Annotated in this window: 41 protein-coding genes and 1 other RNA gene (1 of these 42 running past the window's edge); 27 read left to right on the top strand and 15 right to left on the bottom strand. The window is 65.2% G+C overall.

Features of this window, described 5'->3' with window-relative positions:
• Window positions 1–391, top strand: partial view of an ATP-binding cassette domain-containing protein gene (locus C6A77_RS15080; protein ID WP_114170183.1) — the 3' end only. It extends 401 nt beyond the left edge of the window; 391 of the gene's 792 nt are visible here — the last part of the coding sequence; the start codon falls outside the window, past its left edge; the stop codon is at window positions 389–391.
• Window positions 392–650: 259 nt separating this feature from the next.
• On the opposite strand, the gene C6A77_RS15075 is transcribed toward C6A77_RS15080, so the two are convergent.
• Window positions 651–13,604, bottom strand: a complete 12,954-nt coding sequence (locus tag C6A77_RS15075; RefSeq protein WP_114170182.1) for a non-ribosomal peptide synthetase — start codon at window positions 13,602–13,604, stop codon at window positions 651–653.
• Window positions 13,605–13,918: 314 nt separating this feature from the next.
• Here C6A77_RS15075 and C6A77_RS15070 point away from each other — a divergent pair, with 314 nt between their 5' ends.
• Window positions 13,919–14,449, top strand: coding sequence for an RNA polymerase factor sigma-70 (locus C6A77_RS15070; RefSeq protein ID WP_114170181.1), 531 nt, complete (start codon window positions 13,919–13,921; stop codon window positions 14,447–14,449).
• Between the two features lie 136 nt (window positions 14,450–14,585).
• Here C6A77_RS15070 and C6A77_RS15060 read toward each other — a convergent pair whose 3' ends face one another.
• Both C6A77_RS15060 and C6A77_RS15055 read right to left on the bottom strand, forming a co-directional pair.
• A complete protein-coding gene (locus tag C6A77_RS15060; RefSeq protein ID WP_114170180.1) occupies window positions 14,586–15,599 on the bottom strand; it encodes a GNAT family N-acetyltransferase in 1,014 nt (337 codons plus the stop codon).
• A gap of 63 nt (window positions 15,600–15,662) precedes the next feature.
• Window positions 15,663–16,463: an ABC transporter substrate-binding protein gene (locus tag C6A77_RS15055; protein WP_114170187.1), complete on the bottom strand. Its 801-nt coding sequence runs from the start codon at window positions 16,461–16,463 to the stop codon at window positions 15,663–15,665.
• Window positions 16,464–16,636: 173 nt separating this feature from the next.
• On the opposite strand from C6A77_RS15055, the gene C6A77_RS15050 reads away from it, so the two are divergent.
• On the top strand, window positions 16,637–17,197 hold the full coding sequence (locus C6A77_RS15050) for an exonuclease domain-containing protein (protein ID WP_114170179.1): 561 nt from the start codon (window positions 16,637–16,639) through the stop codon (window positions 17,195–17,197).
• Window positions 17,198–17,260: 63 nt separating this feature from the next.
• The gene (locus tag C6A77_RS15045; protein WP_054894773.1) at window positions 17,261–17,545 is read left to right on the top strand and encodes a pyrimidine/purine nucleoside phosphorylase; all 285 of its coding nucleotides are present in this window, start codon (window positions 17,261–17,263) and stop codon (window positions 17,543–17,545) included.
• 113 nt (window positions 17,546–17,658) lie between these two features.
• On the opposite strand, the gene C6A77_RS15035 is transcribed toward C6A77_RS15045, so the two are convergent.
• Window positions 17,659–18,351, bottom strand: a complete 693-nt coding sequence (locus tag C6A77_RS15035) for an alpha/beta family hydrolase (RefSeq protein ID WP_114170178.1) — start codon at window positions 18,349–18,351, stop codon at window positions 17,659–17,661.
• A gap of 50 nt (window positions 18,352–18,401) precedes the next feature.
• Here C6A77_RS15035 and ccoN (C6A77_RS15030) point away from each other — a divergent pair, with 50 nt between their 5' ends.
• From ccoN (C6A77_RS15030) to C6A77_RS14950, 16 genes are all read left to right on the top strand, one after another.
• Entirely contained in the window at window positions 18,402–19,826 is a 1,425-nt protein-coding gene (gene ccoN, locus C6A77_RS15030) for a cytochrome-c oxidase, cbb3-type subunit I (RefSeq protein ID WP_013973491.1), read from the top strand.
• Between the two features lie 13 nt (window positions 19,827–19,839).
• The gene (gene ccoO / locus C6A77_RS15025) at window positions 19,840–20,448 is read left to right on the top strand and encodes a cytochrome-c oxidase, cbb3-type subunit II (RefSeq protein WP_112253019.1); all 609 of its coding nucleotides are present in this window, start codon (window positions 19,840–19,842) and stop codon (window positions 20,446–20,448) included.
• A 5-nt stretch (window positions 20,449–20,453) separates the two neighbouring features.
• A complete protein-coding gene (locus C6A77_RS15020; RefSeq protein WP_114170177.1) occupies window positions 20,454–20,660 on the top strand; it encodes a CcoQ/FixQ family Cbb3-type cytochrome c oxidase assembly chaperone in 207 nt (68 codons plus the stop codon).
• A complete protein-coding gene (ccoP, locus tag C6A77_RS15015; RefSeq protein ID WP_114170176.1) occupies window positions 20,657–21,598 on the top strand; it encodes a cytochrome-c oxidase, cbb3-type subunit III in 942 nt (313 codons plus the stop codon). The genes C6A77_RS15020 and ccoP (C6A77_RS15015) overlap by 4 nt, the downstream gene beginning before the upstream one ends.
• A gap of 448 nt (window positions 21,599–22,046) precedes the next feature.
• Window positions 22,047–23,489 (top strand): cytochrome-c oxidase, cbb3-type subunit I, encoded by a 1,443-nt coding sequence (ccoN, locus tag C6A77_RS15005; protein WP_114170175.1) that lies wholly within the window; start codon window positions 22,047–22,049, stop codon window positions 23,487–23,489.
• Window positions 23,489–24,097 (top strand): cytochrome-c oxidase, cbb3-type subunit II, encoded by a 609-nt coding sequence (gene ccoO / locus C6A77_RS15000; protein ID WP_114170174.1) that lies wholly within the window; start codon window positions 23,489–23,491, stop codon window positions 24,095–24,097. Before ccoN (C6A77_RS15005) ends, ccoO (C6A77_RS15000) begins: the two co-directional genes overlap by 1 nt.
• Window positions 24,098–24,102: 5 nt before the next feature.
• Window positions 24,103–24,300 carry a cbb3-type cytochrome c oxidase subunit 3 gene (locus C6A77_RS14995; protein ID WP_114170186.1) on the top strand — a complete coding sequence of 66 codons (198 nt, stop codon included), beginning with the start codon at window positions 24,103–24,105 and terminating at the stop codon, window positions 24,298–24,300.
• On the top strand, window positions 24,297–25,274 hold the full coding sequence (gene ccoP / locus C6A77_RS14990) for a cytochrome-c oxidase, cbb3-type subunit III (RefSeq protein ID WP_114170173.1): 978 nt from the start codon (window positions 24,297–24,299) through the stop codon (window positions 25,272–25,274). The genes C6A77_RS14995 and ccoP (C6A77_RS14990) overlap by 4 nt, the downstream gene beginning before the upstream one ends.
• 320 nt (window positions 25,275–25,594) lie before the next feature.
• A complete protein-coding gene (gene ccoG / locus C6A77_RS14985) occupies window positions 25,595–27,010 on the top strand; it encodes a cytochrome c oxidase accessory protein CcoG (protein WP_114170172.1) in 1,416 nt (471 codons plus the stop codon).
• Window positions 27,011–27,025: 15 nt separating this feature from the next.
• Entirely contained in the window at window positions 27,026–27,556 is a 531-nt protein-coding gene (locus C6A77_RS14980; protein WP_114170171.1) for a FixH family protein, read from the top strand.
• 136 nt (window positions 27,557–27,692) lie between these two features.
• Window positions 27,693–30,167: a heavy metal translocating P-type ATPase gene (locus tag C6A77_RS14975; protein ID WP_114170170.1), complete on the top strand. Its 2,475-nt coding sequence runs from the start codon at window positions 27,693–27,695 to the stop codon at window positions 30,165–30,167.
• Entirely contained in the window at window positions 30,146–30,361 is a 216-nt protein-coding gene (gene ccoS / locus C6A77_RS14970) for a cbb3-type cytochrome oxidase assembly protein CcoS (RefSeq protein ID WP_114170169.1), read from the top strand. Before C6A77_RS14975 ends, ccoS begins: the two co-directional genes overlap by 22 nt.
• Window positions 30,354–31,037 carry a sulfite exporter TauE/SafE family protein gene (locus tag C6A77_RS14965; RefSeq protein WP_114170168.1) on the top strand — a complete coding sequence of 228 codons (684 nt, stop codon included), beginning with the start codon at window positions 30,354–30,356 and terminating at the stop codon, window positions 31,035–31,037. The genes ccoS and C6A77_RS14965 overlap by 8 nt, the downstream gene beginning before the upstream one ends.
• 204 nt (window positions 31,038–31,241) lie before the next feature.
• The gene (gene hemN, locus C6A77_RS14960; RefSeq protein WP_114170167.1) at window positions 31,242–32,624 is read left to right on the top strand and encodes an oxygen-independent coproporphyrinogen III oxidase; all 1,383 of its coding nucleotides are present in this window, start codon (window positions 31,242–31,244) and stop codon (window positions 32,622–32,624) included.
• A 182-nt stretch (window positions 32,625–32,806) separates the two neighbouring features.
• Complete coding sequence (gene fnrA, locus C6A77_RS14955; RefSeq protein WP_012273416.1) at window positions 32,807–33,541, top strand: Crp/Fnr family transcriptional regulator FnrA; 735 nt, start codon at window positions 32,807–32,809, stop codon at window positions 33,539–33,541.
• Window positions 33,542–33,596: 55 nt separating this feature from the next.
• On the top strand, window positions 33,597–34,145 hold the full coding sequence (locus tag C6A77_RS14950) for an adenine phosphoribosyltransferase (RefSeq protein ID WP_009683910.1): 549 nt from the start codon (window positions 33,597–33,599) through the stop codon (window positions 34,143–34,145).
• Between the two features lie 139 nt (window positions 34,146–34,284).
• On the opposite strand, the gene recR is transcribed toward C6A77_RS14950, so the two are convergent.
• The 4 genes from recR to C6A77_RS14925 form a co-directional block, all read right to left on the bottom strand.
• Complete coding sequence (gene recR, locus C6A77_RS14945) at window positions 34,285–34,887, bottom strand: recombination mediator RecR (protein WP_114170166.1); 603 nt, start codon at window positions 34,885–34,887, stop codon at window positions 34,285–34,287.
• A 402-nt stretch (window positions 34,888–35,289) separates the two neighbouring features.
• Window positions 35,290–35,625: a YbaB/EbfC family nucleoid-associated protein gene (locus C6A77_RS14935; protein WP_028692865.1), complete on the bottom strand. Its 336-nt coding sequence runs from the start codon at window positions 35,623–35,625 to the stop codon at window positions 35,290–35,292.
• A gap of 63 nt (window positions 35,626–35,688) precedes the next feature.
• Entirely contained in the window at window positions 35,689–37,761 is a 2,073-nt protein-coding gene (dnaX, locus tag C6A77_RS14930; protein WP_114170164.1) for a DNA polymerase III subunit gamma/tau, read from the bottom strand.
• 137 nt (window positions 37,762–37,898) lie between these two features.
• A complete protein-coding gene (locus C6A77_RS14925) occupies window positions 37,899–38,387 on the bottom strand; it encodes a DUF2938 domain-containing protein (protein ID WP_114170163.1) in 489 nt (162 codons plus the stop codon).
• A gap of 81 nt (window positions 38,388–38,468) precedes the next feature.
• Between C6A77_RS14925 and C6A77_RS14920 the strand changes: the two genes are divergently transcribed.
• Window positions 38,469–38,891, top strand: a complete 423-nt coding sequence (locus tag C6A77_RS14920) for a helix-turn-helix domain-containing protein (RefSeq protein ID WP_114170162.1) — start codon at window positions 38,469–38,471, stop codon at window positions 38,889–38,891.
• Window positions 38,892–39,009: 118 nt separating this feature from the next.
• Complete coding sequence (locus C6A77_RS14915; RefSeq protein ID WP_114170161.1) at window positions 39,010–39,435, top strand: hypothetical protein; 426 nt, start codon at window positions 39,010–39,012, stop codon at window positions 39,433–39,435.
• A gap of 195 nt (window positions 39,436–39,630) precedes the next feature.
• On the opposite strand, the gene ffs is transcribed toward C6A77_RS14915, so the two are convergent.
• The 5 genes from ffs to C6A77_RS14880 form a co-directional block, all read right to left on the bottom strand.
• Window positions 39,631–39,727, bottom strand: an RNA gene (ffs, locus tag C6A77_RS14910) — signal recognition particle sRNA small type.
• Window positions 39,728–39,978: 251 nt separating this feature from the next.
• Complete coding sequence (gene ligA / locus C6A77_RS14900) at window positions 39,979–42,309, bottom strand: NAD-dependent DNA ligase LigA (protein WP_114170159.1); 2,331 nt, start codon at window positions 42,307–42,309, stop codon at window positions 39,979–39,981.
• Window positions 42,310–42,544: 235 nt separating this feature from the next.
• A complete protein-coding gene (gene zipA, locus C6A77_RS14890; RefSeq protein WP_114170158.1) occupies window positions 42,545–43,435 on the bottom strand; it encodes a cell division protein ZipA in 891 nt (296 codons plus the stop codon).
• Between the two features lie 204 nt (window positions 43,436–43,639).
• Window positions 43,640–47,128, bottom strand: a complete 3,489-nt coding sequence (gene smc, locus C6A77_RS14885) for a chromosome segregation protein SMC (protein ID WP_114170157.1) — start codon at window positions 47,126–47,128, stop codon at window positions 43,640–43,642.
• Between the two features lie 3 nt (window positions 47,129–47,131).
• On the bottom strand, window positions 47,132–47,791 hold the full coding sequence (locus C6A77_RS14880) for a GntR family transcriptional regulator (protein ID WP_114170156.1): 660 nt from the start codon (window positions 47,789–47,791) through the stop codon (window positions 47,132–47,134).
• Between the two features lie 268 nt (window positions 47,792–48,059).
• Between C6A77_RS14880 and xdhA the strand changes: the two genes are divergently transcribed.
• The 4 genes from xdhA to guaD all read left to right on the top strand — a co-directional run bounded on the left by xdhA (window position 48,060) and on the right by guaD (window position 54,185).
• Window positions 48,060–49,514 carry a xanthine dehydrogenase small subunit gene (gene xdhA, locus C6A77_RS14875; RefSeq protein WP_114170155.1) on the top strand — a complete coding sequence of 485 codons (1,455 nt, stop codon included), beginning with the start codon at window positions 48,060–48,062 and terminating at the stop codon, window positions 49,512–49,514.
• A complete protein-coding gene (gene xdhB, locus C6A77_RS14870; protein WP_114170154.1) occupies window positions 49,507–51,906 on the top strand; it encodes a xanthine dehydrogenase molybdopterin binding subunit in 2,400 nt (799 codons plus the stop codon). Before xdhA ends, xdhB begins: the two co-directional genes overlap by 8 nt.
• Window positions 51,907–52,024: 118 nt before the next feature.
• Entirely contained in the window at window positions 52,025–52,870 is an 846-nt protein-coding gene (gene xdhC, locus C6A77_RS14865) for a xanthine dehydrogenase accessory protein XdhC (RefSeq protein WP_114170153.1), read from the top strand.
• Window positions 52,871–52,880: 10 nt separating this feature from the next.
• On the top strand, window positions 52,881–54,185 hold the full coding sequence (guaD, locus tag C6A77_RS14860; protein ID WP_114170152.1) for a guanine deaminase: 1,305 nt from the start codon (window positions 52,881–52,883) through the stop codon (window positions 54,183–54,185).
• Here the strand turns inward: guaD and aqpZ are convergent.
• Entirely contained in the window at window positions 54,182–54,880 is a 699-nt protein-coding gene (aqpZ, locus tag C6A77_RS14855) for an aquaporin Z (RefSeq protein ID WP_114170151.1), read from the bottom strand. The two genes, guaD and aqpZ, sit on opposite strands and share 4 nt — an antisense overlap.
• A 249-nt stretch (window positions 54,881–55,129) precedes the next feature.
• Window positions 55,130–55,885, bottom strand: a complete 756-nt coding sequence (locus C6A77_RS14850; protein WP_114170150.1) for a GntR family transcriptional regulator — start codon at window positions 55,883–55,885, stop codon at window positions 55,130–55,132.
• 311 nt (window positions 55,886–56,196) lie between these two features.
• Here C6A77_RS14850 and C6A77_RS14845 point away from each other — a divergent pair, with 311 nt between their 5' ends.
• The gene (locus tag C6A77_RS14845) at window positions 56,197–57,516 is read left to right on the top strand and encodes an NCS2 family permease (protein WP_241507426.1); all 1,320 of its coding nucleotides are present in this window, start codon (window positions 56,197–56,199) and stop codon (window positions 57,514–57,516) included.
• The last annotated feature ends 155 nt before the right edge of the window (window positions 57,517–57,671 follow it).

Raw genomic sequence — 57,671 nt, 5'->3', positions numbered from 1 at the left:
CCGCAGTTTTTTCACTCTGACACTGCTACTCATGGGCAGTGATCTGGTCATACTTGACGAACCCACGGCTGGGGTAGATCCGGAATTTCGACACTTTATCTGGCTTGGAATTAAACACGCCTGCAACGAAGGCGCCAGTGTTTTGGTTTCATCCCATTACACGCAGGAGATTGCGGCCAATTGCAGCCGGTTTTACATGCTTGCCCACCATCAACTTGAAGCGTTCCATAGCGCAAACCAATTCCTGGCTCGCTATCAGGCGGCGTCTTTGGATGAAGCGTTTATCAACGCCTCCATGTCGCAGGACAACGTGGTGCTGCAAAGCGATGGGCAAGGCAACCTGCAAAGCCAGCAAGGGGCACCACGGCCGGAATTGCTCGACAAGCGCTGAAAAACTGCTTGCCAGTACCGGCCTCTTCGCGGGTGAACCCGCTCCCACAGGCTGGACTGCACCGGCCCTGAACACGGTGCTGATCCCTGTGGGAGCAAGCCCGCGAAGAATCCAGCGCGGTGCATGGCACCGGCTGCGCCGGTGTTCGCGGGCATGCCCGCTCCCACAGGTACTGCGCAGGAGCCGAAGGCTGCGGTAATCCTGTGGGAGCGGGTTTACCCGCGAAAGGGCCCGTACAGGCGCCCCATATCAACTCAACTCACAACCCCTCCAGCTCCGCCATCAGGTCACTCAGCCGGTCGACCTTGTCGTCATCCAGCGCACTGCCCTGCAGCCCCTGCACATACTCCGCCAGCTCCTCCACCGTGCTGCACTCGAACATCGCCCGCAGCGGCACGTTCAGCTGCAATTGCTTCTGCACCCGCGAGGCGATCTGCGTGGCCAGCAGCGAATGCCCGCCCAGCTCGAAGAAGTTGTCGTGCACCCCGACCCGCTCGGCCTTGAGCACATCGGCCCAGATACCCGCCAATAACTCTTCCAGCGCATTACGCGGCGCCTGGTAGGCCTGGCTGTGCTGGCCGCCGATGTCGATGGCCGGCAAGACCTTGCGGTCAAGCTTGCCGTTGGCGTTGTGCGGCAGGCTGTCGAACCAGCCCCAGTGCTGCGGCACCATGTACTCCGGCAACTCGGCTCGCAAGCGCTGTTTGACCTGCTCGAGCAGTGCGGCATCAGCGCTGATGCCCTGGTGCGCCACCAGGTAACCGACCAGGTGCTTGCCGTTGACGCCCTCCTGCACACCAACGGCAGCGTCGCGAATCTCGACCTGCTCGTGCAGGCGGGCTTCGATCTCGCCCAGTTCGATGCGGTAGCCGCGAATCTTCACCTGGTGATCGATACGCCCGACATACTCCAGTACCCCGTCCGGGCGCTGCCGTGCCAGGTCGCCGGTGCGGTACAGGCGCTCGCCCGGTGCCCCGCAAGGATGGGGGATGAACGCCTGCGCGGTGCGCAACGGGTCGCCGACGTAGCCACGGCCGACACCGGTGCCGGCCACGCACAACTCACCGACCGCGCCCAGCGGCACCAGCGCCTGGTCCTCGCCGAACAGGTACAGGCGGTTGTTGTCGGTCGGTGTGCCGATCGGCAGGTAGCTGCCCTGGGTGGAGGCGGCATCGACGCGGAAGAAGGCCACGTCGTCCGAACACTCCGCCGGGCCGTAGGCATTGACCAGGCCGATTTGCGGGTAACGCTGCAACCACTGCGCCGCCAGCTCCGGAGGCATGGCTTCGCCGGTCGGCAGCATCCAGCGCAGGCAGTCGAGGGCCTGGTGGTCGCCGGCGAGCATGCCCTGGATCAACGACGGCACGCTTTCCAGCACGGTGATGCCGGTGGCCTGTACATGCGCCAGCAGGCCCTGCGGGTCATGGGCGATGGCGTTCGGCACAATCTCCACCCTGGCGCCGAACAGCGGCGCGGCGAGGAACTGCCACACGGAAATGTCGAAGCTCTGCGAGGCCGTCTGGGCAATCACGTCCTGCTCGCCGAGTGCCAGGTACGGCACCTTGCTCAGCTGGTTGTTGAGCATGCCGCGCTGCTCGACCATCACCCCCTTCGGCAAGCCGGTCGAACCCGAGGTGTAGATCACGTAGGCGAGGTTATCCGGGCCGCTGTGAACGCCTGGGTTGTGGCTGGCCAGCGGGCTGGCCTGGATGTCTTCCCAGACCAGCAACTGCGGGCGTGCCGGTGTATCCAGCGCTTGCAGCAACTGCCGCGCCTGCTCGGCACAGGCCGCGCTGCACACCAGCACCGGTGTGCGGCTGAGCTGCAGGATGCTTTGCAGGCGCGCCGCCGGCAGGCCCGGGTCCAGCGGCAGGTAGCCGGCGCCGGCCTTGAAGCTGCCGACGATCATCCCCAGCAACGGCAAGCCACGCTCGGCCAGCAAGGCCACCGGTTGGTCCACGCCCACGCCCGCCGCCATCAGCGCATGGCCCAGGCGGTTGGCCGCCAGGTTCAGCCCGGCATAATCGTAGGCGGCGTCCAGGCAGCGGGCGACAATACGTTGTGGATGTGCAGCCACCTGCGCTTCGAACTGGGCGATGTAGCTCTGCTCCAGCGGATAAGCGCGCGCGGTGCGGTTGCAGTCTTCCAGCAAGAAGCGCTGTTCCTCGGCGCCCAGCAACGGCAGTTCGCTCACCTGCCCGGCGAAGCCTTCGACCAGCGCCAGCAGCAGGCGCTTGAACTGGGCCAGCAGGCGCTCGACGGTCGGGTAGTCGAAATAGCGTTGGTCGAACGACAGGTGCAGGCCCAGGTCATCGCCGGGGTAGCACACCGCCGTCAATGGGAAGTTGGTGTGGGTACGGCCCGAGTCGGAGCTGGCGTTCAGCTGCTGGGCATGGTCGAGCACGGCGGTTTCCACCGGCGCGTTCTCGAACACGAACAGGCTGTCGAACAGCGGCTGGCCCTTGGGCAGCTCGCTGCATTCCTGGATCGCCACCAGCGGCAGGTATTCGTACTCGCGCAACTCCATGTTGCGCTCCAGCAGGCCGTGCAGCCATTGCTGCACGCTGCAACGCTCACCTGGGCCGGGCAACTGCACGCGCAGGGCGACGCTGTTGATGAACAGGCCGACGGTACGCTGCATCTGCGGCATGCCCACCGGGCGCCCGGCCACGGTCACGCCGAAGGCAACGTCGCGCTCGCCGCTGTAGCGCGCCAGGACCAGGGCCCAGGCGGCCTGGGCGAAGGTATTGACGGTGAGCTGGTGGGCCTGGGCCAGTTCCCGCAGGCGCACGCCCTCAGCGACAGCCAGGCGGGTGTAGCAGTCACCGACGCGCATGCCACTGCCGGCGTGGTCATGGCGCAGCGGGCGGTCGCTGGGAATGGCGGTGGCGCGTTCGAAACCGGCCAGGTTGGCTTGCCACCAGGCGCGTGCGTCGTCCAGGCCCTGGCGTTGCAGCCAGCCGATGTAGTCGCGGTAGCGCGGCGGCAGCGGCAGCTGGGCCTGGCGGCCCTCGCCAAGGGCCTGGTAGACCTCGAAGAAATCGTTCATCAGCAGCGAGCGGCACCAGGCGTCGATGAGGATGTGGTGGTTGCTCATCATGAACCAGTAGCGCTCATCGGCGACCCGCACCAGGCGCAGGTGGAACGGCGGTTCGCTGAGCAGGGCAAAACCGGCCTCGCGCTCCTGTTTGTGCAAGGCCTGCAGGCGCTGCTCCTGGGCCGCCTCATCGAGGCCACGCCAGTCCTGGTAGTCCACCGGCGTGCTGCGCGGTTTGTGGATGATCTGCAGCATCGCCTCGCCGGTGTTCCAGCTGAACGAGGCGCGCAGTGCCTCGTGTCGCGCCACCACCGCCTGCCAGGCCTGGGTGAAACGCTCGGGGTCGACAGCGCTGTTGATGCGGTAACGGTCCTGCATGTAGTACAGGCCAGTGCCAGGTTCCAGCAGGGTATGCAGCAGCATGCCTTCCTGCATTGGTGTCAGCGGGTAGACGTCTTCGATCTGCGCAGCAGGCACTGGCAACGCGTCGATCTGCGCCTGGGTCAGGTGCGCCAGGGGGAAGTCCGACGGTGTGAAGCTGCCGTTGCCATCGGCCAGGCAGTGCCCGACCAGCGCCAGCAGCTCCTGGCGATAGGCCTCGGCCAGGCGGGCGATGGTCGCTTCATCATAGCGTTCGAGGCTGAAGGTCCAGCGCAGTTGCAGGGCACCGCCATACACCTGGCCATCGATACTCAACCAGTTGGGCAGCGCCGCGTCGAGGTCGTGGGCCAGGCCGGTCGGGGCATCCACTGGCTGGAACAGCGAGGCGCTGTCGAACTGCTGGTCGAACTGGCCGAGGTAGTTGAAGGTGACCCGCGCCTGCGGCAAAGCCGCCAGCTGTTCACGCCCGGCCGCATCGGCCAGGTAGCGCAGCACGCCGTAACCCAGGCCTTTGTGCGGCACCTGGCGCAACTGTTCCTTGATGCCCTTGAGCGAGCCGGCCCGCGCCGCGTCGTCCTCGCCTGGCAGCGGGCGCAGGCTCAGCGGGTAGGCATTGGTGAACCAGCCGACGCTGCGGGTCAGGTCCATGTCTTCGAACAGGCCATCGCGGCCATGGCCTTCGAGCTGCACCAGCACCTGTTCATCACCGCTCCAGCGGCACAGGGTCCGCGCCAGTGCGGTCAGCAGCAGGTCGTTGACCTGGGTGTGGTAGGCCGCCGGGACCTGTTGCAGCAATTGCCGGGTTTGCGCGACATCCAGGCCGATGGCCAGGGTGCGGGCATGGCGCTGCAGGTTGCCGCCCTGCGGGTGATCGCAGGGCAGCTCGCGGCGCACACCGCCGAGCTGGCCTTGCCACCAGGCCAGTTCGTCGCGCAGCGAATCGCTGCCGGCGTAGCTGGCCAGGCGTGCGGCCCAGTCGCCCATAGCATGGGTCTTGGTGGCCAGCGGCTGGCCACGGTACAGCGCCTGCAGGTCTTCCAGCAGCACCCGCCACGACACGCCATCGACCACCAAGTGGTGGATCGCCAGCAACAGGCGCTGGCGGCCCTGCCCGTCACGCACCAGCAAGGCGCGCAGCAGCGGGCCCTGGTGCAGGTCGAGGCTGCGCTGCAGGTCGGTGTACAGCGGCTGGCAATCGGCGAAGTCGGCGACGCTGGCGGCCCACAGCAATTGCCCGGTACCCGCCTGATCATACGTGGCCTGCCAGCGGCCAGCAGCCTTGCTGAAGCGCAAACGCAGGCTGTCATGATGCTGTACCAGGGCGCTCAGCGCTTGCGCCAGCAGCCCCTCGTCCAGCGGCTGGCGTGGCGCCAGCAGCACAGCCTGGTTCCAGTGCTGCGGCTGCGCCACTTCACTGTCGAAGAACCAGTGCTGGATCGGCGTCAGGCCGGTCTGGCCGTGGCGCTGGCCCTGCTCGATGCTGTTGGCGGCGGCGCTGTGGCGAACCACGGCCGCCAGGGTCTGGATGGTCTGGTGCTGGAACAGGTCACGCGGGCTGAATTGCAGGCCGGCCTGACGGGCCCGGCTGACCACCTGGATCGACAGGATCGAGTCGCCGCCCAGTTCGAAGAAGTTGTCCTGCACGCCGACCTGCGCCACGTTCAGCACCTCGCCCCAGATCTGCGCCAGTTGCGCTTGCACCTGGTTGCCCGGCGCCTGGTAGTGCTGGCGCGCCTGTTCAAGGTCCGGCAACGGCAGCGCGCGGCGGTCGAGCTTGCCGTTGCCCATCAGCGGCAGGCGGTCGAGCAGCACCAGGTGCGCCGGCACCATGTAATCCGGCAAGTGCTGGCGGGCATCGGCCTTGAGCGCCTCGCGCAGCAAGGCCTGGGCCTGGCTGTCGGCAGCGGCCTGCTTGCACACCAGGTAAGCCACCAGCTGCTTGCCCCCCGGCAGGTCGAGGGCGAGTACCACCGCCTCGTCGATGTCGGCATGGGTTTGCAGGCGGCTTTCGATTTCGCCCAGCTCGATGCGGAAGCCGCGAACCTTCACCTGCTGGTCGGCACGGCCGACATACTCGACCAGGCCGTCGCTACCCAGGCGCACCAGGTCGCCGGTACGGTAAAGGCGCCCGCCTGCGGCGCTGAACGGGTCGGCGACGAAACGCTCGGCAGTGAGGCCCGGGCGGTCATGGTAACCCTGGGCCAGGCCGGCGCCGCCGACATACAGCTCGCCAATGCCGCCTTGCGGCAACAGCGCCAGGTCGTCGTCGAGGATGTACGCCGTGCGCTGGCCGATGACGCGGCCGATCGGCACGCTGCCGAGGTCCGTGGCCAGCACCTGCGGGGCCAGGCAGGCCAGCGGCATGACCACGGTTTCGGTCGGGCCGTAGGCATTGAACAGCTGCTGCGGGGCGAAGGCCTGGCGTATGCGTTGCAGGTGCTCGCCGGTCAGCGCTTCACCACCGGTGATTACCAGGCGCACGGGCAACTGCGCGCCCTGCCCGGCCAGGTGCTGGGCCAGCTGGCTGCCATAGCTGGGGGTGAAACCGAGAATGCTCACCTGTTGCTCGCGCACCAGCTGGCAGATGTCTTCGGCGCCCCACTGCCCCTGGGCGCGCAGCACCACCCGGGCACCGCACAGCAGCGGCGCCCACAGGCGTTCGCTGGCGGCGTCGAAATTGATCGAATAGAAATGCAGCTCGCAGTCGTCGCTGCGCATGCCGAACGCGGCGATCACCGCCTGGCAGTGCATGGCGAACTCGCCGTGGCTGACCACCACCCCCTTGGGCTTGCCGGTGGAACCGGAGGTGTAGATCAGGTACGCCTGGTGCTGAGGCAGGCTGAGGTTATCCAGCGGCGCATCGCTGTAGGCCGACAGGCTGGCGGCGTCGTCTTCCAGGCTCCAGCGCGCCACGCCGTCAGGCAGCTCGCCCAGGCTGTGCAGCAATTCGCGCTGGCTCAGCAGCAGGCCGATGCGGCTGTCTTCGACCATGTAGCGCAGGCGATCGAGCGGGTACTCGGGGTCGAGCGGCACATAGGCGCCACCGGCCTTGAGAACGGCCAGCAGGCCGACGACCATTTCCAGCGAACGCTCCAGCGCTAGGCCGACGCGCACCTGCGGGCCGACGCCACGCTCGCGCAAGGCGCGGGCCAGGCGGTTGGCCTGCTGGTCGAGTTCGGCATAGCTCATGTGCTGGCCGGCGAAGGTCAGCGCGCCGGCGTGCGGCGTGCGCGCTGCCTGGGCGGCGAACAGGCCGTGCAGGGTCTGGCCGAGGTCTGAACTCTGCTCGCCGTGCAACTGGCCCGCCAGCATCTGCTGCTCGGCGCTGCTCAGCATCGGCAGCTCGCACAGGCGCTGCTGCGGGTTGTCGAGCAGGCCGACCAGCAGGCGCTCCCAGTGCTCGGCCATGCGTGCAATGCGTGGTTCGTCGAACAGGTCGCGGCTGTAGGTCAGGCAGCAGCCCAGGCGGCCGTCGAGGTCGGTCACCTCCAGGTACAGGTCGAACTTGGTGGCACTGGCATCGTTGACCAGGTAATCCACCTGCATGCCGGCCAGCGTGCGGCTTTGCTGGAAGGCCCAGCGCTGCACGTTGCACATCACCTGGAACAGCGGGTTGTAGGCGCTGCTGCGCGGTGGCTGCAACGCTTCCACCAACTGCTCGAACGGCAGGTCCTGGTGCGACTGGGCTTCGATGGCGGCCTGGCGCACCTGCTCGAGCAGTGCGCTGACGGGCATCTGGCCGTCCAGCTCGCAGCGCAGCACCTGGGTGTTGAGGAAGGCGCCGATCAGCCCTTCGCTTTCCGGGCGGATGCGGTTGGCCACCGGCGCGCCGATGCGCAGGTCGCGCTGGCCGCTGTAGCGGTGCAGCAAGGCGGCCAGGGTGGCGGTCATGGTCATGAACAGGGTCAGGCCACGCTGGCTGTTGAAGGCATGCACGCGGGCGACCAGCGCCGGGTCCAGCTCGAAGCGGTACAGCCCGCCGCGGTGGCTCTGCACCGCCGGGCGCGGGCGGTCGGCGGGCAACGCCAGCACCGGGTGCTCGTCGCCCAGGCGGGCTCGCCAGTAGGCCAGCTGGCGGGCACCTTCGCCACTTTCCAACCATTGCCGTTGCCACTCGCTGTAATCCAGATACTGCACGGGCAGCGCGGCCAGCGGCGACTCGCGGTCATCGACGAAGGCCTCGTACAGCTCGCCCAGTTCGCGGGCGAAGATGTCCATGGCCCAGCCTTCGGTGACGATGTGGTGCAGGGTCAGCACGAAAACGTGCTCGCGCTCTTCGGCCTTGACCAGGCAGGCACGTAGCAGCGGGCCATGTTCGAGGTCGAACGGCTGGTGTGCCTGGGCCTCGGCCAGTTGTTCCAGGCGCTGCTGGCGGGCGTCGCCAGGCAGCGCGCTGAAGTCCTGCCAGTCGAGGTGCAGGTTGCTGTCGTCGGCCACGCACTGGTACGGCACGCCGTCGATGCTGGGGAAGGTCGTGCGCAGGGTTTCGTGGCGCACGATCAACGCCTGCAGCGCACGCTCGAAGGCGTCCACGTGCAAGCGGCCGCGCAGGCGCGCCATGCCGCCGACGTTGTAGGCCGGGCTGTCCGGCTCCATCTGCCAGAGGAACCACATGCGTTGCTGCGAGTACGACAGCGGCACCGCCTGGCGGCGATCGACGCGGGCGATTGCGCCTTGCAGGTTGCGCTCGCCGGCAGCACGGATGCGCGCGATCTCGGCGCAGAAGGTGCCCAGCTCGCTGGCCTCGAACAGGGCCTTGAGCGGCAACTCGACATCGCAGGCCTGACGGGTGCGCGAAACGATCTGGGTGGCCAGCAGCGAATGGCCGCCGAGGGCGAAGAAATCATCCTGCAGGCCGATGCGCGGCAGGTTCAGCACTTCGCGCCAGATGGCGGCGACCTGCTGCTGCAGCTCTGTTTGTGGCTCGATGTGCTCACGCTGCTGCCACACCGGGGCCGGCAATGCCTTGCGCTCGACCTTGCCGCTGGGGCCCAGCGGCATCTGCGCCAGCGGGATGAGTTGTGCCGGCACCATGTAGGCCGGTAGTCGTTCAGCCAGCACCGTCAGCAATACATCAGGCGGGGCGCTGCCGCTGTAGTAGCCGACCAGTTGCGCGCCGACGGCATCCTGGTGGATCAGCACCAGCGCCTGTTCGACCCCCGCTTGCGCCAGCAGGCAGGCCTGGACCTCTTCGGGTTCGACCCGGAAGCCACGCACCTTGACCTGCTGGTCGAGGCGACCGAGGTACTCCAGCGCCTCGGTCTGCACCTGCCAGCGGGCGCGGTCGCCACTGCGGTACAGGCGTTGGCCATGGCCGTCAGCCTGGGGCACGAAGCGCTCGGCAGTGAGGCCCGGGCGGCCCAGGTAGCCACGCGCCAGGCCTGCACCGCCAAGGTACAACTCGCCCGGTACACCAGGCGCAGTAAGTTCCAGCTCGTCGTCCAGCACGCGGCACAGCACATTGCCCAGCGGGCGGCCGATCGGCGAGCGCTCGCCATCCGCCGCCTGGCAATGCCAGTGGGTGACGTTGATGGCGGTTTCGGTCGGGCCGTAGCGGTTGTGCAGTTGCACCTGCGGCAGCACCTGAAGCACCCGGTCACGCAGTGTGGCGGACAGCGCTTCGCCACCGGAGAACAGCCGGCGCAAGCTGCTGCAGGCCGCCGCCTGCGGCTCCTGGACAAACACCTGCAACAGCGGCGGCACGAAGTGCAGCGTGGTCACGCCATGGGCTTGCACCAGCGCGGCGATGCGCTGCGGGTCACGGTGCTCGCCGGGGCCGGCGAGTACCAGCTTGCAACCGGTCACCAGCGGCCAGAAGCATTCCCACACCGACACGTCGAAGCTGATCGGCGCCTTTTGCATCAGTACGTCGCTGTGGTCCAGCGCATAGGTCGCCTGCATCCATTGCAGGCGCTCGGCCAGTGCCGCGTGGGTGATGCCCACCCCCTTGGGCTGGCCGGTAGAGCCGGAGGTGTAGATCACGTAGGCCAGGTTGTCGCCATGCAGGTGCAGGCGTGGGGCATGGCTGGGCCAGCTGCCCAGGTGCAGCTGGTCGAGGGCGATGGCGCTGACGCCTTGCACCTGGGGCAGCTTGCCCAGCAAGCTGCTGTGGCTCAGCAGCAGGCTGGCGTTGCAGTCGGCGAGCATGTAGGCCAGGCGCTCGGCCGGGTAATCGACGTCCAGCGGCACGTAGGCAGCGCCGGCCTTGAGAATGGCCAGCAGGCCGACCAGCAATGGCGCCGAGCGCTCGACGGCGATGGCGACGCAGGTGTCCGGGCCGACGCCCTTGTCGCGCAGGTAATGGGCCAGGCGGTTGGCCTGCTGGTGCAGTTCGGCATAGTCGAGGCTGCCACCGTCCCAGGCCAGGGCGGTACGCTGCGGGGTAAGGCGGGCTTGTTCATCAAGCTGCTCGACCAGCAGGCGCTGCGGTGCCGCAGCCACAGCCTGGCCCCAGCCCAGCAGTTGCGCGCGGGCGGGTGCGTCGAGCAACTGCAGCTCGCCCAGTGGCCGTTGCGGCGCGGCGCACACCTGCTCCAGCACGGCCAGCAGGTGTTGGGCCAGGCGCTGGATGGTGCTGCTGTCGAACAGTTCGGCAGCGTAGTCGAAGGCCAGGCTCAGGCGGCCCTGGTGGTCTTCTTCACTGTGCAGCTGCAAGTCGAACTTGGCTTCGCGGCTGTGCCATGGCAGTTCTTCGGCCAGCAGCCCCGGCAGACGGCGCAGCGCCGACAGGTCGCGCTGCTGGTGGTTGAACATGACCTGGAACAGGCCTTGTTCGCGGGCCTCGGGCAAGGCTTCGAGCAATTGCTCGAACGGCAGGTCCTGGTTGGCCTGGGCCTCCAGGGTGGCCTGGCGCACCTGGGCCAGCAACTGATCGAACGGCAGCCGGCCATCGAGTTGCGCGCGCAGCACCTGGGTGTTGATGAAGAAGCCGACCATGCCTTGGCTTTCCAGGCGCGGGCGGTTGGCATTGGGCACGCCGACGCGGATGTCGACCTGGCCGCTGTAGCGGTGCAGCAGCGCCTGCCAGCCGGCCAGCAAGACCATGAACAGGCTGGCCTGCTGCTCGCGGGCCAGGCCGTTGAGCGCTTCAGTGAGCCTGGCCGGCAGCTTGAGCTGCAAACGCGCGGCGCGGTGCTCGCGCTGGTGGGCGCGCGGGTGGTCGGTGCACAGGTCGAGCACCGGCAGCTCATCGCCCAGGCGCGCCCGCCAGTACTGCAACTGGCGTTCGCCTTCACCTGCGGCCAGCCACTGCCGCTGCCAGTTGCCGTAGTCGGCATAACCCAGGGTCAGCGCTGGCAGGTTGGCCTCGAGGCCTTGACAGTGGGCAGCGTACAACCTGGCGAATTCGTCGAGCAGGATGTTCAGCGACCAGCCATCGGCGACGATGTGGTGCAGGGTCAGCCACAACTGGTGATGTTCGTCGTCCAGGCGTACCAGGGTCGCCCGCAGCAACGGCCCCTGGCGCAGGTCGAACGGTTGTCGGGCCTCGGCTTCGCGCCGCGCCGCAATCTGTTCAGCAGCCTGGCCTGCAAGGTTCAGGCGGCGAAGGCTGAACGGTTGCGGCGCCAGAATGCGCTGCACGGCCTGGCCGTGCGCGTCGCTGAATACAGTGCGCAGCGATTCGTGGCGAACCAGCAGCGCGCGCAAGGCTGCCTCGACAGCGTTTTCGTCAAGCTCGCCGCGCAGCTGCAGGCCGGCCGGGATGTTGTAGGCCGCCGATTGCGGTTGCAGCTGCCACAGCAGCCACAGGCGGTTCTGCGCCAGCGACTGGGGCAACCACTGGCCGCGTTCAAGCGTGGCGATAGGCCCGGCCTGGGTACCGCCTTCGGCGATGATTGCAGCCACGGCCTTGCTGTAATCGGCCAGTAACGGCGCTTCGAACAGGGTGCGCAGGCCAAGCGGGATACCCAGTTCATCGGCCAGGCGGGCGCTGGCCTGGGTCGCCGCGATGGAGTTGCCGCCCAGCAGCAGGAAGTGGTCGTCTGCCGCCACCGCCTCGACCTTGAGGATGTCGCGCCACACAGCGGCGATACGCTGTTGCAGCTCATCGTCGCCAGCAGCGGCCCCACCCGCCTCGCTCGCCTCGGGGAAGCGGGCGTAGCAATCCAGGCTGCCATCGTCCATGCGCAGGCGGCAGGCCGAGCGCTGCAGTTTGCCGCTGGAGGTCTTCGGCAGCGCCCCCGGGTTCAGCAGCAGGACCACGGCCGGGGCCTGGCGGCAGGCGTCGGCGACGACCTGGCGCAGGGTCTTGATCAGCTGCTGCGGGGTGGTCGTTTTCTGCACGTTGCGGCTGATTTCCACCGCCACACCGATGCCCTCCTCGCCTTGCTGCTCGACCGCGAATACCGCCACCCGGCCTTTGCGCAGCACCGCGACTTCGCGCTCGAGGGTTTGTTCCAGGTCCTGCGGGTACAGGTTCTGCCCACGCACGATCAGCATGTCCTTGAGCCGCCCGGTGACGAACACTTCGCCGTCGCGCATGAAACCCAGGTCGCCGGTGCGCAGCCAGGTCTGGCCGTCCATGGCGACGAAGGTGCGGGCGCTGGCTTGCGGGTTGCGCCAGTAGCCTTGGGCGATGCTCGGGCCGCTGGCCCAGACCTCCCCTACCTGGTTGTCGCCCAGCACCTGCTGGTGCCGGGGTTCGACGATGCGCACGGCATGCCCGGGTTGCGGGTAGCCGCAGCTCATCAGCACGCTGCCCTTGCCCGGCTCGGCACGGTTGGCGGCCAAGGTTTCGGCGTCCAGCTCCAGTGCGGCGATGCCCTGGCCACGGCGGCTGCCGCTGACGAACAGGGTCGCTTCGGCCAGGCCGTAGCTGGCGAAGAAGCTCTGCGGGTCGAAGCCACAGGCCTGGAACTTGTCGGCGAAGGTGGCCAGGCTGTCCTGGCGGATCGGCTCGGAACCGGAATAGGCCACACGCCAGCGGCTGAGGTCGAGCCCGGCCAGGGCTGCCTCGCTGACCCGCTCGCTGCACAGGCGATAGGCGAAGTCTGGGCCACCGCTGATGGTGCCGCCGTACTCGCTGATGGCCTGCAACCAGCGCAACGGCCGGGCCAGGAAGTAACCCGGCGCCATCAGCACGCAGGGCACCCCGCTGAAGATCGGCTGCAGCAGCCCGCCGATCAGGCCCATGTCGTGGTACAGCGGCAGCCAGCTGACGATCACGTCGTCGGGATTGAGGTCGATGCCGAAACCTTGGCGGATCAGTTGCTCGTTGGCCACCAGGTTGCCGTGGCTGACCTGCACGCCCTTGGGCAGTGCGGTGGAGCCGGAGGTGTACTGCAGGAAGGCGATGTCATCGCCCTTGAGTGCGGGCTCACGCCAGTGCGCCGCCAGCGACGGGTCCAGGCCATCCACCGCCAGCAGTTCGGGGGCGTTCTGCGCTGCCAGTGCTTCCAGACCCTGCAGGTTGTCGTACAGCGCCGCGACGGTCAGCAGCAGGCGCGGTTCGGCGTCGTCGATGATCGACAGCAGACGTTGCTGATGGTGCTGGCGCGCGGACTCCGGCGGGTAGGCCGGCACCGCGATCACGCCTGCGTACAGGCAGCCGAAAAACGCCGCCACATAGTCTGGCCCGCTGGGGAACAACAGCACCGCGCGGTCGCCGAAGCCGGCCCGCGCCTGCAAGGCAGCGGCGATGGTGCGCGCGCGCTGGTCGAGGTCCCGGTAGCTGAGCACGGCCTGCTCGCCGGGCACATCGGCCAGAAAGCGCAGGGCGATCTTGTCCGGGGTCCGCGCGGCGCGTTGCGCCAGGGCCTGGACCAGCGAGAGCGGGAGTTCGAAGGCGTCGGTCATGGGTGTTCCTGCCAGTGTCTGGTTGGGGCGGGCCGGCTGCCCCGCCAGCATGGGGCGGGCAGCGTGTGGCGGCCGGATGTACACAGGGGAACGGATGGAGCGGGGAAGAAATTAGCGCTGCCTGGCTTGCCAGGCGGAGCCCTGCGCGAGCCAGCACGCGGCTCTCAAGACAGGCGGCGTTAGAACCGAAAGATGCAGATACTAATTACATTTCGCATTTGACAATCATTATCATTCTGCATAGCTTGTCGCCCGTCGTAGGAAGCTTCCCAAACTTGGGTGCGTCCTTTCTCCTATGTGACAAGGTGATTTCCATGGCGGAACAACTATCCACAAGTAAGTGCGATTCACCATTACTGCAGGCCTTCGTCGATAACCGCAACATTCTGGTCAAGATCGCTGCCCGCATCACCGGCTGCCGGTCGCGCGCCGAAGATGTGGTGCAGGACGCCTTTTTCCGGCTCAGCGCCGCTCCGCAGATCACCTCGTCATTCAAGGCGCAGCTGAGCTACCTGTTCCAGATCGTGCGCAACCTGGCCATCGACCACTACCGCAAGCAGGCCATGGAGCTGAAGTACTCCGGCAGCGAGGAGGAAGGCCTGAATGTGGTCGTGCAGAATGCTTCCCCCGAGGCCACGCACATCAACCTTGCCGCACTGGACGACATTGCCGAGGCGCTGAACCAGTTGCCCCAGCGCACCCGTTACGCCTTCGAGATGTACCGCCTGCATGGCGTGCCGCAGAAGGACATCGCCAAGGAGCTGGGGGTGTCGCCGACGCTGGTCAACTTCATGATCCGCGATGCGCTGGTGCATTGCCGCAAGACGGCCAGTCGCCAAGCCTGAAAGCTGGCGCGGTCCCTGTGGGAGCGGGCTTGCCCGCGAACACGGGCGAAGCCCGTGCCATCCACCGTGTCGCCTGCTTCGCGGGCTTGCCCGCTCCCACTGGTAGTGCGCAGCGCTTGCGGGCAGCGCGGTGCCTTCAAGCCAGCTCGCAGCGCTGGAAAAACCGCTCGCGCCCCAGAATCATTAACGCGGCCCGCTTGTGCGGGAAGTCGAACTCCTTGTCGCAATGGAAGCACTGGTCGTGCATGTAGCCGATCATCTTGCCATTGTCGGCACGCGGCTCGGCGACCACCCGCTGGGTACGCGGGTCGTCGAGGAACAGGTAGTGCACCAGCGCCGACAACCAGCTGGCCACCTTGTGCGGCCCGCGATGGTGCTCCTCGCCTACCAGCATGTGAATGCCACGGTCGTAATCGTCGGCCGGGTAGAACGGGGCGATGCGGTCTTCCTTGGCCCAATAGGCCTCGAAGTAGGCAAACGGCTCGTCATCGAAGCAACCGATCAGGGTCAGGGTATGCGGGTCGGCCTCGAGCTTGGCCAGATACTCGCGATGCTGTGCCAGCGTGCCGCCCTCCTGCCAGAAGGCCTCGACCCGCGGGTTGTTCTGCCAGCGGTTGAAGCGCGGCAGATCGTCCTCGAGGTGCAGGGTGCGCAGCGACACCCAGCTGCCCAGCCGCGCATCGAAACGCCGATACACTTCACCATGGGGTTTCGGCGCGCGGCGCGGGTGGCGCTTGCCATGGCTGAGGTGCATCTGCTGCGGGTACGGCGCAGCCGCCGCCCCCCCCAGCCAAGGCTGCGGCAACTGCCAGAACAGCGCCCGCTCGCACAGGTACTGGCCGGGCTGCTCGGTCATCAGCAGCAGGCCACTGGCCAACGCCTGCGCCGGCACTTCTGGCAGGTGCCAGGTCAGGCGCTGGCAGGCCGTGTCGCGTGACAGCAGCCAATAGCAGGCGGCCCACAAGGCCTGAAAAGGGCGCTCGGCGCACAGCCGCTCAAGCTGCAGGTGCAACGTCGCACCCGCCTCCAGGCGCAGGTGGATCAACGGGCGGCCGTCAAGGGCCAGGCTCAGCCAGCCGTCGCCCTCCTCGGCAGCAAGATTGCGCCAGCGTGGCGGTAATTGGGGCGGCGAAGCGGCATCGAACGGCATTGGCTTGACTCGCGAAAATGAGGAATGGGCTCACTGTCGAGAACGATGCCGGCAGCCGCCGATTTAGTCGCTGGGCGCGCTGACGGTGATGCGATACGGTTCGAAAATGCGCGCCAGCTCACCCCGGTCGCGCAGGCCGCGCAGCAGCTCGGCGAACGACCGCCCGTCGATAGGGGCATCGGGGCGCAGCAAGGCGTAGTGGTGGTAGACCTGGTCGATGCGCTGCGAAGGCACCAGCTGCGCCTGGCTGGCCGGGTTTCGCTTGAGAAAATCGCTGAGGTAGGAGCGGGTGACCAGGGCGATGTCGGCGCGGCCGGCCTGCACCATCAGCAGGTTGCTGTCATGGGAATAGGTCAGCGTGGCCTTGTACGCCTTGCGCAGGTAATCCGGGTCGGAGTTGAAGCCGGCAAAGGCATAGTGATAGCCGTTGAACAGCGCCAGGCGCTTGCCGTTCAGGTCGTCGAAGTAACGCGGGTCGCCGGCGTTGGCCTGGCGGGCGACGAACACTTCGGCGTCTTCCAGGCCCATGTCCACGGTCTGGTGGGCGATCTGCTGCCAGCCCCATTGCGGGTTCTCGAAAATGGCCATGTCGGTACGGCCTTGCTGGAAGTCCCCGAAGCGCCGCTGGATGGAGGTGGGCACCAGAACGAAGCGGTAGTGCTGCTGCGCGCGATTCAGCGCCTCGACCAGCTGCGGCAGCAGGCCGGTGTCGGCGCCCTGCTCCGGGCGCACGGTATAAGGCGGGAAATGCGCCGCGCCCACCTTCACCTCGACGGCACCGGCCGCCCATGACGGCGCCGCCAGCCAGAACACAGCCAGCAGCATCAGAAAAGAAAGGGCCTTGTGGCGATGTGCTGGAGTCAAGACGGACATTCATCAGGGTTCGTGCCAAGGTTCGCCTAAGCTAGGCGTTTTCCGGGCCGGACACAACTGCCGCTTGCGTGGCCCTTTGTGCCAAAGCCGCAGGCAAATTGCCACGGGGTGCCGGATGCGCCGAGTTTGGCTACGCTCTAGCAGGATCTGCAAGGGAGCCTGGTATGGGCCAGTGGTTGGTGATCGACCTGGAAGCCACCACCGACAATGGTGGGTGGCCGGTCACAGAGATGGAAATCATCGAAATCGGGGCAAGCCTGGTGACCCGTGAAGGCCGCGAAGTCGACCACTTCCAGCGCTTCGTGCGGCCTCGGCGCCGGCCACAGCTGACCCCGTTCTGCCGTGAACTGACCCACATCAGCCAGGCCGATGTGGACAGTGCCGCGCCGTTTCGCGAGGTGTGGGCAAGCTTCGAGCACTGGCTCGGCCAGCACCAGCGCCAGCTTCAGGCGTGGGTCAGCTGGGGCGACTACGACCGCCAGCAACTGCACCAGGAATGGCAACAGCACGGCCTGGAAAGCCTGTTGCGCACCCTGCCGCACATCAACCTCAAGCAACGCTTCGCCAAGGCCCGCCATCTGCAGCGCCCCGCCGGCCTGAACGGTGCCCTGCAACTGGCTGGCATGCACTTTTGCGGGCAGCAGCACCGGGCCCTGGAAGATGCGCGCAACACGGCCCGGCTGTTGCCGTTGAGCCTGCCCGCCGAGAGCCCTGAAAGCAGATGACGCAGCCAGTGGGCTTGGGCATACTGGCCAGCCCTTTTTCATCCCCCTTTTCAGGAGTCGCCCATGTTCCAGGTCAACGAGTACTTCAACGGCACCGTCAAGTCGATCGCCTTCGCGGGTGAAGAAGGCCCGGCCACGGTTGGCGTGATGGCCCCGGGCGAATACGAGTTCGGCACTGCCAAGCGCGAGATCATGCACGTGGTGTCCGGCGCGCTGATCGTGAAGCTGCCGGGTAGCGACAACTGGGAAACCTTCAATGCCGGCGACAAGTTCAACGTGCCGGCTGACAGCAAGTTCCAGCTGCAGGTCAAGGTCGATACCGCTTACCTGTGCGAGTACCGCGACTAAGCGCTGGCCTGTTCCGGCCTCTTCGCGGGCTTGCCCGCTCCCACAGGGTGGGCACAAGCTTCCGGGCCTGTGCAGTACCTGTGGGAGCGGGCAAGCCCGCGAAGAACCCAGCATTAATCCTTCAGGAATGCAGCAACCCGCTCAGCCGCCGCCTGCAAATGCTGCTCATGGCTGAACCCCGAAGCCTTCAACGGCTTCAGGTCATGGTCCGCCGCCACCAGCCAGCTCACCTCGATCGCAGGTGACAACGCATACCCTGCCACTGCCTCGCGGTTGCCCAGCGCATCGCGCTCACCCTGCACGATCAACGTCGGCGTCTTCAAATCGGCCAGGTGCTCCACCCGCGGTTTCTCCGGCTTGCCCGTGGCATAGAACGGATAACCCAGGCACACCAGCGCATCCGCCCCCAGTTCGTCAGCCAGCAGGCTGGCCATGCGCCCGCCCATGGACTTGCCGCCCACCGCCAGCTTGCCCGCGACCAAAGGTCGCACCTGCCGGTACACCTCGCGCCAGCATTCCAGTAGCACCTTCTGTGGGTTCGGCGGCCGCTTGCCACCGCCAACCCGGCGCTCGGCCATGTACGGGAACTCGAAGCGCAGCACCGCGACCCCAAGCGCCGCAAGCCTTTGCGCCATTTCTTCCATGAACCCGCTGTCCATCGGCGCACCCGCGCCATGGGCCAGGATCAGGCAGCCCTTGTAGCCGTCCCGGCCCTGCACAAGGGCAGGGTCGCAGCGCAAGCCTGGGACATTTCCGACCTTCGCCCATTGATCCCCGTCAATACCGGCACTTTGCCCATTAATCATGCTTGCCTCGCTGTAAAGCCTGCCAAATAACCGTGGATGGGAACCCATACATGAACACAACCAGCAGTACCGCCTATAACTACAAGGTGGTCCGCCAATTCGCCATCATGACGGTGGTGTGGGGAATCGTCGGGATGGGGCTCGGCGTCTTCATCGCCGCCCAGCTCGCCTGGCCTTCCCTCAACTTCGACCTCCCCTGGACCAGCTTCGGCCGCCTGCGCCCCCTGCATACCAATGCGGTGATCTTCGCCTTCGGCGGCTGCGCCCTGTTCGCCACCTCCTATTATTCGGTGCAACGCACCTGCCAGACCACCCTGTTCGCACCGGGCCTGGCCGCGTTCACCTTCTGGGGCTGGCAACTGGTGATCCTGCTGGCGGCCATCAGCCTGCCACTGGGCTACACCAGCTCCAAGGAATACGCCGAACTGGAATGGCCGATCGACATCCTGATCACCATCGTCTGGGTGAGCTACGCCATCGTGTTCTTCGGCACGCTGATGAAGCGCAACACCAAGCACATCTACGTCGGTAACTGGTTCTTCGGCGGCTTCATCCTCACCGTGGCGATGCTGCATGTCGTCAACAACCTGGAACTGCCGGTCAGCCTGACCAAGTCGTACTCGGTCTACGCCGGTGCCACCGATGCCATGGTGCAGTGGTGGTACGGGCACAACGCGGTGGGCTTCTTCCTGACCGCGGGCTTCCTGGGGATGATGTACTACTACGTGCCCAAGCAGGCCGAACGCCCGGTGTATTCCTATCGCCTGTCGATCGTGCACTTCTGGGCGCTGATCACCCTGTACATCTGGGCCGGCCCGCACCACCTGCACTACACCGCGCTGCCTGACTGGGCGCAGTCGCTGGGCATGGTGATGTCGCTGATCCTGCTGGCACCCAGCTGGGGCGGCATGATCAACGGCATGATGACCCTGTCGGGGGCCTGGCACAAACTGCGCAGCGACCCGATCCTGCGCTTCCTGGTGGTGTCGCTGGCGTTCTACGGCATGTCTACCTTTGAAGGCCCGATGATGGCCATCAAGACGGTCAACGCGCTGTCCCACTACACCGACTGGACCATCGGCCACGTTCACGCCGGCGCCCTCGGCTGGGTAGCGATGATCTCGATCGGCGCGCTGTACCACACCATCCCGAAAGTGTTCGGCAAGGAGCGCATGTACAGCATCGGCCTGATCAATGCGCACTTCTGGCTGGCCACCATCGGTACCGTGCTGTACATCGCCTCGATGTGGGTCAACGGCATCGCCCAGGGCCTGATGTGGCGCGCGGTCAACAGCGACGGCACGCTCACCTACTCGTTCGTGGAAACCCTGGTGGCCAGCCACCCAGGCTTCATCGTGCGCTTCGTCGGCGGTGCGATCTTCCTCAGCGGCATGTTCCTGATGGCCTGGAACACCTGGCGCACCGTGCGTTCGCCGGCGCTCGATGTCGCCCCTGCGAACGCCCAGCTGGCTTGAGGAGACCTGCCTGATGAAACATGAAGTCATCGAGAAAAACGTCGGCCTGCTGGCCTTGCTGATGGTGTTCGCCGTCAGTATCGGCGGCCTGACCCAGATCGTCCCGCTGTTCTTCCAGGACGTCACCAACAAGCCGGTGGAAGGCATGAAGCCTTACACCGCGCTGCAACTGGAAGGCCGCGACATCTACATCCGCGAAGGCTGCGTGGGTTGCCACTCGCAGATGATCCGCCCGTTCCGCGCCGAAACCGAGCGCTACGGGCATTACTCGGTCGCCGGCGAAAGCGTATGGGACCACCCGTTCCTGTGGGGCTCCAAGCGTACCGGGCCGGACCTGGCACGGGTCGGCGGCCGCTACTCGGACGACTGGCACCGCGCGCACCTGTACAACCCGCGCAACGTGGTACCGGAATCGAAGATGCCGTCGTACCCGTGGCTGGTCGCCCAGCAGGTCGACAACAGCCATACCGACACCAAGATGCGCACCTTGCGCACCCTCGGTGTGCCGTACAGCGACGACGACATCGCCGGCGCCCGCGACGCGGTCAAGGGCAAGACCGAGATGGATGCCCTGGTCGCCTACCTGCAGGTGCTCGGCACCGCGATCAAGAACAAGAGGTGACTGCGATGGAAATGGACATCGGCATGATCCGCGGCCTGGGCACCCTGGTGGTGATGATCGCCTTCATCGGCCTCACCCTGTGGGTGTTCAACCGCCGCCGCGACCATGATTTCGCCGAAGCGCGCCTGCTGCCCTTCGTCGACGACCGCCTGCCCCCTGCCGGGCAGGAACCTGCTGCCATGACTGCTGCGATTAGGAGTAACGGGCAATGACCACCTTCTGGAGTACGTACATCTGCGTACTGACCATCGGCAGCCTGATTGGCCTGACCTGGCTGCTGCTCGCCACCCGCAAGGGCCAGAGCAACAACACCACCGACCAGACCATGGGCCACAGCTTCGACGGCATCGAGGAGTACGACAACCCGCTGCCCAAGTGGTGGTTCTGGCTGTTCGTCGGCACCCTGGTGTTCTCGGTCGGCTACCTGATCCTCTACCCGGGCCTGGGCAACTGGAAGGGCATTCTGCCGGGTTATGAGAATGGCTGGACCGGCGCCAACGAATGGCAGAAGGAGATGGACAAGGCCGACGCCAAATTCGGCCCGATCTTCGCCAAGTACGCTGCGATGCCGCTGGAAGAAGTGGCCCAGGACCCGCAGGCGCTGAAAATGGGCGGCCGCCTGTTCGCCTCCAACTGCTCGGTGTGCCACGGCTCGGACGCCAAGGGTGCCTTCGGCTTCCCCAACCTCACCGACAACGCCTGGCGCTGGGGTGGCGACGCGCAAACCATCAAGGCTTCGATCATGGACGGCCGCCACGGGGTGATGCCGGCCTGGGCCGAGGTGATCGGCGAGCAGGGCGTGGCCGATGTGGCTGCGTTCGTGCTGACCGGCCTCAACGACCGCAGCCTGCCGGAAGGCAGCAAGGCCGACGCGGCCAAGGGCAAGGAGATCTTCGCCGGCAACTGCGTGGCCTGCCACGGGCCTGAAGGCAAGGGTACCCCAGCCATGGGCGCGCCCGACCTGACCCAGCCGCAGGCGTTCATCTACGGTTCGAGCTTTGCCCAGCTGCAACAGACCATCCGTTATGGTCGCCAGGGGCAGATGCCGGCGCAGGCAGCGTTCCAGGGCAACGACAAGGTGCATCTGTTGGCGGCTTATGTGTACAGCCTGTCGCAGGGCCAACCTTCGCCAGAACTGACCGCCAAGTAACACCCCTTCGCGGGCTCGCCCGCTCCCACAGGTATTGCACAGCGCTGAAGCTTTGCGCTGTACCTGTGGGAGCTGGCTTGCCGGCGATGGGCCGTAAAGCGGCCCCCGCTCTTCTCCGCCACACCCCCTACCTTGCACCCCCTCCGAACACAACTAAGCTTGTTGCCTCAGTGGGCTTCGCCTTGAAAAGAGCGAAGCAGACGCGGCGCATGCGCTGTCGCCGTCCCGAAAAAAAGCTTGACCGATCGATCAGAAAAAGGCGAAAAACGGTACACATTACAAATATTTATTTGTGTACAATCGCCAGTGCCCGATCACTGCGGGACACCAGTGAACGGGCTCGGGCACGGGTCGGCGTACCAAAGTTGCGTTGCAGTAACCCTGATGGTTATCAATACTGGCGCCGATTTTCGACCAACAAGAACATTAAAAACCGTGGAACCTTAGAATGAGCACAGCAATCAGTCCGACTGCTTATAACTATAAGGTCGTCCGCCAGTTCGCCATCATGACGGTGGTCTGGGGGATCCTTGGCATGGGCCTCGGCGTCTTCATCGCCTCGCAGCTGGTGTGGCCGCAACTGAACCTGGACCTGCCCTGGACCAGTTTCGGCCGCCTGCGCCCGTTGCACACCAACCTGGTGATCTTCGCCTTCGGGGGCTGTGCGCTGTTCGGCACCAGCTACTACGTGGTGCAGCGCACCTGCCAGACCCGGCTGATCTCCGACAGCATGGCCGCCTTCACCTTCTGGGGTTGGCAGGCGGTGATCGTCGGCGCGCTGATCACCTTGCCGATGGGCTACACCACCACCAAGGAATACGCCGAGCTGGAATGGCCGCTGGCGATCCTGCTGGCCATCGTCTGGGTCACCTACGGGCTGGTGTTCTTCGGCACCATCGTCAAGCGCAAGACCAAGCATATCTATGTCGGCAACTGGTTCTACGGCGCCTTCATCGTGGTCACCGCGATGCTGCACATCGTCAACCACATCTCGCTGCCGGTGAGCCTGTTCAAGTCGTACTCGGCCTATTCCGGCGCCACCGATGCGATGATCCAGTGGTGGTACGGCCACAACGCCGTGGGCTTCTTCCTCACCACCGGCTTTCTGGGGATGATGTACTACTTCGTGCCCAAGCAGGCCGAGCGGCCGATCTACTCGTATCGCCTGTCGATCGTGCACTTCTGGGCGCTGATCACCCTGTACATCTGGGCCGGCCCGCACCACCTGCACTACACCGCCCTGCCGGACTGGGCGCAGTCGCTGGGCATGGTGATGTCGATCATCCTCCTGGCACCGAGCTGGGGCGGCATGATCAACGGCATGATGACCCTGTCCGGGGCCTGGCACAAACTGCGCACCGACCCGATCCTGCGCTTCCTGGTGGTGTCGCTGGCGTTCTACGGCATGTCCACTTTCGAAGGCCCGATGATGGCCATCAAAACCGTGAACTCGCTGTCGCACTACACCGACTGGACCATCGGCCACGTTCACGCCGGCGCCCTCGGCTGGGTGGCGATGATCTCGATCGGCGCGGTGTACCACATGATCCCGCGCCTGTATGGCCGCGAGCAGATGCACAGCGTCGGCCTGATCAACGCGCACTTCTGGCTGGCCACCATCGGTACCGTGCTGTACATCGCCTCGATGTGGGTCAACGGCATCACCCAGGGCCTGATGTGGCGCGCCATCAACGATGACGGCACCCTCACCTACTCGTTCGTCGAAGCCCTGCAGGCCAGCCACCCTGGCTATATCGTCCGCGCCCTGGGCGGTGCGTTCTTCGCCAGCGGCATGCTGCTGATGGCTTACAACGTGTTCCGTACCGTACGTGCCGCCAACCCGGCACAGGCTGAGGAAGCCGCCAAGATCGTCGTCGTGGGAGCGCATTGATGAAGCATGAAGCCGTCGAGAAGAACATAGGCCTGCTGGCCTTCTTCATGGTCATCGCCGTGAGCATCGGTGGCCTGACCCAGATCGTCCCGCTGTTTTTCCAGGACGTCACCAACAAACCCGTGGAAGGCATGAAGCCGCGCACCGCGCTGGAGCTGGAAGGCCGCGATATCTACATCCGCGAAGGCTGCGTGGGCTGCCACTCGCAGATGATCCGCCCGTTCCGTGCCGAAACCGAACGCTACGGCCACTACTCGGTCGCCGGCGAAAGCGTGTGGGACCACCCGTTCCTGTGGGGTTCCAAGCGTACCGGGCCGGACCTGGCGCGGGTCGGTGGCCGCTACTCGGATGACTGGCACCGCGCGCACCTGTACAACCCGCGCAACGTGGTACCGGAATCGAAGATGCCGTCGTACCCGTGGCTGGTCGAGCACAAGCTCGACGGCAAGGACACGGCGAAAAAGATGGAAGTGTTGCGCACCCTCGGCGTGCCTTACACCGACGCCGACATCGCCGGGGCCAGCGACGCGGTCAAGGGCAAGACCGAAATGGACGCCATCGTCGCGTACCTGCAGGGTCTTGGCACCATCATCAAGAGCAAACGGTGACGCTGATGGACATCGGGATGATTCGCGGCCTGGGCACCGTCGTGGTGATGGTGGCCTTCGTGGGCCTGGCGCTGTGGGTGTTCAACCCACGGCGTAAAAAGGAGTTCGACGAAGCCACCCAACTGCCCTTCGCGGATGACCCCGAGGCCTGCCGCCACGTCGAGCAAGAGCACGCAAAAGCTTCTGGGAGCAAACAACAATGACAACCTTCTGGAGTCTGTACGTTACCGTCCTGACCCTGGGCACCATCTTCGCCTTGACCTGGCTGCTGCTGTCGACCCGCAAGGGCCAGCGCGAAGAAGCCACCGACGAAACCGTCGGGCACGCCTTCGACGGCATCGAGGAGTACGACAACCCGCTGCCGAAATGGTGGTTCTGGCTGTTCGTCGGCACCATCGTCTTCGCCCTCGGCTACCTGGTGCTGTACCCGGGCCTGGGCAACTGGAAAGGCATCCTGCCCGGCTACTCGTACCTGGACAACGACAAGCAGACCGAGTTTGCCAACGGCCAGGCGGGCTGGACCGGCGTGCACGAATGGGAAAAGGAAATGGCCAAGGCCGACGCCCGCTTCGGGCCGATCTTCGCCAAGTTCGCCGCCATGCCGATCGAAGAGGTGGCCAAAGACCCGCAAGCGCTGAAAATGGGCGCGCGGCTGTTCGCCTCGAACTGCTCGGTGTGCCACGGTTCCGACGCCAAGGGTGCCTTCGGCTTCCCCAACCTGACCGACAGCGACTGGCGCTGGGGCGGTGAGCCGGACACCATCAAGACCACCATCATGGGCGGCCGCCACGGCGTGATGCCGGCCTGGGCCGAGGTGATCGGTGACCAGGGCGTGGCCGATGTGGCGGCATTCGTGGTCAGCAAGCTGGATGGCCGCAGCCTGCCGGAAGGCGCGAAGGCCGATGTCGACAACGGGCAGAAGATCTTCGCCGCCAACTGCGTGGCCTGCCACGGGCCGGAAGGCAAAGGTACCCCGGCCATGGGCGCGCCGAACCTGACCCACCCGCAGGCGTTCATCTACGGTTCGAGCTTCGCTCAGTTGCAGCAGACCATCCGTTATGGCCGCCAAGGGCAGATGCCGGCCCAGGAACAGCTGCAGGGCAATGACAAGGTGCACCTGCTGGCGGCTTATGTTTACAGCCTGTCGCAGCAGGCTGAGCCGGTTAAAACCGAGTAAGCAGGCCTGGCCTCTTCGCGGGTGAACCCGCTCCCACAGGGATCGCACAGGTCCTGAGGCAAGCGCAGTACCTGTGGAGCGGGTTCACCCGCGAAGAGGCCGGTACTGAAACCACATTTGTTGCAGGCCCCATGACCTGGATCAATTGACACCCGCCATAACACGATTCACACCACAAACCCAACGCGACTAAAGGTCGCAGCGCGACCCCATACTGCCATCAGCGGCGTATCATGGGCCGCAGAGCGCTAGCAGATTGCGCGAGACTGCGGCCGGCACGCACTGGCCGCGGCGTTTCTCCACTGCCGTGGGACATGATGATGAGCAAGCAAATTCCGGTACATGACGTCACCCCGCCTGCCAGCAAAGGGAAGGACTCCGTCGATCTCTACGCCTCCCGGGAAAAAATCTACACCCGCGCCTTCACCGGCCTGTTCCGGCGCCTGCGCATGGTCGGTGGTGCCGTGCTGTTCCTGCTGTACTTCGGCACCGTGTGGTTGAACTGGGGCGGCCACCAGGCCGTGTGGTGGAACCTGCCCGAGCGCAAGTTCTACATTTTCGGCGCCACCATCTGGCCACAGGACTTCATCCTGCTCTCGGGCATCCTCATCGTCGCCGCCTTCGGCCTGTTCTTCATCACCGTGTTCGCCGGCCGGGTATGGTGCGGCTACACCTGCCCGCAAAGCGTGTGGACGTGGATTTTCATGTGGTGCGAAAAGGTCACCGAGGGCGACCGCAACCAGCGCATGAAGCTCGACAAGGCGCCCATGAGCGGCAACAAGTTCCTGCGCAAGTTCGCCAAGCACAGCCTGTGGCTGCTGATCGGCTTCGTCACCGGCATGACCTTCGTCGGCTACTTCTCGCCGATCCGCGAGCTGGTCATCGAATTCTTCACCGGCCAGGCCGACGGCTGGGCCTACTTCTGGGTCGGCTTCTTCACCCTCGCCACCTACGGCAACGCCGGCTGGCTGCGCGAACAGGTGTGCGTGTACATGTGCCCGTACGCGCGCTTCCAGAGCGTGATGTTCGACAAGGACACGCTGATCGTCTCCTACGACCCGCGCCGCGGCGAAACCCGCGGCCCGCGCAAGAAGGACCTGGACTACAAGGCCGCCGGCCTCGGCGACTGCATCGATTGCACCATGTGCGTGCAGGTCTGCCCCACCGGCATCGACATCCGTGACGGCCTGCAGATCGAGTGCATCGGTTGCGCCGCGTGCATCGACGCCTGTGACAACATCATGGACAAGATGAACTACCCCAGAGGGCTGATCAGCTACACCACCGAACACAACCTGTCCGGGCAGAAGACCCACATGCTGCGCCCGCGCCTGATCGGCTATGCGCTGGTGCTGCTGGTGATGATCATCGGCCTGGCCACCGCCTTCGCCACCCGTTCGCTGGTCGGTTTCGACGTCAGCAAGGACCGCGTGCTGTACCGCGAGAACGCCCAGGGGCGGATCGAGAACGTGTACAGCCTGAAGGTGATGAACAAGGACCAGCGCGACCACGTCTACGTACTGGATGCCGTCGGCCTGCCGGACCTCAAGCTCGAAGGGCAACGCGAGATTCGCGTGGAGGCCGGTGATATCGTCAGCCTGCCGGTGCAGCTGTCGGTCGCACCCGAGAAACTGCCATCGACCACCAACAAGATCACCTTCATCCTCAAGAGTGCCGACGACAGCGACGCCCAGGTTGAAGCCGATAGCCGTTTCATCGGCCCACAGATCCGCTGAGAGAGATAACCCACCATGCCTGCCGCCACCGCCACCAGCCCCTGGTACAAGCACCTCTGGCCCTGGATCATCATCGGCATCCTGGCCACCTCGGTGTGCCTGAGCCTGACCATGGTCAGCATTGCCGTGCACAACCCGGACAACTTGGTCAACGACAACTACTACGAAGCTGGCAAGGGCATCAACCGCTCGCTGGACCGCGAGCTGCTGGCGCAGAACCTGGGCCTGAAAGCCAGCCTGCACCTGGACGAGCTGACCGGTGAAGTGGACCTGCGCCTGGCTGGCAACAGCGGCCCGCAGAACCTGGAGCTGAACCTGATTTCGCCAACCCAGCCGGAGAAGGACCGCAAGGTGCTGCTGAGCCGGGTCGAGGCCGGGCGCTATGTCGGGCAGCTGGAAGACAAGGTCGACGGGCGCCGCTTCGTTGAGTTGCTGGGCAGCGAAGGTGGCCAGGTGTGGCGTTTGTTCGAGGAAGAAAAGGTCGAGCACGGTGTGACCTTGCAGTTGGGTGATGAAGCTTTGCAAGGTGCCGAGCACCAGCAGTAGCAACACCGCAACCCCCTGTGGGAGCGGGCATGCCCGCGAATGCGATAGCTCAGGCAAAGGTGTTTTCAGGCCTGACGCTTTCGCGGGCATGCCCGCTCCCACAGGGTTTACTATGTGCCTGAGCAGTGCTTGCCTTATGACCCAACCCACCCCCTGCTACCACTGCGCCCTGCCCGTCCCCGCCGGCAGCCGCTTCACCGCCGTGGTCCTCGGCCAGCCCCGGCAGTTCTGCTGTCCCGGCTGCCAGGCGGTGGCCGAGTCGATCGTCGCCGGCGGCCTCGAGCACTACTACCAGCACCGCAGCGACAACAGCGCCAACCCCGAAGCCCTGCCGCGCCAACTGCAGGACGAACTGGCCCTGTATGACCGCAGCGACGTGCAACAGGCCTTCGTCCATCACCAGGGCGAACTGGCCGAAACCACCCTGCTGCTCGAAGGCATCAGTTGCGCCGCCTGCGGCTGGCTGATCGAAAAGCACCTGCGCAACCTGCCCGGCGTCGCCGAAGCGCGGCTGAACCTGTCCAACCACCGCCTGCTGCTGAACTGGGACGACAAGCAGCTGCCACTCTCGCGGCTGTTCGCCGAGCTGCGCCAGATCGGCTACGCCGCCCACCCCTACCAGCCCGACCAGGCCGCCGAGCAACTGGCCCGCGAGAACCGTAGCGCCCTGCGCCGCCTGGGCGTGGCCGGGCTGCTGTGGTTCCAGGCGATGATGGCTACCATGGCCACCTGGCCGGAATTCAACATCGACCTGTCACCGGAACTGCACACCATCCTGCGCTGGGTGGCACTGTTCCTCACCATCCCCATCGTCTTCTACAGCTGCGCGCCATTCTTCAAGGGCGCCGCTCGCGACCTGCGCACCCGCCACCTGACCATGGATGTTTCGGTGTCGCTGGCGATTGGCCTGGCCTTCGGCGCCGGCATCTGGACCGCCATGACCGGCAGCGGCGAGCTGTATTTCGACACCGTGGGCATGTTCGCCCTGTTCCTGCTCACGGGCCGCTACCTGGAGCGCCGCGCCCGCGAACGTACCGCAGCGGCCACCGCGCAGCTGGTCAACCTGTTGCCGGCCTCCTGCCTGCGCCTGGACGCCCTCGGCCACAGCGAGCGCATCCTGCTCAGCGAACTGCAGCGCGGCGATACCGTGCAGGTGCTGCCAGGCGCGGTGATCCCGGCCGACGGGCGCATCGTCGAAGGCCGCTCCAGCATCGACGAATCGTTGCTGACCGGCGAATACCTGCCGCAACCACGCCGGGTCGGCGAACGGGTCACCGGCGGCACACTGAATGTCGAAAGCACGCTGCACGTGGAAGTCGAAGCCGTGGGCCACGATTCGCGGCTGTCGGCCATCGTCCGCCTGCTGGAACGGGCGCAGACCGAAAAACCCCGCCTGGCGGAAATCGCCGACCGCGCCTCGCAGTGGTTCCTGCTGTTCTCGCTGCTGGCCGCCGTGGCCATCGGCCTGTGGTGGTGGCACCTGGACCCGACGCGGGCGTTCTGGATCGTCCTGGCCATGCTGGTAGCAACCTGCCCGTGCGCGCTGTCGCTGGCCACCCCGACGGCGCTTACCGCGGCCACCGGGACCTTGCACAAGCTCGGCCTGCTGGTGACCCGTGGCCATGTGCTGGAAGGCCTGAACCAGATCGACACGGTGATCTTCGACAAGACCGGCACGCTGACCGAGGGCCGCCTGACCCTGCGCAGCATCCGCCCGCTCGGCAGCTTGCCCGCCGACCGCTGCCTGGCCCTGGCCGCAGCCCTGGAAAACCGCTCCGAACACCCCATCGCCCGCGCCTTCGGCCGCACTGCCACGCCTGCCGACGACGTGCAGAGCGTGCCCGGCCTGGGCCTGGAAGGGCTGGTCGAAAGCCAGCGCCTGCGCATTGGCCAGGCCACCTTCGTCTGCGCCCTGAGCGGCACGGAAATCCCCGGCGTGCCGGAGCCGCGCGGCCAGTGGCTGCTGCTCGGCGACCGCCAGGGCCCACTGGCCTGGTTCGGCCTGGACGACCGCCTGCGGGACGATGCCCCTGCCCTGCTTGCCGCCTGCAAGGCCCGCGGCTGGCGCACCCTGCTGCTGTCGGGCGACAGCTCGCCGATGGTCGCCGAAGTGGCCGCCCAGCTGGGCATCGACCAGGCCGTCGGCGGCCTGCGCCCGGACGACAAACTGGACCAGCTGAAGGCGTTGCAGGCGGCCGGGCGCAAGGTGCTGATGCTGGGCGACGGGGTCAACGATGTGCCGGTGCTGGCCGCCGCCGACATCAGCATCGCCATGGGCAGCGCCACCGACCTGGCCAAGACCAGCGCCGACGCCGTGCTGCTGTCGAACCGACTGACGGCGCTGGTCCAAACCTTCGAGCTGGCCCGGCGAACCCGCCGCAACATCCTCGAGAACCTGCTCTGGGCAACGCTGTACAATGGCCTGATGCTGCCGTTCGCCGCGCTCGGCTGGATCACCCCGGTGTGGGCAGCCATCGGCATGTCGATCAGTTCGCTGATCGTGGTGCTCAATGCCCTGCGCCTGACCCGCCTGCCACAGGCCTCGGGCGTGCCAACCCACGAAGCGTCCTTGCCTGGGAGGAAGACGCCATGCCCGCCCTCTATGTCATGATCCCGGCGGCCCTGCTGCTGGTCGGCGTGGCCGTGTACATCTTCTTCTGGGCGGTGGACAGCGGCCAGTACGACGACCTCGAAGGCCCGGCCCACAGCATCCTGTTCGATGACCAGGACCCGCGCCACCAGGCGGCGGTGAAGCCTGAAGAGCGCCAGGCCGACAGCGCCAAGGAACCCCCGCCCCGTGCCTGACCTGCTTCCCCTGCTCGGCTCGGCACTGGTCCTCGGCCTGCTCGGTGGCGGCCACTGCCTGGGCATGTGCGGCGGCCTGATGGGTGCGTTGACCCTGGCCATCCCGCCCGAACAACGTGGCCGGCGCTGGCGCCTGCTGCTGGCCTACAACCTTGGGCGCATTCTCAGTTATGCCTGTGCCGGCCTGCTGCTGGGCCTGGCCGGCTGGGCCGTGGCCAGCAGCCCGGCGGCGCTGGCATTGCGGGTGGTGGCAGCGCTGCTGTTGATCAGCATGGGCCTGTACCTGGCCGGCTGGTGGAGCGGGCTGACCCGCATCGAGGCGCTGGGCCGGGGGTTGTGGCGGCATATCCAGCCCGTGGCGTCGCGCTTGCTGCCGGTGTCCAGCCTGCCCCGGGCGTTGCTGCTGGGGGCCTTGTGGGGGTGGCTGCCGTGCGGGCTGGTTTACAGCACGTTGCTGTGGGCCGCCAGCCAGGGCAATGCCGGGCACAGTGCGGCGTTGATGCTGGCGTTCGGGCTGGGGACCTGGCCGGTGTTGCTGGCCACCGGGTTGGCCGCGGAACGGGTAAACATTTTGTTGAAACGGCGCAGTGTGCGGGTGGCGGGCGGGGTGCTGGTGATGCTGTTTGGGGTATGGACCCTGCCTGGGCCGCACCAGCATTGGTTGATGGGGCATTGAGAGGGGTTGCTGCGCACCCCAATCGCGACGCAAGGCCGCTCCCACATGGGACCGCGCATGCTTGTGGGAGCGGCCTTGTGTCGCGATTGGGCTGCATGGCAGCCCCAGAATCCACCACCGGTTGCCCTTGATACAAATCAACACAGTTTCCTACAGACAGCCCTAGACTCCGGTGCACTGCTGCTCTTTCCGGGGACCGCCCTCATGCTCGACGACCTACGTTGGGATACCGACCTGATCCGCCGCTACGATCTCGCCGGGCCACGCTACACCTCCTACCCGACCGCCGTGCAACTGCACAGCGAAGTGGGCTCGTTCGACCTGCTCCACGCACTGCGCGAGAGCCGTCGGGCCGTGCGCCCGCTGTCGCTGTACGTTCACGTGCCGTTCTGCGCCAACATCTGCTACTACTGCGCCTGCAACAAGGTCATCACCAAGGACCGTGGCCGTGCCGCGCCCTACCTGCAGCGCCTGGAGCAGGAAATCCAGCTGATCGCCTGCCACCTCGACCCTAAACAGCGTGTTGAACAGCTGCATTTCGGCGGTGGCACCCCGACCTTCCTCAGCCATGTGGAACTGCGCCAGCTGATGGCCACCCTGCGCCAGCACTTCCACCTGCTGGACGACGACTCCGGCGACTATGGCATCGAGATCGACCCGCGCGAGGCCGACTGGTCGAGCATGGGCCTGCTGCGCGAACTGGGCTTCAACCGCGTCAGCCTGGGCGTGCAGGACCTCGACCCGGCCGTGCAGCGCGCAGTCAACCGCCTGCAGAGCCTGGAGCAGACCCGCACCCTGATCGAAGCCGCGCGCACCTTGCAGTTCCGCTCGGTCAACCTCGACCTGATCTACGGCCTGCCCAAGCAGACCCCGGAAGGCTTTGCCCGCACCGTCGAAGAGGTGATCCGCCTGCAACCCGACCGCCTGTCGGTGTTCAACTACGCGCACCTGCCCGAGCGCTTCATGCCGCAACGGCGCATCGACAGCAATGACCTGCCCAGCGCAGCGGCCAAGCTGGAGATGCTGCACAACACCATCGACCAGCTGACCGCGGCCGGCTACCGCTACATCGGCATGGACCACTTCGCCCTGCCCGATGACGAGCTGGCCATCGCCCAGGAAGAAGGCACCCTGCAGCGCAACTTCCAGGGCTACACCACCCACGGACATTGCGACCTGATCGGCCTGGGGGTGTCGGCCATCAGCCAGATCGGCGACCTGTACTGCCAGAACAGCAGCGACCTCAACACCTACCAGGACAGCCTGTCCAACGCCCAGCTGGCGACCCAGCGCGGCCTGCTGTGCAACCACGACGACCGCATACGCCGGGCAGTGATCCAGCAACTGATCTGCCATTTCGAGCTGGATTTCGAGCCGATCGAGCGGGCATTCACCATCGATTTTCGCGGCTATTTCAACGACCTCTGGCCAGAACTGCTGACCTTGCAGCGTGACGGCCTGATCCGCCTGGACGACCGCGGCATCCGCATCCTGCCGGCCGGCCGCCTGCTGGCGCGCTCGGTGTGCATGGTGTTCGACGCCTACCTGGCGATGCACAACCGCCAGCGCTTCTCGCGGGTGATCTGAAGCCGAGTCGTTCGACCGCATGGACAAGTTTCCTTGCCAGGCACACTATGGGCACAGCGAAAGCCCCGGCGCGCACCCGCCGGGGCTGGCCAGTTCGTACACATCAGCGCACGCTGGCCTACAACTACGTCGTGAGTTACCCTTACGTCTTATGTGTGCTTTCCCACAAGGATCGAATGAAAATGTCCGAGCCAGTCAAACTGCGCCCACACAACCAGGCCCATTGCAAGGACTGCAGCCTGGCCCCCCTGTGCCTGCCCCTGTCGCTGAACCTGGAAGACATGGATGCACTGGATGAAATCGTCAAGCGTGGGCGGCCGTTGAAAAAAGGCGAGTTCCTGTTCCGCCAGGGCGACAATTTCGGCTCGGTCTACGCGGTACGTTCCGGCGCCCTGAAAACCTTCAGCCTCAGCGACAGCGGCGAAGAACAGATCACCGGCTTCCACCTGCCCAGCGAACTGGTCGGCCTGTCGGGCATGGACACCGAGGCCTACCCGGTCTCGGCCCAGGCCCAGGAGACCACTTCGGTCTGCGAAATCCCGTTCGAGCGCCTCGACGAGCTGTCGGTGCAGTTGCCACAACTGCGGCGACAGCTGATGCGGGTGATGAGCCGGGAAATCCGCGACGACCAGCAAATGATGCTGTTGCTGTCGAAAAAGACCGCCGACGAGCGTATCGCCACCTTCCTGGTCAACCTGTCGGCGCGCTTCCGCGCCCGCGGCTATTCGGCCAATCAGTTCCGCCTGAGCATGTCGCGCAACGAAATCGGCAACTACCTGGGCCTGGCGGTAGAAACCGTCTCCCGAGTGTTCACCCGCTTCCAGCAGAACGGCCTGCTGCGCGCCGAAGGCAAGGAAGTGCACATCCTCGACCCGATCCAGCTGTGCGCGCTGGCCGGTGGTGCAATCGAGGCCTGAGGCCGGCGTTTAGCGGGTATACTTGGCCATTCGTTTTCCCAGGATACCCGCAACAATGCACAGCGACGCCTTCGACCTCAAAGCCCTGATCCGCCCGGTAGTGGACTTCCCCAAGCCGGGCGTGATCTTCCGCGACATCACCCCGCTGTTCCAGTCGCCGCGCGGGCTGCGCTATGTGGCCGACCAGTTCATCGAGCGCTATGTAGAGGCCGAGTTCAGCCATATCGGTGCCATGGACGCGCGCGGCTTTCTGATCGGTTCGATCATCGCCCACCAGCTGAACAAGCCGCTGATCCTGTTCCGCAAGCAAGGCAAGCTGCCGGCTGATGTGTTGAGCGAGGGGTACCAGACCGAATACGGCGAAGCCTTCCTGGAAGTGCATGCCGACAGCCTGTGCGAAGGGGATTCGGTGTTGATCTTCGATGACCTGATCGCCACGGGCGGTACCCTGCTGGCAGCGGCCAACCTGGTGCGGCGTACCGGGGCGCAGGTGTTCGAGGCGGCGGCAATCATCGACCTGCCGGAACTGGACGGTTCGCGCCGCTTGCAGGCGGCCGGTGTGCCGACCTTCTGCCTGACCGAGTTTTCCCTCAGCGAATACTGAGTCGGCTTTTGGGGCTGCTTTGCAGCCCATCGCCGGCAAGCCAGCTCCCACAGGTAAAGCGCTGCCTTCAGGCCTGCGATAATCCTGTGGGAGCTGGCTTGCCGGCGATGGGCCGCAAAGCGGCTCCGGCAATTCCGGATCAGAGCGAAATCGGCCGCCGCCCGGCGAAGGCATGGGCCAGGGTCCCGCCATCCACCATCTCCAGCTCGCCGCCCAACGGCACGCCATGGGCAATCCGCGACGCCACCAAGCCTTTCTCGCTCAGCAACTGGGCAATGTAATGCGCCGTCGCCTCGCCTTCCACCGTCGGGTTGGTCGCCAGAATCACCTCGGTAAAGGTGCCCTGCTCCTCGATCCGCGCCATCAGCTGCGGAATCCCGATCGCCTCCGGCCCCAGGCCATCCAGCGGCGACAGGTGGCCCTTGAGGACGAAATAGCGGCCACGGTAGCCGGTCTGCTCCACCGCATACACATCGGTTGGCCCTTCGACCACGCACAACTGGGTGTCGTCACGGCGCGTGTCGGCGCATTGCGGGCACAGCTCCTGCTCGGTGAGGGTACGGCACTGGCGGCAATGCCCCACCCCTTCCATGGCCTGGGTCAAGGCTTGAGCCAGGCGCAAGCCGCCGCTGCGGTCGCGCTCGAGCAGTTGCAGGGCCATGCGCTGGGCGGTTTTCTGGCCGACACCCGGCAGAATGCGCAGGCCGTCGATCAGTTGGCGGATGAGGGGGCTGAAGCTCATGGGAAAGGCCTGATAATTCAATAAGAGGCGGTTTATACCCAGCGGGGGCAGTGGCGTCAAATCCGCCTCCAGCCCTGCGCCGTCTGCTTTTTCTATGGGAGCGGCCTTGTGTTTTGAGAGGGGATTATAATCTGGAGTGCGAGCGGTGAATGGCAAGCTGAATGCCGGAGGTGCCCTGAGCACGTGTGGGAGCGGCTTCACCCGCGAAGCAGGCGACGCAGTGGCTGGCACCGGCTGCGCCGGTGTTCGCGGGCTGGCCCGCTCCCACAGAGTTGGCGCCAGTGTTTCAAAAATTGAGCAAGACAATTGCTTCCACAATAAAAGCAAACCGCGTCGGCCGCGAGAACGCACAAAAAAAACCGCCGCTGAACATCAGCGGCGGTTTCGGTCACGCAAATGCCCTTAGAACGGCATCTTGAAGCCCGGCGGCAGCTGCATGCCGGCGGTCATGCTGCCCATCTTGTCCTGGCTGTTCTGCTCGATCTTGCGCACGGCGTCGTTCAGCGCGGCGGCGATCAGGTCTTCCAGCACTTCCTTGTCGTCTTCATCCGTCGACATCAGGCTCTGGTCGATGCTGACGCGCTTCACATCGTGACGACCGGTCATCACCACGCTCACCAGGCCACCACCGGACTGGCCGGTGACTTCGGCGTTGGCCAGCTCTTCCTGCATCTTCTGCATCTTTTCCTGCATCTGCTGGGCCTGCTTCATCAGGCCGGCCATGCCACCTTTCATCATGGGGTATACCTCGATTGGGTCATGTGATGCGGCCCGGCACCGGGCCGGCCGCATGGTTATCCGTTACTGGCCCTGATCGGCCAGGGCTTCTACAGGTTCAATAGTATCCTGCCGGACCTTGGCACCGAACAGCTTGATCATCTGCTGGATCAACGGGTCCTGCTCGATCGACGCAACGGCCTCGTGCTGGCGCTCTCTGCGCTTGCGCGCCGCCGCCTGGGCCGGGGTTTCCTGCTCGGGCAGGATCAGCTCGATGCGCAGGTTCAACGTGCGCCCCAGGTGCTGGTTGAGCGCCTCGTTCAGGCGCCGCTGCTGGGTCGCGTTGAACAGCGCACCCTGGCCAGGGTCCAGGTGCAGCAACCAGTCGTCGCCATCGGCAGCAATCAACGTACAGTTTGCCGCGATGTTGCCTGTCATCCCGGATACAGGCAACTGTGGGAATAATTCCAGCCATTGCAGGGCCAGGCCGGTGGCCGGCCTGGCTGCCGGCAGCGGTTCGGCTGCCGGCTTGGGCGGCTCTTCCTGCACATGCTCGGCCAGTTCGTCGAGGTAACTGAAGCCTGCCGGGTCGCTCTCGCCACCGTAATAGTCTTCGTCCAGCGGCGGCTCATCGTCGCGGTCCATGCCCACGGCAGCGTAGGCGGACGGGTCGAAGGGCGGCTCGTCGTCGTGTGCCGGGGCTACGGGCGCAGGGGTCGGCGCAGGGGTCGGCGTCGGCGCAACTTCGGGCGCCGCCGCGACCGGCGCAGGCACAGCGGGCGCAGGCTCTTCCCATGGCAGGTCAACCACCGCTGCGACCGGCTCCGGTTCAGGTTCAGGTTCCGGTTCGCTGACCGGGACCGGCGCAGGTTCAGCTGCCACCAGCGTTTCAGCCGGTTGTGGCACAGGTTCGACCGGCGCCGGCGGCGCAACAACCGGTGCAGCAGGCGCCACGACAGCAGCGGCTGGTGGCGCCACGGCAACCGTAGGCGCTGCCACCGGTGTTGCAGGATCAGCTGTGGCCTGGCTGATCCCCACTGGCTTTAGTAGCGGCTTCGGCGCGTCGTCGCTGTCGGCCGGGCGGAACGCCAGCATGCGCAGCAGGACCATCTCGAAGCCACCGCGCGGGTCTGGCGCCAGCGGCAGGTCGCGGCGGCCGATCAGGCCCATCTGGTAATAGAACTGCACATCCTCGGCCGGCAGCGCCTGGGCCAGCGCCAGCACCCGTTCGCGATCGCCCTGGCCGTTGTCCACCGCCTCCGGCAGCGCCTGGGCAATCGCCACGCGGTGCAGCACATTGAGCATTTCGGCCAGCACCCCGGCCCAGTCCGGCCCCTGCTCGGCCAGGTTGCGCACGGCTTCCAGCAAGGCCCGGGCGTCGCCTTCGAGCAGCGCCTGCAGCACCCCGTAGACCTGGCCGTGATCGAGGCTACCGAGCATGGCCCGCACATCGGCGGCCAGCACTTTGCCTTCGCCAAAGGCGATGGCCTGGTCGGTCAGGCTCATGGCGTCGCGCATCGAACCATCGGCCGCGCGCCCCAGCAACCACAGGGCGTCGGGCTCGAACGGCACGTTCTCGGCGCTGAGCACGTGGCTGAGGTGCTCGACCACCCGCTCCGGGCTCATGTTCTTCAACGAGAACTGCAGGCAGCGCGACAGGATGGTGGCCGGCAGCTTCTGCGGGTCGGTGGTGGCGAGGATGAACTTGACGTAGGGCGGCGGCTCTTCCAGCGTCTTGAGCAAGGCGTTGAACGAGTGGCTCGAGAGCATGTGCACTTCGTCGATCAGGTAGACCTTGAAGCGTCCACGGCTCGGGGCGTACTGCACGTTATCGAGCAGTTCGCGGGTGTCCTCGACCTTGGTGCGGCTGGCGGCGTCGATCTCGATCAGGTCGACGAAACGGCCTTCGTCGATCTCTCGGCACACCGAACAGGTACCGCAGGGCGTGGAGGTAATGCCGGTTTCGCAGTTCAGGCACTTGGCGATGATACGGGCGATGGTGGTCTTGCCCACGCCACGGGTACCGGTGAACAGGTAGGCGTGGTGCAGGCGCTGGTTGTCCAAGGCATTGATCAAGGCCTTGAGCACATGGGCCTGGCCGACCATTTCGCGGAACGAGCGCGGACGCCATTTACGTGCAAGAACCTGATAACTCATCGAAAAACCATCGCAGCCTGATCGAGCGGAAGATCGCTAATGCTAGCGGAGCGGGGGCAAAATTGCACCCTGTGCAACCACCCGGCTGATGTTTTCAAAGCCTGCGCGATCCCTGTGGTAGCGGGCAAGCGCAGTCCTCACCCAGCCGCAACCAGGCCCGCACTCAAGAACAACCCCACGCCAAACACGACATGCGTGGCCAGGCTCTTCAGGCAATTACGCGCAGGCGTCGGGGTCTTCGAGGCAAAGAACCCCGCCCCCATCGCCGGCTGCATGAAACACAACGGTGCCACGACCGTCCCCACGCCGACCGCCAGCGCAGGCCACAGCGTCGGCGCCATTAGCCACTCCTCCCCTGCAACCACGACCAGCAGCATCGCGAACAGCAGGCCGATGGCGTAATGCATCCCCCAGCCCAAGGCCAGCTCGTGCCGTACCGGCTCGGCCTTGGCAATCGCCTGGTGCCGAACACGACCGCTGCACAGATGCCCGGCCCAACGCCCGAGCATGGCGAAATTCAACGTGGCAATACCCAGCCGACGCAGCAGCAACCCCCACACATCCATCACCACCGTGGCACCGATGCCAATCGGCAAGGCAGCAGAAATCATCGCAGTAAACGTCATTGAAAAGCCCTCGAAGATTGACGGTATTCACCCTGCCGCGCAGCATAGAAGTTGAAGTCAACTTCAAGTCAAGGGCCCGAAATGGACATTGCCGACGTCGCCAAACGCACAGGCGTACCCGCCTCGACGCTGCGTTACTACGAGAACAAAGGTCTGCTCCAGTCGCTGGCCGGGCGCGGCCAGCGGCGGCAGTTTGCAGCCGATGTGGCAGACCGGCTGGCCTTGATCGCCCTGGGCCAGGCGGCAGGGTTTTCGCTGGATGAAGTGGGGACGATGCTGGTGGACCTGCAGGTCGACCGGCAGATGCTGCTCGCCAAGGCCGACGAACTGGATGCCCGGATCAAACGCTTGCAGGCGATGAGCAAGGGCTTGCGGCATGCGGCGCATTGCCCGCAGGAGGATCACCTGGCATGCGCGAAATTCCAGCGGCTAATGAAGTTGTCGGCGGCGGGGCAAGGAAGGAAGCAAAACCGATCAACGGCTGCCTTGAACCGCCCTGAATGAGCACCCGCTCTGCATGACTTCCGCCAAGCGATATCAATGCGCCACTCCCCAGTGTAAAGTGGCGCGCCTCTGCGCCTAGGATGCGCCGAGAACAGTACCCACAATTAGGAAATGCTGTATGTCCACAGTACGCAATTTGACCGCTGCCGCCCTGATAGCACTGACTACGGGTTGTGCTACCGGCCTCAATTCGGCCCAGGAGTCGGAACTTGCCAGCTATCGCGCCAGAAACCTCGCGGTTCAGGAAAAGAGCCCCGGGCTGGCCGCCGGCCTTGGCTTGCTGCCAGGTGGCGGCTCGTTCTACGGCCGCGCATACGGCTTTGGCGTGGTGAACCTGCTGCTGTGGCCGATCTCCATTCTGTGGGACCCGGTCAGCGGGCATGACGCCGCAGAGATGCTCAACTACCAAGCCACCAAAGCCCACCTTGCCACGCTGAAAAAGCGCGACATGGACGCGCTTGATGCCCAGCTGGAGTCGGACTCGATCGACCTCAAGCGCTACACGCTCGATAAGCGCAGGATCGACGAAAAGTACAACCTGTAAACGTTCGGTGTGTGGTTGGCGTACGGTCTCAAGCAAGGCCGTACGCGAAGCATGGCGCTGGGTGTTGGCCGGACTGAGGCGAAGTAAAAACCGAGGGGCATAGCCGAACACCTGGTAGAGACACCAAGGACAATTCAACTTCAAGATTCTGGAGCGAGCAATCCTTGAACTTTCAAGGACCTGAAATGGAGGCAGCCCCACCAGCCACACCCCGGCACTCGATGTTCCCGCTATGGCTGCTCCCTTCCGGGCCTGACCAGGTTAACGGGTAATCAATGCGGGGGGACCGATGGGGCCACCACTACAGAGCTCGCTGAACAGCGAGTGGCGCCATTGTACCGGTCTTGAGGGGAGATACAACCTCTGGACGGAGAAAAAGTCATCATTTCTCAATGACTTGTCAGGGCCTGGCTGGCGCTGGCAGCAAAACCAGCGCGCAACCTGTGGGAGCGGGCATGCCCGCGAAGCAGGCGCTGCGGGGGATGGCACCGGCTTTGCCGGTGTTCGCGGGCATGCCCGCTCCCACAGTGGGCCGCGCGGTGCTTAAACCGCGATGCCCTGCTCCGCCAGGAAAGCGACGAAAGCATCTTCATCGAGCACCGTCACCCCCAGCTCGCTGGCCTTGGCCAGCTTCGAACCCGCCCCCGGCCCTGCCACCACGCAGTGGGTCTTGCCGGACACCGAACCGGCTACCTTGGCACCCAGGCCTTCCAGCTTTTCCTTGGCAATGTCGCGGCTCATGCGCTCCAGGGTACCGGTCAGCACCCAGGTCTGGCCGGCCAGCGGCAAGCCTTCGGCAACTTTCTTCTCGCTGCGCCAGTGCATGCCGAACGCCAGCAACTGGGCCTCGATGTCGCGTGCCAGCTGCTGGTTGGCTTCATCCCTGAAGAACTCGCGCACCGCGTCCGCCTGCTTGGCATTCAAGGCCTGGCGCAGGTCGATGCCGTCGGCGGCGATGATCTTGTCCAGGCTGTCGAGCCGGGCCACCAGCTTTTCCGCACCGGTCGGCCCGACCGAGGCGATGTCGAGCTTGGCGATCAGGCCGGCCAAGGTGGTGCTGGCGGCGAACTCGGCAGCCAGCTCACCTTCGTCCTGCAGCTGCATGCCACTGGCCAGCAGCTGCTCGATGACCTTCTGGTTGTGCGCGTCCTCGAAGAAGTTGTGGATCTCGTAGGCAACTTCCAGGCCGATGTCCGGCAGGTAGGTGAGCACCTGCGGCAACGCCTGCTGCACGCGTGCCAGGCTGCCCAGCGAACGGGCCAGCACCTTGGCGGTCTCCTCGCCTACGTCCGGAATGCCCAGCGCGTAGATGAAACGCGCCAGGCTCGGGCGCTTGCTGGCCTCGATGGCATCCAGCAATTTTTTACTGGAGACTTCGGCAAAACCTTCCAGGCCGACGACCTGCTCGAACTGCAGCTTGTACAGGTCGGCCGGCGAGCCGATCAGGCCTTCGTCCACCAGTTGCTCGACACTTTTTTCGCCCAGGCCGTCGATGTCCATGGCGCGACGCGACACGTAGTGGATGATCGCCTGCTTGAGCTGGGCACCGCAGGCCAGACGCCCGACGCAGCGGTACACCGCACCCTCGCTGGTGGTTGCCTTGCCTTTGCTGCGTTTGACCAGCTGGGTACGCTCGACCTGCGAGCCGCACACCGGGCATTCACTGGGCACCTGTACCGCGCGGGCATCTTCCGGGCGGCGCTCGAGCACCACCTGCATTACCTGCGGGATCACGTCACCGGCGCGGCGGATGATCACCGTGTCGCCGATGCGCAGGCCCAGGCGGGCGATTTCGTCCATGTTGTGCAAGGTGGCGTTGGACACGGTCACGCCGGCCACTTTGACCGGTTTCAGGCGCGCCACGGGCGTTACCGCGCCGGTACGGCCGACCTGGAACTCGACGTCGAGCACCTCGGTCAGCTCTTCCATGGCCGGGAACTTGTGGGCAATCGCCCAGCGTGGCTCGCGGGCACGGAAGCCCAGTTCGCGCTGGGCGGCCAGGCTGTTGACCTTGAACACCACACCGTCGATCTCGTAGGGCAGGCTGTTGCGCCGCTCGCCGATGTCGCGGTAGTACGCCAGGCACTCTTCGATGCCGGCGGCATGCCTGAGCTCGCGGCTGATCGGCAGGCCCCAGACCTTGAGCTGTTCAAGGATGCCAATGTGGCTGTCGCCGATGCTGGCGGACACCTGGCCGACGCCGTAGCAGCAGAACTCCAGCGGGCGGCTAGCGGTGATTTTCGAATCCAGCTGACGCAGGCTGCCGGCAGCAGCGTTGCGCGGGTTGGCGAAGGTCTTGCCACCGGCTTCGGCCTGGGCGGCGTTGAGCCGGTCGAAACCGGCCTTGCTCATGTAGACCTCGCCACGCACCTCCAGCACCGCCGGCCAGCCCTCGCCTTGCAGCCTGAGCGGGATGTTGCGCACGGTGCGCACGTTGGCGCTGATGTCCTCGCCGGTGGTGCCGTCGCCACGGGTGGCGCCCTGCACCAGCTGGCCGTCACGGTACAACAGGCTCACGGCCAGGCCATCGAGCTTCGGTTCGCAGCTGTAATCGACCGCACCGGGCTGGTCGAGGCCATCGACCACGCGCCGGCCGAACTCGCGCAGGTCGGCTTCTTCGAAGGCGTTGCCCAGGCTGAGCATCGGCACTTCGTGGCGCACCTGGCTGAACGCGGCCAGGGCAGCGCCGCCGACGCGCTGGGTCGGCGAGTCGGGGGTGACCAGGTGCGGGTGTTCGGCTTCCAGCGCCTTGAGCTCGTTGAACAGACGGTCGTATTCAGCGTCGGGCACGCTCGGCTCATCGAGCACGTAGTAGCGGTAGTTGTGCTGGTCGAGCTCGGCACGCAGTTCGTGGATACGGGTTTCGGCGGTCATCGGATTTGTCTTCTCTTGCAAAGCAAAAGAGCAGCTTGAGGGGTGCCGGGGTTTGAGGTATCCACTGCCTGTGCCGGCCCCTTCGCGGGCTTGCCCGCTCCCACAGGGACAACACAAGCCTCAAAGGCAGTGATGCGCCTGTGGGAGCGGGCAAGCCCGCGAAGAGGCCGGCACAGGCAACAGCGACACCCGAACCGACCAGCACGCCCTCAGGCTGCTCTTTCGTCTGGATCTGTCAGCGCTTCTGGGTCAGCGCGCGGCGTTCGAACTCGACGATACGCTGGCGATAGTGCTCGATGGTCTGGGCGGTCAGCACGCTGCGCTGGTCGTCCTTGAGCTCGCCGTTCAGTTCGTGAGCCAGCTTGCGCGCCGCGGCCACCATTACATCGAAGGCCTGCTTCGGATGACGCGGGCCCGGCAGGCCGAGGAAGAAGCTCACCGCGCGAGTGCTGAAATGATCGATGTCGTCCAGGTCGAACACGCCGGGCTTGACGGCGTTGGCCATGGAGAACAGCACTTCGCCGTGGCCAGCCATGCTCTCGTGGCGATGGAAGATATCCATTTCGCCAAAGCGCAGGCCGCTTTCCAGGATGTTCTGCAGCAGCGCCGGGCCCTTGAAGCCACCCTCGTCGCGGGAGATCACGCTGATCACCAGCACCTCTTCGGCCGGCGGCAGCTCCTTGACGCTGCTGCTGGCAGGCGCGCTGGCGCTGCTGCGGTTGTTGTCCGCGGCAAAGTCGTCATCGCTGTCGGCGAACAGGTCGGCCTCGCGCGGCTCGGCGCTCAGGTTCAGGTCGCCCTGCTGCGCATCGGCCGCAGCAGTGGCACGCTTGCCGCGCTTGCCGGCCTTGGCCGGTTTCGGCTCGCGCTCGCGATCACGCCCGGAAGCGCTGAGCGACGGCAGGTCGCTTTCGTCAAGCTCAGGCTCCTTGTGGGTATCCAGCACCCGCGACGGGCCAAGCACTTCGGCATTGCCCTCATCGTCCGGCAGGTTGGAGTAACTGCGATCCAGACGGAATTTCAACTTGCCTTTTCCGCCGCGCATGCGGCGCCAGCCGTCGAAAAGAATCCCGGCAATGACAATGATGCCGATGACGATCAGCCACTCGCGCAGACCGATTTCCATGTAATCCCGTGCCTCTATAAAAATATGCTTGAAAACAAAGGGTTCAAAGCCCTTTAACACGTGGCGCCAACTCTATGTTCTGACAGGCGTTTTACCCACGCAAAAAACGAGTGACATTAAGCTAGCACGACCAAAGACAACTTTACACCGTCTGTCGCACATGACGGGGGCATTTCGCTATGGAAATGCCCTCGAACTGCAGTCTCAGGCGTCGACCATGGCCATCGCCTCCTCCACATCGACCGCCACCAGGCGTGAACAGCCCGGTTCGTGCATGGTCACCCCCATCAATTGATCGGCCATCTCCATGGCAATCTTGTTATGGGTGATGTAGATGAATTGCACGCTCTCACTCATTTCCTTGACCAGGCGGGCGTAACGCCCGACGTTGGCATCGTCCAGCGGCGCATCGACTTCATCGAGCATGCAGAACGGTGCGGGGTTCAGCTTGAAGATGGCGAACACCAGCGCCAAGGCGGTCAGTGCTTTTTCGCCGCCGGACAGCAGATGGATGGTGCTGTTCTTCTTGCCCGGTGGCCGCGCCATGATCGTCACCCCTGTATCGAGTAGATCTTCGCCCGTCAGTTCCAGATAAGCGCTGCCACCACCGAAAACTTTTGGGAAAAGTGCCTGTAATCCGGCATTTATCTGATCAAAGGTATCTTTGAAGCGGTTGCGGGTTTCCTTGTCGATCTTGCGAATGACGTTTTCCAGAGTCTCCAGGGCCTCGACCAGGTCGGCATCCTGAGCGTCCAGGTAGCGCTTGCGCTCGGACTGCTGCTCATACTCTTCGATGGCGGCCAGGTTGATCGCGCCCAGCCGCTGGATACGCGCTTCGAGCTGCTCCAGTTCCTGTTCGGTGCCCTGCTCGCTGGCGTCAGCCTCGAGGGTGGCGAGCACGCCTTGCAGGTCGTAGCCATCGGCCAGCAATTGCTCTTGCAAGGTCTTGCGCCGCACATCCAGGCCCTGGCACTCCAGGCGCAGCTGCTCCAGCTGGCCACGCAGCAGTTGCGCCTGCTGCTCGGCCTGGGTACGGCGCCGCTCGGCATCGCGCAGTTCGCGGTCGGCTTCGTCCATGTGCAGGCGAGCCTGGCGCATTTCCTCGTCGACGCTCATGCGCCGCTCCAGCAACTCTTCCAGCTTCAGGCGCAACTCTTCCAGCGGCGCGGCGCCCTCTTCCAGGTTCAGGCTCAGCTGCTCCTGGCGCTCGCTCAGGCGCGCGGCCTGTTGTTCCAGACGCTCCAGGGCCTGGCGGGTGGAATCGTGCTGGGCGCGCAGCGAGCCCAGGCGCACGGCCAGCTGGTGGCCGTGGTCCTTGTGCTGGCGGGCTTCCTGGCGCACGCGGTCGAGGCTTTCGCGCAGGGTGTCGCGGCGGGCCATCAGCTGCTCGCGCTGCTCGGTGTCCTGGGCCATCAGTTCCAGGGCCTCTTGCAGCAGCAAGCGCGCTTCGCCCAGTTGCTCATGCTCCAGGGCGCGCTGTTCGTCCAGTTCGGCCAGTTCTTCCTGCAAGCGCCGGCGGCGCAGCTCGACTTGCTCGGCGCGGGCGCGGCTGGCCGACAGGTTGGCCTTCAGTTCGCCGTGCAGGCGGTTTTCTTCCTGGCTGCGACGGCGCAGCTGTTCACGCTGCTCTTCCAGGCCCAGTTGCTGCTCGCGCAGGCCCTGCAGTTGCTGCTCCAGCTGCTCCAGCGCCGCTTCCTGTTCCATCTGCTCGTGGCCCAGGCGTTCGATTTCCTGGCCGCGCGCCAGTACCCCGCCTTCGGCTTCGCCACCTCGGCGCACCCGCAGGAAGTGCCGGCCAAGCCAATAGCCATCACGGCTGACCAGGCTCTGGCCGTCGCCGAGCGAGGCACGCTGAGCCAGCGCCTGGGCCAGGTCTGCCACGGGTTTGACCTGGCCCAGCCAGGGCGTCAGGTCGATCGGGCCATCGACCTTGTCCAGCAGGCTGCCGGGCAACGCGGAACCAGGGCTGCCGGCTTGCAGCAAGCGCAATTCGCCCTGCTCCAGCCCGGCGAATTCGAGGCGAGCGAAATCGTCCACCAGCACGGCCTGCAAGTCGGCGCCAAGCACCGTTTCCACCGCCAGCTCCCAACCCGGTTCCACGCGCAACCCTTCGGCAAGGCGCGGTTGTTGCGCCAGGCCTTGCCCTTGCAACCAGTCCGCAGCGCCGGCTCCCGGCTCCAGGGCAGCCTGCTGCAAAGCCTCGAGCGAAGCCAGGCGGCCGCCCAGGCGTTGCAGGTCACCCTGCGCCTGCTGCTGGGCCTGGGTGGCCTGTTGCAACTGCTCGCGCACGCCTTCCAGGCGCTCGACCACCTGTTCTTCGTCCAGTTGCAGGGCTTCCAGCAGCATTTCGCTGCTGGCCAGCTGCTCGGCCCCTTCGAGCAGCTCAGCTTCCTGCGGGTCGCTGCCCAGTTGCTCGCGCTCCTCGCCCAGCTTGCGCTGGCGTTCGGCCTGGCGCTCCAGGCTGGCTTCCAGCTGCTGCAGGCGGGCCTGCTGCACTTCGGCCTGGCGCCGCGGCTCGGCCGAACGGCTGTTGAAACTGTCCCATTGCTCCTGCCAGCCGTGCATGCCAGCTTCGGCTTCTTCCAGGGCGGCAGCCGCCTCTTCGGCAGCGGCCAGGGTCATTTCCTGCTCGGGCTCGAGCATGGCCAGCTCTTCGCCGAGGGTGGCCAGCAGGGTGCGGTCGTGGCCCAGGTGCGATTCGGTCTCCAGGCGCGTGCGTTCGGCTTCCTTGAAGTCGTCCTGCAACTGGCGCAGGCGCTGCTGGCCGTGCTGGATGCTCTGCTCGACCCGGGCGATGTCCCCGGCCACCGAGTAGAAGCGGCCCTGTACCTGGTTGAAGCGTTCGGACAATTCGTGATGGCCGTCGCGCAGGCGCTCGATGCTGGCATCGGCATTGCGCTGCTCGGCCACCAGCGCCTCATGCGACACATCCTGATCGCCAATCACCGCTTCGCGCTGGCGCACCCGCTCGTCCAGGTCGCGCCAGCGCAAGGCCGACAGGCGCGCCTTCAGCTGGCGTTCCTGGGCCTTGTACTCGCGGTATTTCTCGGCTGCCTGGGCCTGGCGCTGCAAGCGTTCCAGCTGACGCTCCAGCTCTTCGCGCAGGTCGGTCAGGCGCGCCAGGTTTTCCTGGGTACGGCGGATGCGGCTCTCGGTTTCGCGGCGGCGTTCCTTGTACTTGGAAATGCCGGCCGCTTCTTCGATGAAGTTGCGCAGCTCTTCGGGCTTGGCCTCGATCAGCTTGGAGATCATGCCCTGCTCGATGATCGAGTAGCTGCGTGGCCCCAGGCCGGTGCCGAGGAAGATGTCGGTGATGTCACGCCGGCGGCACTTGGTGCCGTTGAGGTAGTAGCTGTTCTGCCCGTCGCGGGTGACCTTGCGGCGGATGGAGATCTCGGCGTAGGCGGCATATTCGCCGACCAGGGTGGTTTCGCTGTTGTCGAACACCAGTTCGATGCTGGCCTGGCTGACCGGCTTGCGCCCGCTGGAGCCATTGAAGATGACGTCGGTCATCGACTCGCCGCGCAGGTTTTTCGCCGAACTTTCGCCCATCACCCAGCGCACGGCGTCGATGATGTTGGACTTGCCGCAACCGTTGGGCCCGACCACGGCCGCCATGTTGCTGGGGAAGTTGACCGTGGTCGGGTCGACGAACGACTTGAAGCCGGCCAGGCGAATGCACTTCAGGCGCATCGGTCAGCCTCGGGCCAGCGCCGCCAGCACCAGTTCGCAACTGCGCTGGCCGTAGGCGGTGAGCACCTCGCGAATGCGCGGCAGGTCACGGGCGACCACGGCGTCGAGCAGGCGGGCGAACAGGTCCAGGTAGTCGATCATGTTGGCCTGGCGCTGCTCCAGCGACAGGTAATAGGCACGGCTCATGGCCGGCTGCAGGTTTTCCACGGTTTCCTGCAGGAACGGGTTGTCGGCGAACGGATAGGCCGCGCGCATGACCGCGAAGCTGTGGGCGACGAAGGCCTCGATGTCCGTTTGCTCATGGGCTTGCTGCAGGCGCTGCTGGATATCCAGGAACGGGCGCAGGTCGGCATCGGTGCGCCATTTTTGTGCGACCGCGTTACCCAGCAGGATGTAGAACTCGCCCATCAGCGTGCACAGGCTGCGCACGCTGCGCTCGTCCAGTTCGGTCACATGCGCGCCGCGGCGCGGCAAGATCGCCACCAGGTGGCGGCGTTCGAGGATCAGCAGTGCTTCGCGCACCGAACCGCGGCTGACGTTGAGGGCCTGGGTAACCTTCTGCTCCTGGATGCGCTCGCCTGGCGCCAGCTCGCCGCGGATGATGCGTTCGGCCAGGTAATCGGCAATCTGCTCGGAGAGGCTGTCCGGGGCCTTGAACGTCATGGTTATCCTTCAAAATCATTGAACTGGGCACAAGGGGCGGATTGTAGCGTACTTGGCCACTCGTCGCGCAGAGGGGGCAGGCGCTTTATTTGACCTGCCGGACAGCCACCTGGCGGGCGCGATCTATGCTTGGAACATGGGCACCGTGAAGCGTCGGGCAGGGACATGAGCAATTTCTTGACCTTTGAGTCAGAAAATTATTGACCAGCAGGACAGCTCTTGCTTAGAGTCCGCCCAACAACAATAAAACCATTGCGAGGCTATCCCCGTGATCCAGTTTCTCGTCAACCAGGAGCTGCGTAGTGAGCACGCCCTGGACCCGAACATGACGGTGCTGCAATACCTGCGCGAGCACCTGGGCAAACCCGGCACCAAGGAGGGCTGCGCCAGTGGTGACTGCGGTGCTTGCACCGTGGTGGTCGGCGAACTGACCCAGGATGACCAGGGCAACGACAGCCTGCGCTACCGCAGCCTCAACTCGTGCCTGACCTTCGTTTCGTCGTTGCACGGCAAGCAGCTGATCAGCGTCGAGGGCCTCAAGCACCAGGGCCAGCTGCACAGCGTGCAACAGGCCATGGCCGATTGCCATGGCTCGCAGTGCGGCTTCTGCACCCCCGGCTTCGTCATGTCGCTGTTCGCCCTGCAGAAGAACAGCAGCGGCCCCGACCTGCACCAGGCCCAGGAAGCCCTGGCTGGCAACCTGTGCCGCTGCACCGGCTACCGGCCGATTCTCGATGCCGCCGAGCAGAGCTGTCGCCAGCCATGCCGTGACCAGTTCGATGCGCAACAGGCGCAGACCATCGACCGCCTCAAGGCCATCGCGCCGACCCAGACCGGCGAGCTGAACAGCGGCGACAAGCGCTGCCTGGTGCCGCTGACCGTGGCCGACCTGGCCGACCTGTACAGCTCGCACCCCGAAGCGCGGCTGCTGGCAGGCGGCACCGACCTGGCGCTGGAAGTGACCCAGTTCCACAAGACCCTGCCGGTGATGATCTACGTCGGCCATGTGGCCGAGCTCAAGCGCATCGAGAAGACCGCCAGCCACCTGGAAATCGGCGCCGCTACACCGCTCACCGATTGCTATGGCGCACTGAACGAGGAGTACCCCGACTTCGGCGCCCTGCTGCACCGCTTCGCCTCGCTGCAGATCCGCAACCAGGGCACCTTGGGCGGCAACATCGGCAACGCCTCGCCGATCGGCGACTCGCCACCCCTGCTGATTGCCCTGGATGCGCAGATCGTCCTGCGCCAGGGCGAGCGCCAGCGGGTGATGCCGCTGGAGGACTACTTCATCGACTACCGCATCACTGCCCGTCAGGACAGCGAGTTCATCGAGAAGATCATCGTGCCGCGCGCCAGCAGCGACTGGGCGTTCCGCGCCTACAAGGTGTCCAAGCGCCTGGACGATGACATCTCCGCCGTATGCGGGGCTTTCAACCTGAGCATCGAAGACGGCGTGGTCAGCGGTGTGCGTATCGCCTTTGGCGGCATGGCGGCAACTCCCAAACGGGCCCGTGCCTGTGAAGCGGCGCTGCGCGGCAAACCGTGGAACCAGGCGGCGGTCGAGCGCGCCTGCCAGGCGCTGGCCGAAGACTTCACCCCGCTCAGCGACTTCCGCGCCAGCAAGGAGTACCGCCTGCTGACCGCGCAGAACCTGCTGCGCAAGTACTTCATCGAACAGCAAACGCCGTACATCGAAACCCGGGTGACCGCTTATGTCTAACCATCACGTAGCCAAGAGCCAGGCCGAGATGGCCGAACTGTTCAGCCAGGACCTGACCACCGGGGTCGGCCGCAGCGTCAAGCACGACAGCGCCGACAAGCATGTGGCCGGCGAGGCGCTGTACATCGACGACCGCCTGGAATTCCCCAACCAGCTGCACGTTTATGCGCGCACCGCCGACCGCGCCCATGCGCGCATCCTGCGCATCGACACCACGCCGTGCTACGCCTTCGAGGGGGTGCGCATCGCCATCACCCACGAAGACATCCCCGGCCTGAAGGACATCGGCCCGGTGGTCGCCGGCGACCCGCTGCTGGCCATCGACAAGGTCGAGTTCTTCGGCCAGCCGGTACTCGCCGTGGCCGCCCGCGACCTCGACACCGCGCGCCGTGCGGCCATGGCCGCGATCATCGAGTACGAAGACCTGGAGCCGGTGCTGGATGTGGTCGAAGCCCTGCGCAAGAAGCACTTCGTACTCGACAGCCATACCCACCAGCGGGGCGACTCCGCGGCGGCACTGGCCAGTGCCCCGCACCGCCTCCAGGGCACCCTGCACATCGGTGGCCAGGAGCACTTCTACCTGGAAACACAGATTTCCTCGGTGATGCCCACCGAAGACGGCGGCATGATCGTCTACTGCTCCACGCAAAACCCCACCGAAGTGCAGAAGCTGGTCGCCGAAGTGCTCGACGTACCGATGAACAAGGTGGTGCTGGACATGCGCCGCATGGGCGGTGGTTTCGGCGGCAAGGAAACCCAGGCCGCCAGCCCGGCGTGCCTGTGCGCGGTAGTGGCGCGCCTGACCGGCCAGCCGACCAAGATGCGCCTGCCCCGGGTCGAAGATATGGCCATGACCGGCAAGCGTCACCCGTTCTACGTCGAGTACGACGTCGGCTTCGACGACGACGGGCGCCTGCACGGCATCAACTTCGACCTGGCGGGCAACTGCGGCTATTCGCCCGACCTGTCCGGTTCGATCGTCGATCGCGCCATGTTCCACTCCGACAACGCCTACTACCTGGGCGATGCCACCGTGCACGGCCACCGCTGCAAGACCAACACCGCGTCCAACACTGCCTACCGCGGCTTCGGCGGGCCACAGGGGATGGTCGCCATCGAACAGGTGATGGACCACATCGCCCGCCACCTGGGCCGCGACCCGCTGGCCGTGCGCAAGGCCAACTATTACGGCAAGACCGAGCGCAACGTCACCCACTACTACCAGACCGTCGAGCACAACATGCTCGAGGAGATGACCGCCGAGCTGGAAGCCAGCAGCGACTACGCCGAGCGCCGCGAATCGATCCGCCGCTTCAATGCCAACAGCCCGATCCTGAAGAAGGGCCTGGCGCTGACCCCGGTCAAGTTCGGCATTTCGTTCACCGCCACGTTCCTCAACCAGGCCGGTGCGCTGATCCATATCTACACCGATGGCAGCATCCACCTGAACCACGGCGGCACCGAGATGGGCCAGGGCCTGAACACCAAGGTGGCACAGGTGGTGGCGCAGATCTTCCAGGTCGATTTCAGCCGTATCCAGATCACCGCGACCAACACCGACAAGGTGCCCAACACCTCGCCGACCGCCGCGTCCAGCGGTGCCGACCTGAACGGCAAGGCCGCGCAGAATGCTGCCGAAATCCTCAAGAAGCGCCTCACCGAGTTCGCCGCGCGGCATTACCAGGTGACCGAAGAAGACGTCGAGTTCCGCAACGGCCATGTGCGCATGCGCGACCAGATCGTCAGCTTCGAGCAGCTGGTGCAGCAGGCCTACTTCGCCCAGGTGTCGCTGTCCAGCACCGGCTTCTACCGCACCCCGAAAATCTACTACGACCGCAGCCAGGCACGCGGCCGGCCGTTCTACTACTTCGCCTTCGGCGCTGCCTGCGTGGAAGTGATCGTCGACACTTTGACCGGCGAGTACAAGATGCTGCGCGCCGACATCCTGCACGATGTGGGTGACTCGCTGAACCCGGCCATCGACATCGGCCAGGTGGAAGGTGGCTTCATCCAGGGCATGGGCTGGCTGACCACCGAAGAGCTGGTGTGGAACGCCAAGGGCAAGCTGATGACCAACGGCCCGGCCAGCTACAAGATCCCGGCAGTGGCCGACATGCCGCTGGATTTGCGGGTGAAGCTGGTGGAAAACCGCAAGAACCCGGAAGACACCGTGTTCCATTCCAAGGCCGTGGGCGAGCCGCCATTCATGCTCGGCATCGCTGCCTGGTGCGCGATCAAGGACGCCGTGGCCAGCATCGCTGACTACCGCGTGCAGCCCGCCATCGATGCGCCGGCGACGCCGGAGCGGGTGTTGTGGGGTTGCGAACAGATGCGTCAGGCGCTGGCTGCCGCGCAACCTGCCGAGCCGGAACTGGAAACCGTGTCTCACTGACAATGCAGGGCCCTGTGGGAGCGGGTTTACCCGCGAATGCGATAGTGGCTTCACCGCCGCATTCGCGGGTGAACCCGCTCCCACAGGGATCGCGACGCACCTATAGAGAGGTTGCATCATGCACCAATGGATCAACGCCCTCGCCGACCACCAAGCCCGTGGCGAAGCCTGCGTGCTGGTCACTATCATCGAGGAACGCGGCTCGACCCCGCGCAATGCCGGCTCGAAGATGGTCGTCAGTGCCACCGGCCTGTACGACACCATCGGCGGCGGCCACCTGGAATACAAGGCCCTGCACATCGCCCGGCAGATGCTCGAAGCGCAGCGCAGCACCCCGCACCTGGAGCGCTTCAGCCTCGGCGCCAGCCTTGGCCAGTGCTGCGGCGGCGTCACCGTGCTGCTGTTCGAACCGATGGCTGCGGTGCAGGCGCAGATCGCCGTGTTCGGCGCGGGCCATGTCGGCCGGGCTCTGGTACCCTTGCTCGCCGCGCTGCCCTGCCGGGTGCGCTGGATCGATTCGCGCGAGCAGGAATTCCCTGCGGTGATCCCCGACGGGGTAACCAAAGTGGTCAGCGAGGACCCGGTCGACGAAGTGGCAGACCTGCCGCCAGGCTGCTACTGCATCGTCATGACCCACAACCACCAGCTCGACCTGGAACTGACCGCCGCCCTCCTCAAGCGCAACGACTTCACCTGGTTCGGCCTGATCGGCTCGAAGACCAAACGGGTCAAGTTCGAACACCGCCTGCGCGAACGCGGCTACGACGATGGCGTGATGGCGCGCATGCGCTGCCCGATGGGCCTGGCCGAGGTCAAAGGCAAGTTGCCTATCGAGATTGCCGTGTCCATCGCCGCCGAAATCATCGCCACCTACAACGCCTGCTTCGGCCAGCACGACGCTGCCGCCAATGCCGGCCCCATTGCCCAGTTGCTGCCGCCCTCCCGGCGCAGCCAAGCCATTTGACGAGTGTGATATGACCGTTACCCGCAAAGCCTATCGTGCCGCCATCCTGCACAGCATCGCCGACCCGGCCGAGGTGGGCCTGGAGGCTTCCCATGAATACTTCGAGGACGGCCTGCTGGTGGTCGATGACGGCCGTATCAGCGCCGTTGGCCACGCCAGCGAGCTGCTGCCGACGCTGGATGCCGACATCCCGGTCGAGCACTACCAGGATGCGCTGATCACCCCGGGTTTCATCGATACCCACATCCACTTCCCGCAGACCGGCATGATCGGCTCCTACGGCGAACAACTGCTGGACTGGCTGAATACCTACACCTTCCCCTGCGAAAAGCAGTTCGCCGACAAGGCACATGCCGACCAGGTGGCGAAGATTTTCCTCAAGGAACTGCTGCGTAACGGCACCACCACGGCGCTGGTGTTCGGTAGCGTGCACCCGGAGTCGGTCAATGCCCTGTTCGAGGAGGCCGAGCGCCTGGACCTGCGGCTGATCGCCGGCAAGGTCATGATGGACCGCAACGCCCCGGACTACCTGACCGACACCGCCGAGTCCGGTTATGCCGAAAGCAAGGCGCTGATCCAGCGCTGGCATGGCAAGGGCCGCCTGCACTATGCCGTCACCCCGCGTTTTGCCCCGACCAGCACACCTGAACAGCTGACCCTGGCCGGGCAATTGCTGAAGGAACACCCGGGCGTGTACATGCACACGCACCTGTCGGAAAACCTCAAGGAAATCGATTGGGTCAAGTCGCTGTTCCCTGAGCAGAAGGGCTACCTCGACGTCTACGACCACTTCGAACTGCTGGGCGAGCGCTCGGTGTTCGCCCACGGCGTGCACCTGTGCGATGACGAATGCCAGCGCCTGGCCGAAACCGGCTCGGCGGTCGCCTTCTGCCCCACTTCCAACCTGTTCCTCGGCAGCGGCCTGTTCAACCTGCCCCAGGCCGAGCGCTTCAAGGTCAACGTGGGCCTGGGCACCGACGTCGGCGCCGGCACCAGCTTCTCGCTGCTCAACACCCTGAACGAAGCGTACAAGGTGATGCAGCTGCAAGGTGCGCGCCTGCACCCGTACAAGTCGCTGTACTTGGCCACCCTCGGCGGCGCCCGCGCGCTGCGCCTGGACGACCGCATCGGCAGCCTGCGCCCAGGCAACGATGCCGACTTCGTGGTGCTGGACTACAAGGCCACGCCGCTGCTGGACTACCGCATTCAGCAGTCCAACAGCATCGAAGAGACCCTGTTCGTGCTCACCACCCTGGGCGACGACCGCACCGTGCGCGAAACCTACGCCGCCGGGCGTTGCGTGCACCAGCGCTAAGGCTCGTTGGCCAGCCCGCGGTACAGCGCGCCGCCGATTGCAGCACCGATCAGCGGCGCCACCCAGAACAGCCACAGCTGCTGCACCGCCCAGCCACCGACGAACAGCGCCGGCCCGGTGCTGCGCGCGGGGTTGACCGAGGTATTGGTCACCGGTATCGAAATCAGGTGGATCAGGGTCAGGGCCAGGCCGATGGCGATCGGGGCAAAACCTGCCGGCGCGCGGGCATCGGTGGCGCCCATGATCACCACCAGGAACATCGCCGTCATCACCACTTCACTGATGAAGCCTGCACCCAACGTGTAGCCGCCGGGCGAATGCTCGGCGTAGCCGTTGGAGGCCAGGCCTGACGACAGTTCGAAACCGGCCTTGCCGCTGGCGATCAGGTAGATGACGCCGGCGGCAAGGATGGCGCCGACCACCTGGGCGATCACGTAGGGCAGCAGTTCCTTCGCTGGGAAGCGCCCACCCACCACCAGCCCGAACGACACGGCAGGGTTGAGATGGCAGCCAGAGATGTGGCCGATGGCAAAGGCCATGGTCAGTACGGTAAGGCCGAAGGCGAAGGCGACGCCGAGCACACCGATGCCGATCGGCGAACTGGCGGCGAGTACCGCACTGCCACAGCCGCCAAGCACCAGCCAGAAGGTGCCGATCAGCTCGGCAGCCATTCGTTTACCCAGGGAGATGGTCATGAGTCCCTTCCTCAAGAAGTTGAACGCAACGGATGCGCAAGCCCAACTGCTTGATGAAGGTTTGCTCACAAGAATTTAGCAGACCTTTGGTTAATGGCCAGAAAGCCCGGGGCCGCTTCGCGCCCCATCGCCGGCAAGCCAGCTCCCGCACAACCGCGCTGACCTCAAAGACCTGCGCAGTACCTGTGGGAGCTGGCTTGCCTGCGATGGGCCGCAAAGCGGCCCCCCTTCAATCACCCAGGCAAACGATCAACCCTTGGCCGATACCTTGGGCTTTTTCAGCAGATGCGAGAACACCGCATGCAGATCGTCCGAGGCGCTTTCCTCGTCCAGGTTCAGCTTGCTGTCGATGTGATCCATGTGGTGCATCATCAGACTCACCGCCTGCTCGGCATCGCGCGCCTCGATGGCGTCGATCAGCTGCATGTGCTCGTCATACGAACAATGCGAACGGTTGCCGCTTTCGTACTGGGCGATGATCAGCGAGGTCTGCGACACCAGGCTGCGCTGGAAGCTCACCAGCGGTGCATTGCCCGCCGCTTCGGCCAGCTTGAGGTGGAATTCGCCGGAAAGGCGTATGCCGGCACCGCGGTCACCGCGGGAGAAGCTGTCGCGCTCGTCACGCACCAGCTGCCGCAATTCGTTGAGCTGCTCGAGGGTGGCGTGCTGCACGGCCAGCTCGGTGATCGCCCGTTCGACCATGCGCCGCGAGAAGAACACCTGGCGGGCTTCTTCCACGGTCGGGCTGGCCACCACCGCGCCGCGGTTCGGCCGCAACAGCACCACGCTTTCGTGGGCCAGGCGCGACAAGGCGCGGCGGATGATGGTGCGGCTGACGCCGAAGATCTCGCCCAGCGCTTCCTCGCTCAACTTGGTGCCCGGGGCCAGACGCTGCTCGAGGATCGCCTCGAAAATATGCGCGTAGACGATGTCGTCCTGGGTACCACTGCGGCCGGCCTTGCCGGCACGCGCAGGTTTTTTCAGAGGTTGCAGCTGTTCGTTCATGGGCTCTCGAGGCACGAAGGAAAGTATGGCGCCATTGTACACAGGCTGAGCCGTTTCTGCAGGTGGCCTTTTACCTATATAGCCGTTGTACGACGCATTGCGCGCACAAAAGATAAAACATTATTTGCATTCTTTGTACACAAAAGGATAATCCACCGAGCAACTTCTTGACCCTAAAGTCAACAAACGGTCAGACGTCTGCCTTCCCTCGCGGGGCCGCCAAGTGCATTGCGCAGGAACCGGGCCCAAGAACAACAAGAAAGACTTGAGGAGTACTCGCTGTGGAAAGCCGCAAATCCGACGCCCCTACGCTGGATCTCGCCCCACCGCTCGAAACGAGCTGGCTGGAGCGGATTTTCAAACTCAAGCAACACGGCAGCACCGTCAGAACCGAAATGATCGCCGGGGTGACCACGTTCATCACCATGGCCTACATCATCTTCGTCAACCCCAACATCATGGCCGACGCCGGCATCGATCATGGCGCCGCTTTCGTCGCCACCTGCATCGCCGCCGCGCTGGGCTGCCTGTTGATGGGCCTGTACGCCAACTGGCCAGTGGGCCTGGCGCCGGGCATGGGGCTCAACGCCTTCTTCACCTACACCGTGGTCGGCACCATGGGCTACAACTGGGAAACGGCACTGGGGGCGGTGTTCGTCTCGGGCGTGCTGTTCATGTTCCTGACCTTGTCGAAAGTGCGCGAATGGTTGCTCAACAGCATCCCGGTCAGCCTGCGCCATGCCATGGGGGCCGGCGTCGGATTGTTTCTCGGGCTGATCGGCCTGAAGACCGCCGGCATCATCGTCGACAGCCCGGCCACCCTGATCAAGCTGGGCTCGTTGCATGAACCCGGGCCGCTGCTGGCGGCCGTGTGCTTCCTGCTGATCGCCATTCTCAGCTACAAGCGGGTGTTCGGCGCGATCCTGATCAGCATCATCGGCGTTACCTTGGCCGGTTGGGGTCTTGGCCTGGTCAAGTTCGGCGGGGTGATGTCTATGCCACCGAGCCTGGCCCCGACCTGGATGGCCATGGATGTGGCCGGGGTGTTCAACGTCAGCATGATCAGCGTGGTGCTGGCGTTCCTGTTCGTGCACATGTTCGACACCGCCGGCACTTTGATGGGCGTGGCGCAGCGGGCCAACCTGGTGGCGCCGGACGGGCGTATCGAAAACCTGTCACGGGCCTTGAAGGCTGACAGTGCATCGAGCGTGTTCGGCGCCGTGGTCGGCGTGCCGCCGGTGACCAGCTATGTGGAAAGTGCCGCCGGTGTGGCGGCGGGTGGCCGTACCGGCCTGACAGCCGTGGTGGTCGGCCTGTTGTTCGTCGCAGCGATGTTCTTCGCCCCGCTGGCCGGGATGATTCCGGCCTATGCGACTGCCGGCGCGCTGATCTACGTGGCGATGTTGATGATGGGCAGCATGGCGCACATCCACTGGGACGAAGCGACTGACAGCATTCCGGCGATCGTCACGGTGATCATGATGCCGCTGACCTTCTCGGTCGCCGACGGTATTGCCCTGGGCTTCATCAGCTATGTGGCGTTGAAGGCCGGTACCGGCAAGTACAAGGAAATCTCCGCCAGTCTGTGGGTGCTGTGCGCGATCTTCATTGCCAAGTTCGTGTTCCTCTGAACCCGGCTGTACCCACCAAGGGCGCCTCGGCGCCCTTTCTTTATTCCCATAGCCTGTGATGGCCTCTTCGCGGGTAAACCCGCTTGTATGGTTAGACTTGAAGGGGTGGTGGGACTAAATGCCCGATTCTGACTGTTCGCAGCAGTACAGACTGT

Origin of the sequence: Pseudomonas sp. AFG_SD02_1510_Pfu_092, assembly GCF_003331055.1 — a bacterium.
Lineage (GTDB): Bacteria > Pseudomonadota > Gammaproteobacteria > Pseudomonadales > Pseudomonadaceae > Aquipseudomonas.
This window is presented reverse-complemented; position numbering and strand designations above follow the sequence as displayed.

What these genes read in the sequence shown, in the direction of transcription:
- C6A77_RS15075 (WP_114170182.1), bottom strand. Translation starts at nt 13,604, where the DNA reads ATGACCGACGCCTTCGAACTCCCGCTCTCGCTGGTCCAGGCCCTGGCG.
- C6A77_RS15070 (WP_114170181.1), top strand. Translation starts at nt 13,919, where the DNA reads ATGGCGGAACAACTATCCACAAGTAAGTGCGATTCACCATTACTGCAG.
- C6A77_RS15060 (WP_114170180.1), bottom strand. Translation starts at nt 15,599, where the DNA reads ATGCCGTTCGATGCCGCTTCGCCGCCCCAATTACCGCCACGCTGGCGC.
- C6A77_RS15050 (WP_114170179.1), top strand. Translation starts at nt 16,637, where the DNA reads ATGGGCCAGTGGTTGGTGATCGACCTGGAAGCCACCACCGACAATGGT.
- C6A77_RS15045 (WP_054894773.1), top strand. Translation starts at nt 17,261, where the DNA reads ATGTTCCAGGTCAACGAGTACTTCAACGGCACCGTCAAGTCGATCGCC.
- C6A77_RS15035 (WP_114170178.1), bottom strand. Translation starts at nt 18,351, where the DNA reads ATGATTAATGGGCAAAGTGCCGGTATTGACGGGGATCAATGGGCGAAG.
- ccoN (WP_013973491.1), top strand. Translation starts at nt 18,402, where the DNA reads ATGAACACAACCAGCAGTACCGCCTATAACTACAAGGTGGTCCGCCAA.
- ccoO (WP_112253019.1), top strand. Translation starts at nt 19,840, where the DNA reads ATGAAACATGAAGTCATCGAGAAAAACGTCGGCCTGCTGGCCTTGCTG.
- C6A77_RS15020 (WP_114170177.1), top strand. Translation starts at nt 20,454, where the DNA reads ATGGAAATGGACATCGGCATGATCCGCGGCCTGGGCACCCTGGTGGTG.
- ccoP (WP_114170176.1), top strand. Translation starts at nt 20,657, where the DNA reads ATGACCACCTTCTGGAGTACGTACATCTGCGTACTGACCATCGGCAGC.
- ccoN (WP_114170175.1), top strand. Translation starts at nt 22,047, where the DNA reads ATGAGCACAGCAATCAGTCCGACTGCTTATAACTATAAGGTCGTCCGC.
- ccoO (WP_114170174.1), top strand. Translation starts at nt 23,489, where the DNA reads ATGAAGCATGAAGCCGTCGAGAAGAACATAGGCCTGCTGGCCTTCTTC.
- C6A77_RS14995 (WP_114170186.1), top strand. Translation starts at nt 24,103, where the DNA reads ATGGACATCGGGATGATTCGCGGCCTGGGCACCGTCGTGGTGATGGTG.
- ccoP (WP_114170173.1), top strand. Translation starts at nt 24,297, where the DNA reads ATGACAACCTTCTGGAGTCTGTACGTTACCGTCCTGACCCTGGGCACC.
- ccoG (WP_114170172.1), top strand. Translation starts at nt 25,595, where the DNA reads ATGAGCAAGCAAATTCCGGTACATGACGTCACCCCGCCTGCCAGCAAA.
- C6A77_RS14980 (WP_114170171.1), top strand. Translation starts at nt 27,026, where the DNA reads ATGCCTGCCGCCACCGCCACCAGCCCCTGGTACAAGCACCTCTGGCCC.
- C6A77_RS14975 (WP_114170170.1), top strand. Translation starts at nt 27,693, where the DNA reads ATGACCCAACCCACCCCCTGCTACCACTGCGCCCTGCCCGTCCCCGCC.
- ccoS (WP_114170169.1), top strand. Translation starts at nt 30,146, where the DNA reads ATGCCCGCCCTCTATGTCATGATCCCGGCGGCCCTGCTGCTGGTCGGC.
- hemN (WP_114170167.1), top strand. Translation starts at nt 31,242, where the DNA reads ATGCTCGACGACCTACGTTGGGATACCGACCTGATCCGCCGCTACGAT.
- fnrA (WP_012273416.1), top strand. Translation starts at nt 32,807, where the DNA reads ATGTCCGAGCCAGTCAAACTGCGCCCACACAACCAGGCCCATTGCAAG.
- C6A77_RS14950 (WP_009683910.1), top strand. Translation starts at nt 33,597, where the DNA reads ATGCACAGCGACGCCTTCGACCTCAAAGCCCTGATCCGCCCGGTAGTG.
- recR (WP_114170166.1), bottom strand. Translation starts at nt 34,887, where the DNA reads ATGAGCTTCAGCCCCCTCATCCGCCAACTGATCGACGGCCTGCGCATT.
- C6A77_RS14935 (WP_028692865.1), bottom strand. Translation starts at nt 35,625, where the DNA reads ATGATGAAAGGTGGCATGGCCGGCCTGATGAAGCAGGCCCAGCAGATG.
- dnaX (WP_114170164.1), bottom strand. Translation starts at nt 37,761, where the DNA reads ATGAGTTATCAGGTTCTTGCACGTAAATGGCGTCCGCGCTCGTTCCGC.
- C6A77_RS14925 (WP_114170163.1), bottom strand. Translation starts at nt 38,387, where the DNA reads ATGACGTTTACTGCGATGATTTCTGCTGCCTTGCCGATTGGCATCGGT.
- C6A77_RS14920 (WP_114170162.1), top strand. Translation starts at nt 38,469, where the DNA reads ATGGACATTGCCGACGTCGCCAAACGCACAGGCGTACCCGCCTCGACG.
- C6A77_RS14915 (WP_114170161.1), top strand. Translation starts at nt 39,010, where the DNA reads ATGTCCACAGTACGCAATTTGACCGCTGCCGCCCTGATAGCACTGACT.
- ligA (WP_114170159.1), bottom strand. Translation starts at nt 42,309, where the DNA reads ATGACCGCCGAAACCCGTATCCACGAACTGCGTGCCGAGCTCGACCAG.
- zipA (WP_114170158.1), bottom strand. Translation starts at nt 43,435, where the DNA reads ATGGAAATCGGTCTGCGCGAGTGGCTGATCGTCATCGGCATCATTGTC.
- smc (WP_114170157.1), bottom strand. Translation starts at nt 47,128, where the DNA reads ATGCGCCTGAAGTGCATTCGCCTGGCCGGCTTCAAGTCGTTCGTCGAC.
- C6A77_RS14880 (WP_114170156.1), bottom strand. Translation starts at nt 47,791, where the DNA reads ATGACGTTCAAGGCCCCGGACAGCCTCTCCGAGCAGATTGCCGATTAC.
- xdhB (WP_114170154.1), top strand. Translation starts at nt 49,507, where the DNA reads ATGTCTAACCATCACGTAGCCAAGAGCCAGGCCGAGATGGCCGAACTG.
- xdhC (WP_114170153.1), top strand. Translation starts at nt 52,025, where the DNA reads ATGCACCAATGGATCAACGCCCTCGCCGACCACCAAGCCCGTGGCGAA.
- guaD (WP_114170152.1), top strand. Translation starts at nt 52,881, where the DNA reads ATGACCGTTACCCGCAAAGCCTATCGTGCCGCCATCCTGCACAGCATC.
- aqpZ (WP_114170151.1), bottom strand. Translation starts at nt 54,880, where the DNA reads ATGACCATCTCCCTGGGTAAACGAATGGCTGCCGAGCTGATCGGCACC.
- C6A77_RS14850 (WP_114170150.1), bottom strand. Translation starts at nt 55,885, where the DNA reads ATGAACGAACAGCTGCAACCTCTGAAAAAACCTGCGCGTGCCGGCAAG.